General features: G+C 63.1%; 44 protein-coding genes and 1 pseudogene. 22 read left to right on the top strand and 23 right to left on the bottom strand.

The window, feature by feature from the left end:
• The 5 genes from AC01FP_RS07150 to AC01FP_RS07130 all read left to right on the top strand — a co-directional run.
• Nucleotides 1-257, top strand: a 257-nt coding sequence (locus tag AC01FP_RS07150) for a hypothetical protein (protein WP_474479168.1), incomplete at its 5' end; no start/stop codon positions are given.
• A gap of 87 nt (nucleotides 258-344) precedes the next feature.
• Nucleotides 345-641, top strand: coding sequence for a hypothetical protein (locus AC01FP_RS07145; RefSeq protein ID WP_474479166.1), 297 nt, complete (start codon nucleotides 345-347; stop codon nucleotides 639-641).
• Nucleotides 642-668: 27 nt separating this feature from the next.
• Entirely contained in the window at nucleotides 669-2,201 is a 1,533-nt protein-coding gene (locus tag AC01FP_RS07140) for a carboxypeptidase M32 (RefSeq protein ID WP_474479165.1), read from the top strand.
• 30 nt (nucleotides 2,202-2,231) lie between these two features.
• Nucleotides 2,232-2,819, top strand: a complete 588-nt coding sequence (locus AC01FP_RS07135) for an inorganic diphosphatase (protein ID WP_474479164.1) — start codon at nucleotides 2,232-2,234, stop codon at nucleotides 2,817-2,819.
• Between the two features lie 14 nt (nucleotides 2,820-2,833).
• Nucleotides 2,834-3,367 carry a L,D-transpeptidase gene (locus tag AC01FP_RS07130; protein WP_474479163.1) on the top strand — a complete coding sequence of 178 codons (534 nt, stop codon included), beginning with the start codon at nucleotides 2,834-2,836 and terminating at the stop codon, nucleotides 3,365-3,367.
• 199 nt (nucleotides 3,368-3,566) lie between these two features.
• Here the strand turns inward: AC01FP_RS07130 and AC01FP_RS07125 are convergent, their stop codons facing one another.
• The 4 genes from AC01FP_RS07125 to rpoD form a co-directional block, all read right to left on the bottom strand.
• Entirely contained in the window at nucleotides 3,567-5,480 is a 1,914-nt protein-coding gene (locus AC01FP_RS07125) for a chloride channel protein (RefSeq protein ID WP_474479162.1), read from the bottom strand.
• 109 nt (nucleotides 5,481-5,589) lie between these two features.
• Nucleotides 5,590-6,540: a hydroxymethylbilane synthase gene (gene hemC / locus AC01FP_RS07120; RefSeq protein WP_474479159.1), complete on the bottom strand. Its 951-nt coding sequence runs from the start codon at nucleotides 6,538-6,540 to the stop codon at nucleotides 5,590-5,592.
• Between the two features lie 25 nt (nucleotides 6,541-6,565).
• Complete coding sequence (locus AC01FP_RS07115) at nucleotides 6,566-6,964, bottom strand: DUF1824 family protein (RefSeq protein WP_474479157.1); 399 nt, start codon at nucleotides 6,962-6,964, stop codon at nucleotides 6,566-6,568.
• Entirely contained in the window at nucleotides 6,961-8,286 is a 1,326-nt protein-coding gene (gene rpoD, locus AC01FP_RS07110) for an RNA polymerase sigma factor RpoD (protein ID WP_474479156.1), read from the bottom strand. Before rpoD ends, AC01FP_RS07115 begins: the two co-directional genes overlap by 4 nt.
• A 452-nt stretch (nucleotides 8,287-8,738) precedes the next feature.
• On the opposite strand from rpoD, the gene priA reads away from it, so the two are divergent.
• Entirely contained in the window at nucleotides 8,739-10,970 is a 2,232-nt protein-coding gene (gene priA, locus AC01FP_RS07105; protein ID WP_474479155.1) for a replication restart helicase PriA, read from the top strand.
• A 9-nt stretch (nucleotides 10,971-10,979) separates the two neighbouring features.
• Here the strand turns inward: priA and AC01FP_RS07100 are convergent, their stop codons facing one another.
• Genes AC01FP_RS07100 through AC01FP_RS07090 form a run of 3 tightly spaced genes read right to left on the bottom strand, consistent with a single transcriptional unit; the run spans nucleotide 10,980 to nucleotide 13,559 of the window.
• Complete coding sequence (locus AC01FP_RS07100; RefSeq protein WP_474479154.1) at nucleotides 10,980-12,098, bottom strand: DUF3153 domain-containing protein; 1,119 nt, start codon at nucleotides 12,096-12,098, stop codon at nucleotides 10,980-10,982.
• Nucleotides 12,091-12,969 carry an acetylglutamate kinase gene (argB, locus tag AC01FP_RS07095; protein WP_474479169.1) on the bottom strand — a complete coding sequence of 293 codons (879 nt, stop codon included), beginning with the start codon at nucleotides 12,967-12,969 and terminating at the stop codon, nucleotides 12,091-12,093. Before argB ends, AC01FP_RS07100 begins: the two co-directional genes overlap by 8 nt.
• A gap of 41 nt (nucleotides 12,970-13,010) precedes the next feature.
• A complete protein-coding gene (locus tag AC01FP_RS07090) occupies nucleotides 13,011-13,559 on the bottom strand; it encodes a DUF2854 domain-containing protein (protein WP_474479152.1) in 549 nt (182 codons plus the stop codon).
• A gap of 22 nt (nucleotides 13,560-13,581) precedes the next feature.
• Between AC01FP_RS07090 and AC01FP_RS07085 the strand changes: the two genes are divergently transcribed.
• Nucleotides 13,582-13,791, top strand: coding sequence for a hypothetical protein (locus tag AC01FP_RS07085; protein ID WP_474479150.1), 210 nt, complete (start codon nucleotides 13,582-13,584; stop codon nucleotides 13,789-13,791).
• Nucleotides 13,792-13,807: 16 nt separating this feature from the next.
• Here the strand turns inward: AC01FP_RS07085 and AC01FP_RS07080 are convergent, their stop codons facing one another.
• Nucleotides 13,808-14,299: a single-stranded DNA-binding protein gene (locus AC01FP_RS07080; protein ID WP_474479149.1), complete on the bottom strand. Its 492-nt coding sequence runs from the start codon at nucleotides 14,297-14,299 to the stop codon at nucleotides 13,808-13,810.
• A gap of 31 nt (nucleotides 14,300-14,330) precedes the next feature.
• On the opposite strand from AC01FP_RS07080, the gene AC01FP_RS07075 reads away from it, so the two are divergent.
• Nucleotides 14,331-15,119 (top strand): precorrin-6A/cobalt-precorrin-6A reductase, encoded by a 789-nt coding sequence (locus AC01FP_RS07075; protein ID WP_474479148.1) that lies wholly within the window; start codon nucleotides 14,331-14,333, stop codon nucleotides 15,117-15,119.
• 6 nt (nucleotides 15,120-15,125) lie between these two features.
• Here the strand turns inward: AC01FP_RS07075 and AC01FP_RS07070 are convergent, their stop codons facing one another.
• The 4 genes from AC01FP_RS07070 to AC01FP_RS07055 form a co-directional block, all read right to left on the bottom strand.
• Nucleotides 15,126-16,124: an adenosine kinase gene (locus tag AC01FP_RS07070; RefSeq protein ID WP_474479147.1), complete on the bottom strand. Its 999-nt coding sequence runs from the start codon at nucleotides 16,122-16,124 to the stop codon at nucleotides 15,126-15,128.
• Nucleotides 16,124-17,443: an adenylosuccinate synthase gene (locus AC01FP_RS07065; RefSeq protein WP_474479146.1), complete on the bottom strand. Its 1,320-nt coding sequence runs from the start codon at nucleotides 17,441-17,443 to the stop codon at nucleotides 16,124-16,126. Before AC01FP_RS07065 ends, AC01FP_RS07070 begins: the two co-directional genes overlap by 1 nt.
• 88 nt (nucleotides 17,444-17,531) lie before the next feature.
• Nucleotides 17,532-17,966: a photosystem II protein Psb27 gene (psb27, locus tag AC01FP_RS07060; RefSeq protein WP_474479145.1), complete on the bottom strand. Its 435-nt coding sequence runs from the start codon at nucleotides 17,964-17,966 to the stop codon at nucleotides 17,532-17,534.
• Between the two features lie 47 nt (nucleotides 17,967-18,013).
• On the bottom strand, nucleotides 18,014-19,840 hold the full coding sequence (locus tag AC01FP_RS07055; protein ID WP_474479144.1) for a proline--tRNA ligase: 1,827 nt from the start codon (nucleotides 19,838-19,840) through the stop codon (nucleotides 18,014-18,016).
• 137 nt (nucleotides 19,841-19,977) lie between these two features.
• Here AC01FP_RS07055 and AC01FP_RS07050 point away from each other — a divergent pair, with 137 nt between their 5' ends.
• Nucleotides 19,978-20,466 (top strand): hypothetical protein, encoded by a 489-nt coding sequence (locus tag AC01FP_RS07050; protein ID WP_474479142.1) that lies wholly within the window; start codon nucleotides 19,978-19,980, stop codon nucleotides 20,464-20,466.
• A gap of 359 nt (nucleotides 20,467-20,825) precedes the next feature.
• On the opposite strand, the gene AC01FP_RS07045 is transcribed toward AC01FP_RS07050, so the two are convergent.
• Nucleotides 20,826-21,524 (bottom strand): class I SAM-dependent methyltransferase, encoded by a 699-nt coding sequence (locus tag AC01FP_RS07045; protein WP_474479141.1) that lies wholly within the window; start codon nucleotides 21,522-21,524, stop codon nucleotides 20,826-20,828.
• Between the two features lie 82 nt (nucleotides 21,525-21,606).
• Here AC01FP_RS07045 and AC01FP_RS07040 point away from each other — a divergent pair, with 82 nt between their 5' ends.
• Both AC01FP_RS07040 and AC01FP_RS07035 read left to right on the top strand, forming a co-directional pair.
• Complete coding sequence (locus AC01FP_RS07040; RefSeq protein ID WP_474479139.1) at nucleotides 21,607-21,969, top strand: 2Fe-2S iron-sulfur cluster-binding protein; 363 nt, start codon at nucleotides 21,607-21,609, stop codon at nucleotides 21,967-21,969.
• 28 nt (nucleotides 21,970-21,997) lie between these two features.
• Complete coding sequence (locus tag AC01FP_RS07035; RefSeq protein WP_474479138.1) at nucleotides 21,998-22,342, top strand: Spx/MgsR family RNA polymerase-binding regulatory protein; 345 nt, start codon at nucleotides 21,998-22,000, stop codon at nucleotides 22,340-22,342.
• On the opposite strand, the gene AC01FP_RS07030 is transcribed toward AC01FP_RS07035, so the two are convergent.
• Nucleotides 22,308-23,849, bottom strand: coding sequence for a hypothetical protein (locus tag AC01FP_RS07030; protein WP_474479136.1), 1,542 nt, complete (start codon nucleotides 23,847-23,849; stop codon nucleotides 22,308-22,310). The genes AC01FP_RS07035 and AC01FP_RS07030 overlap by 35 nt on opposite strands.
• Nucleotides 23,850-23,926: 77 nt before the next feature.
• On the opposite strand from AC01FP_RS07030, the gene lepB reads away from it, so the two are divergent.
• Nucleotides 23,927-24,637, top strand: coding sequence for a signal peptidase I (gene lepB / locus AC01FP_RS07025; RefSeq protein ID WP_474479135.1), 711 nt, complete (start codon nucleotides 23,927-23,929; stop codon nucleotides 24,635-24,637).
• Here the strand turns inward: lepB and AC01FP_RS07020 are convergent.
• Nucleotides 24,600-25,880, bottom strand: coding sequence for an amidohydrolase family protein (locus AC01FP_RS07020; protein ID WP_474479134.1), 1,281 nt, complete (start codon nucleotides 25,878-25,880; stop codon nucleotides 24,600-24,602). The genes lepB and AC01FP_RS07020 overlap by 38 nt on opposite strands.
• Before the next feature lie 3 nt (nucleotides 25,881-25,883).
• A complete protein-coding gene (locus AC01FP_RS07015; protein WP_474479133.1) occupies nucleotides 25,884-27,218 on the bottom strand; it encodes a histidine phosphatase family protein in 1,335 nt (444 codons plus the stop codon).
• A gap of 83 nt (nucleotides 27,219-27,301) precedes the next feature.
• Here AC01FP_RS07015 and AC01FP_RS07010 point away from each other — a divergent pair, with 83 nt between their 5' ends.
• The 5 genes and pseudogenes from AC01FP_RS07010 (at nucleotide 27,302) to AC01FP_RS06990 (ending at nucleotide 32,643) form a co-directional block, all read left to right on the top strand.
• Entirely contained in the window at nucleotides 27,302-28,717 is a 1,416-nt protein-coding gene (locus AC01FP_RS07010) for a lysostaphin resistance A-like protein (protein ID WP_474479132.1), read from the top strand.
• 117 nt (nucleotides 28,718-28,834) lie between these two features.
• Nucleotides 28,835-29,257: a hypothetical protein gene (locus AC01FP_RS07005; RefSeq protein ID WP_474479131.1), complete on the top strand. Its 423-nt coding sequence runs from the start codon at nucleotides 28,835-28,837 to the stop codon at nucleotides 29,255-29,257.
• Nucleotides 29,258-29,270: 13 nt separating this feature from the next.
• Complete coding sequence (locus tag AC01FP_RS07000) at nucleotides 29,271-31,088, top strand: peptidoglycan D,D-transpeptidase FtsI family protein (protein WP_474479130.1); 1,818 nt, start codon at nucleotides 29,271-29,273, stop codon at nucleotides 31,086-31,088.
• A gap of 116 nt (nucleotides 31,089-31,204) precedes the next feature.
• Nucleotides 31,205-32,191: pseudogene (locus tag AC01FP_RS06995) on the top strand (transaldolase); the annotation flags it as partial.
• Nucleotides 32,192-32,265: 74 nt separating this feature from the next.
• Nucleotides 32,266-32,643 carry a Crp/Fnr family transcriptional regulator gene (locus tag AC01FP_RS06990; RefSeq protein ID WP_474479128.1) on the top strand — a complete coding sequence of 126 codons (378 nt, stop codon included), beginning with the start codon at nucleotides 32,266-32,268 and terminating at the stop codon, nucleotides 32,641-32,643.
• Nucleotides 32,644-32,652: 9 nt separating this feature from the next.
• On the opposite strand, the gene AC01FP_RS06985 is transcribed toward AC01FP_RS06990, so the two are convergent.
• Genes AC01FP_RS06985 through pyrH form a run of 3 tightly spaced genes read right to left on the bottom strand, consistent with a single transcriptional unit; the run spans nucleotide 32,653 to nucleotide 35,071 of the window.
• On the bottom strand, nucleotides 32,653-33,819 hold the full coding sequence (locus AC01FP_RS06985) for an NAD(P)/FAD-dependent oxidoreductase (protein ID WP_474479127.1): 1,167 nt from the start codon (nucleotides 33,817-33,819) through the stop codon (nucleotides 32,653-32,655).
• Complete coding sequence (gene frr, locus AC01FP_RS06980; RefSeq protein WP_474479126.1) at nucleotides 33,816-34,355, bottom strand: ribosome recycling factor; 540 nt, start codon at nucleotides 34,353-34,355, stop codon at nucleotides 33,816-33,818. Before frr ends, AC01FP_RS06985 begins: the two co-directional genes overlap by 4 nt.
• A gap of 8 nt (nucleotides 34,356-34,363) precedes the next feature.
• Nucleotides 34,364-35,071 (bottom strand): UMP kinase, encoded by a 708-nt coding sequence (pyrH, locus tag AC01FP_RS06975; RefSeq protein WP_474479125.1) that lies wholly within the window; start codon nucleotides 35,069-35,071, stop codon nucleotides 34,364-34,366.
• 76 nt (nucleotides 35,072-35,147) lie between these two features.
• On the opposite strand from pyrH, the gene AC01FP_RS06970 reads away from it, so the two are divergent.
• Nucleotides 35,148-36,821, top strand: coding sequence for a protein adenylyltransferase SelO (locus AC01FP_RS06970; RefSeq protein WP_474479124.1), 1,674 nt, complete (start codon nucleotides 35,148-35,150; stop codon nucleotides 36,819-36,821).
• Nucleotides 36,822-36,926: 105 nt separating this feature from the next.
• Here AC01FP_RS06970 and AC01FP_RS06965 read toward each other — a convergent pair whose 3' ends face one another.
• The 4 genes from AC01FP_RS06965 to AC01FP_RS06950 form a co-directional block, all read right to left on the bottom strand.
• The gene (locus AC01FP_RS06965) at nucleotides 36,927-37,208 is read right to left on the bottom strand and encodes a hypothetical protein (protein ID WP_474479123.1); all 282 of its coding nucleotides are present in this window, start codon (nucleotides 37,206-37,208) and stop codon (nucleotides 36,927-36,929) included.
• Nucleotides 37,209-37,615: 407 nt separating this feature from the next.
• Entirely contained in the window at nucleotides 37,616-37,969 is a 354-nt protein-coding gene (locus AC01FP_RS06960; RefSeq protein WP_474479122.1) for a DUF5615 family PIN-like protein, read from the bottom strand.
• On the bottom strand, nucleotides 37,966-38,196 hold the full coding sequence (locus tag AC01FP_RS06955) for a DUF433 domain-containing protein (RefSeq protein WP_474479121.1): 231 nt from the start codon (nucleotides 38,194-38,196) through the stop codon (nucleotides 37,966-37,968). The genes AC01FP_RS06960 and AC01FP_RS06955 overlap by 4 nt, the downstream gene beginning before the upstream one ends.
• A 26-nt stretch (nucleotides 38,197-38,222) precedes the next feature.
• Entirely contained in the window at nucleotides 38,223-38,441 is a 219-nt protein-coding gene (locus AC01FP_RS06950) for a hypothetical protein (RefSeq protein WP_474479120.1), read from the bottom strand.
• 72 nt (nucleotides 38,442-38,513) lie between these two features.
• Between AC01FP_RS06950 and AC01FP_RS06945 the strand changes: the two genes are divergently transcribed.
• The 4 genes from AC01FP_RS06945 to AC01FP_RS06930 all read left to right on the top strand — a co-directional run.
• The gene (locus AC01FP_RS06945) at nucleotides 38,514-38,972 is read left to right on the top strand and encodes a hypothetical protein (protein ID WP_474479119.1); all 459 of its coding nucleotides are present in this window, start codon (nucleotides 38,514-38,516) and stop codon (nucleotides 38,970-38,972) included.
• Nucleotides 38,969-39,349 (top strand): hypothetical protein, encoded by a 381-nt coding sequence (locus AC01FP_RS06940; RefSeq protein WP_474479118.1) that lies wholly within the window; start codon nucleotides 38,969-38,971, stop codon nucleotides 39,347-39,349. The genes AC01FP_RS06945 and AC01FP_RS06940 overlap by 4 nt, the downstream gene beginning before the upstream one ends.
• 84 nt (nucleotides 39,350-39,433) lie before the next feature.
• Nucleotides 39,434-41,143, top strand: a complete 1,710-nt coding sequence (locus tag AC01FP_RS06935) for a type I restriction-modification system subunit M (RefSeq protein ID WP_474479117.1) — start codon at nucleotides 39,434-39,436, stop codon at nucleotides 41,141-41,143.
• Nucleotides 41,140-41,493 (top strand): DUF4062 domain-containing protein (locus AC01FP_RS06930; RefSeq protein WP_474479116.1); only part of this gene is annotated, 354 nt, incomplete at its 3' end. The genes AC01FP_RS06935 and AC01FP_RS06930, both read left to right, overlap by 4 nt.

The raw sequence follows: 41,493 nt of genomic DNA, 5'->3' as shown, positions 1-41,493 counted from the left end.
GGGAAACTGGCTTGCAGGAGCTGGCAGAGCGCTGCGCGCAGCTGGAAGAACAGCTGGCTCAGGAGCGCGATCACGGCGCGATGCTGAATCGCTACATCAAGCAAATGGAAAAGGAGCTCGACCACTACTTGGCCGACCACGAGCGGGCGGCAACGCTGGCCGAACGGCTACCACTGTTGCTGCAGCGAGCTCGTCAGCAGCTGGGAACGTGCTCCGCCGCAATTGCTAACGTCAAATTAGATAGCACCCTCAAATGAGATAGCACTCAAATGAGATAGCCAAGTCGGCAAGTTATGCCACTGGCCTGATTCCTGGATCCCCCACCTCAGCTCTGCAGACCGTCGATGTCCTTACCCCATGAACCGGGTGACGCTGAGCTCCAACAACGGTTGGAACAATTGATCGGAGAACAGAGCAATAAGCCAGCGCCAGCCAGCCAACGATCGGCCCGCTGGATCAGGAAATCAGCCAATCCCATCAGCCTGGGTCTGGCTGTGATGCTGGCCCTGATGGTTGGAGTGCAGGTCGGAGGCATGCCCTGGCGGTTTCGCCGCGAAATCTGGCAGCTCCAGGGAGCCGTAGTGGGGGTGGCCTTGGGCGTGCTAATCGGCCGCTTCAGCGCCCGACGACCGGAAGATTAATTGCAGCAAACTTCACCGCTCCAGGCCATGCCACGATTCGCCCAGCTTCACCAGCACTTGCACCACACCCGCCTGCTGGGCTCGATCAGCAGTGCCCTCTACTACGACCAGAACACGGTGATGCCGGCGGCCGGGGCAACCTGGCGCGGCGACCAGCTGGCCCTGCTGGCCGGCCAACTGCACAAGCGCCAGAGCAGCGCCGAATATGCAGATCTGGTGGCCGCTGCCGAGGCCGAGCTCGGCGCCGACAGCCCACCAGAGCGGCGCCGCAACCTGCAACTGCTGCGGCTCGAACTCGAGCGCCAACGCTGCCTCGATCCGGCCCTGGTGTCGACCTTGGCCAAGGCCCAGTCGCGCGGCAATGCCGTGTGGCAGGACGCCCGCGCCCGCAACGACTTTGCGGCCTTTGCCCCGGCCCTGCAGGAGCTGATCGGCCTGCGCCGTCAGCAGGCCAACCAGCTGGCCGCCGCCGAACCAGTGGCCCGCAGCCCCTGGGAGATCCTGGCCCAACCCTTCGAGCCCGATGTGAGCAAGGCGCGACTGGAGCAGCTGTTCGCACCCCTCAAGGCGGAGCTGCCGGCGCTGCTGGAGCAAGTTGCCGCCAGCAGCGCTCCAGAATCTGCCGCCGGGGATCTGCCCGAGGCCGCCCAGGAGCAGCTCTGCGCCGACCTACTCGACGGCTGGGGCTACGAGCCAAGCCGCTGTCAGCGCTCCCGCTCAGCGCACCCCTTCTCCTGCACCGTGGGGCCTCAAGACTTCCGCATCACCACCCGGGTAGTGCCTGGTCAGCCGCTCTCCGCGTTTCTGGCCACCGCGCACGAGTGGGGGCATTCGCTCTATGAGCAGGGCCTGCCCCGCAGCGATGACCATTACTTCCCCTGGCCCCTCGGAGAAGCCACCTCGATGGGGGTGCACGAGTCGCAGTCGCTCTTTTGGGAGTGCCGCGTGGCCCGCAGCCGCGCCTTTGCCGAGCGCTGGCATCCACGCTTCTGTGCCGGCCTGGGCGGCGGGTCGGCCAGCGATCCCTGGAGCGGTGCCTTCGGCTTCTGGCGTGCCCTCAATCCCCTCAAGCCCGGCCTGATCCGGGTGGAAGCCGACGAGCTCAGCTACTGCCTACATATCGTGCTGCGCTTTGAGCTGGAGCTAGCCCTGCTCGAACAGGACATGCCGGTGGCAGAGCTACCCCAGCAGTGGAACCAACGGATGCAGGAGCTGCTGGGAATCCAGCCGCAGACTGACTCTGAGGGGTGCCTGCAAGATATTCATTGGGCAGAAGGTCTGTTTGGCTATTTCCCCAGCTACGCATTGGGCCATCTGATCAGCGCCCAGCTCGCTGAAACCATGGAGCAGGAGCTTGGCGGCTCTGGTGCCATCGCGGCCGCGATCGCTGCTGGTCAGGAGAGCAGCCTGCGGGACTGGCTGGCATCCAGGGTTTATCCCCTAGGCCGCAGTGTCAATGCGGAAGAGCTGGTGGAGCAGGTGAGTGGTCAGAGCCTCAGCTCAGCGGCCTTCCTTCGCTATCTGCGCAACAAGCTGGAGTGCCTGCAGTCCCATCCTTAAGATGGTTCAGAGCTGTTTTGATTCCCGTTCATGGCGAACATCGACCACACCCCGAGCCGCACGATGCTCAACCTGCTGCACGTGCTGCCGGCCTTCGCCGATGAAGCCAAGCTGCGCTTGAACGCGATCGTGGAGCTCAACTCCATGACGATCAACAAATACGAACTGATCACAGAAACCGGCCACCTCAAGCTCGATCGCGTCGGCTATTCGTCGCTGGCCTACCCCTTCGCCTACGGCTGTATCCCCCGCACCTGGGACGAGGACGGCGACCCCCTCGATATCGAAATTGTGGGCGTCACTGAACCTCTAGTGCCCGGCTCCTTAGTGGAGGCCCGCATCATTGGCATCATGACCTTTGATGACGGCGGTGAGGTCGACGACAAGGTGATCGCCGTGTTGGCCGATGACAAGCGTATGGACCACATCACTAGCTTCACCCAGCTTGGTGAGCAGTGGGTCACGGAAACCCAGTACTACTGGGAGCACTACAAAGACCTCAAAAAACCCGGCACCTGCAAGGTCAATGGCTTCTTGGAGCCAGTAGAAGCCGTGCGAATCATCAAGGACTGCGAACGGCGCTATCTCCACATCATCGACACCAAGCTGGTGAACTGAGCGCCCCTATCTCCATGGCTAACTACCTCAAACCCCTCTGGCTTGCCGCAGCAGCCCTGGTGATCGCCCCGGCCTGGACCCCTGTCCAGGCCCAGAGCACCCCTGCTCCCCAGCAAATTCAGCCGGCGGTAGCTGCTCAGACCAACACCCGCGAAATCGTTCTACAGCTGGGCAAGCGCACGATCAGCCTGCGTGAGAACGGCAAGGTGCTGGGCAGCTGGCCCGTGGCAATTGGCGATCCCAGCACCCCCACGCCATTGGGGAAATTCGCCGTGCAGAACAAGGTTGTCAACCCGAAATATCAGAGCACCAAAAGCGGCAAGATCAACTCAACCGTGGGACCGAATGGACCCTTGGGCGATCGCTGGCTTGGTTTCCAACAAAGCGGACTTAACCAGTACGGCATCCATGGCACGCCGGCTGCCTGGGCCTGGACGGTAAGTTCCCGCGCCGCGGTGACCAACGGTTGCGTGCGCATGCTTCACGAGCATGTACGCGCCCTATTTGATCAGGTAGAGGTTGGTACGCCGGTGATCGTGCAGCGCTGAACCCGGCTGAATTATCGGAAAATATTCTGGAGATCACTGGATCATTGGCTGGAAGCTGGGGGTTAAGGCGTACTTTTAAAAGCCTCAACAGAGCCTCCAACCTCTTTCGTCTGAGTTCATGTCATCGGTATCCCACTCCCTATACCCCAGCGAACCCCAAACCAGTACCACCTTGAAGTGGGCCAGCGATGGTGAGCTTTCAGCTCTGGATCTGGAGCGGATCCTGGCCAGGCTGAGTGCTGTGGATCCGGCGGCCCACGCTTTGACGAGCCAAGGCGCGGGCCATGCCATCGCGGCTGGCCAAGCCCCGCAGGGATGTCAAAGGCAGTCCGGGGTTGGGCAAGCCATGGGGCAAGGCAGCAGCAGCACCAGCCGGCACATCAAATACCGGCAGTTGGCGTAAGCCATTCGGCCGCAGCTGGTCTTCCAGTTGGGCGAGCTGGGCAGACAGAGGCAGCCACACAAGGTCACTGCGGCGACAGGCGAGTAAAGACGGCGCCAATACGGCACCGCTGTCGCTTAACTCCCGCTCAGCACTGAGGGCCCGCTGCAGATCCGCCAAGGTGACCAACCCCACCACCCAGGCCCCATCAGCCACCACTAGGCAGTGGCCATGGGATTCCACCAGCTGGAGCAGTGCCTGTTGGGCTGGCAGCTCGGCCGCCAATACCAGGGGCGCCTCAGGCTCAAAGGCCTCAGCCACCGGCAGAGCGGCCAACTGGCGGCGGCGATGCTCCTCCTGGGGATCAGGGCCAAGCAGGCCAGGATCGGCCAGGCCCTGCCAGCGCTCCACTAAGGCAGCACTGAGACCAGCGGCGGCCATCAGCGGCAGCACGATACGGATATCGCGGGTTAGCTCAAACAGCAGCAATAGGGCCGTCAGAGGAGCACGAGCGCTACCTGCCAGCACAGCTGCCATGCCCACCATGGCGTAGGCGGGTGGTTCAGCCACTGGCAGATGCAAGCCACTGTCACCAAGCAGCTGGCCGTAGCAGTTACCGAGCACGGCGCCGAGGAAAAGTGCTGGCGCGAAGCCCCCACCTACAAAGCCAGTGGCATTACTGATACCAGTGGCCAAAAGTTTGACGCCCAGCAAAACCAGCAAGGTGAGCAGGGGCACGCCACCTTCACTGCCCAGCAGCGCCTCAATCGTGTCGTAGCCGACACCCAGCACCTGAGGGAATCCCAGGGCCATCACACCCACACAAGCTCCACCCAAGGCGGTGGGCAGGCCCGGCGGCAACTGACCCAGCCAGGCCTGCAGCCGCTCGCTGCGGCCCACGGCCAACAAGCTCACCAAAGCCCATGACATCAGGCTGGCCACCAGGCCCAACCCCAAATAGAGGGGCAACTCCAGCGGCGAGCGCACCTCGTAGGCGGGCAACCGCAGAATCGGCGTATCACCAAGCAACAGTTGGGTGACCAGTGAGGAAGCCACCGCTGCCACCAGCACCGCCCGCAAGTTGGGACGCCCCTGAACGGCACTAAAACTGCCTTCAATGGCAAAAAACACCCCTGCGATCGGAGCCTTAAAGCCCGCCGCCAGGCCTGCGGCCACACCGGCGGCCACCAGAGCTTTCTGGCTCTGGGGCGATAGCCCGCCCCGCAGGGCCACCCACAGGCCAATGTTTCCGCCACTCTCCACACTGGGCCCCTCCGGCCCGAGTGAGGCCCCACTGCCCAGGCTGAGGGACGCCCCCAGCAAGCGCAGCAAAGGCAGCCGCGGCCGGGCGCTGACTGCGCCATCAGCCATCGCCATCAGGCTGGGTAGGCCTGGGCCCAAATCACCGCCATAGCGGCGCAAAAGCCCAACAGCCCAGCCCCCAAGGGTCGGCACCACAACCACAGGCCAGAGACTGAGCCAGTCGGGCAATGAAGAAACCGGCAGCGGCAGCGGCTCAGGGATTTCCGGGGGCGGCGGCAGGAAGCCAAGGGCTCCGAGGCCCACCTGGAGCAGGGCTCGCAGCGGTGTGCCCGAATCAGGAGCCACCGACATCGGCAGCTCGGGGGGAAGCTCGGGCGGCTGGCTGCGACCAACCGTAAGCAGCCCTTCCACAAACGGCCCAAAAAGACCGTTGTTGATGAAGCCCAGCAATTCGTGGAAGGCCACCACCGCAAGCCCTGTGAGCGTCCCAATCAGGGCGGCCCAGGCCAGGAGGTTCCATTGATATGGAAGGGCTCGAACCTCGGCTTCTGCAGGGCTCGCGGCCGCTGGCGCTAGTTCAGGCTTCGGGCCGGACAGCTGCAAAAATCTCCTCCAGGATTTCGCCTGCACCCTGATCCTTCAACGCATGGGCCAAGGCGATACCGATCGCCTCGGGGTCTGACTGGGGACCGCGAGCCTCGTCGCGAAGTAGGCGTAAGCCATCGATGCTTGCCACCATGCCCGTCAACACAAGATTCTCCCCTTCGAAACAGGTATTGACGCCAATCGGCACCTGGCAGCCCCCTTCCAGCTCGCGCAAAAAGGCCCGCTCAGCCAAGCAGCGACGGGCAGTCGGCAGGTGCTCCAGCACCTTGATCTGGTCCAGCACGGCGGGATCTCCCTCACGACATTCGATACCGAGAGCACCCTGGCCAACGGCGTGGAGGGAAATGGAGGGATCGATAAGTTCATGGATGCGATCCCCCAGGCCCAAGCGTCCCAGACCAGCAGCCGCCAGGATCAGGCAGTCGTACTCACCCGAATCAAGCTTCTCCAAGCGAGTAATCACGTTGCCGCGCACATCCTTGAAGCTGAGGTGGGGGAAATGGTGGCGCAATTGGGCCAATCGCCGCAGGGAGCTCGTACCCACCACGGCACCGGCGGGCAGGGTTGCCAAACTCTTATCCCGGTGCTGCTCATGCACCACCAAGGCATCGGCAGGATCTTCCCGCTCGGTGATGCACCCCAGCATCAGCCCCTCGGGCAGGTTGGTGGGCAGGTCCTTGAGGCTGTGGACGGCAATGTCGGCCTGGCCGACGAGCATTTGAACCTCTAATTCCTTAGTAAACAGACCTTTATCTCCGATCTTGGCAAGCGCCACATCGAGGATCTTGTCGCCCTGGGTGGCCATAGCTTCGATCGTGATCTCCAGGCCGTTGTGGGCCTTAGCCAGCTCATCGCGGACCCAATTGGTTTGCACCATGGCCAGCTGGCTGCGGCGGGAAGCAATGCGCAGGGGGTTGGCCATCAGGGGCAGATCACAGCCTTTCAGATTAAGGGCCGAAGAAATCAAGGGGCAACGGTCCCCAGGTGTCCTCCGCAGCGGTATCGGCCGAATTGTGACCGCTGATCAACAGGCCCTCTCCCAAACCGGTTTCGCGGCGCACCAGAAAACGACCGCTGTTCTGGTTGGCCTTGAGAAAGACCGGGCCCTCGATCGCATCGAGGGCTTCGCCTGCGGGGTCTAGCTCCAGGGCCTCCCAGCCCAAGGCCGTTTCCAGCTGGCGCAGGCAGGCCAGCGCCGCCTGCGCCGAAGGAGCCATTACCCCCATCGTGAACCAGTCGCACGCCGCCAACCGCGCCTTCAGCTCGACTCGCAGGCTCTGGCGCTGCTGGGCAGTCAGGTCGGGGGCGCTGCGCAGGGGTCGAAGGGACGCCAGGCCTTGACTCACTTGATGTACTCCTTCAACACGCCGTTGCGGTTGGGATGGCGCAGCTTGCGGAGGGCTTTTGCCTCGATCTGACGAATCCGCTCCCGAGTCACATCAAAGATCTGGCCGATTTCTTCGAGGGTCTTCATGCGGCCGTCGTCAAGGCCGTAGCGCAACCTCAGCACGTCGCGCTCCCGGGGACTGAGGGTGGCCAGCACCCCTTCCAGGTCTTCGCGCAGCAGGTTCTTAGCCACATCCTGCTCAGGATTTTCGATGTCGGCCTCGATGAAGTCGCCGAGGCGTGAATCCTCCTCCTTGCCTATCGGGGTTTCCAGGGAGATCGGCAGCTGGGCGCTCTTGGCGATGAAGCGCAGCTTCTCGATGGTCATCTCCATCGACTCGGCTATCTCTTCCTCGGTGGGCTTGCGGCCAAATTCCTGGGAGAGGGTTTTGGTTGTCTTTTTGATCCGAGAGATGGTTTCGTAGAGGTGCACCGGCAGGCGGATGGTGCGCGACTGATCTGCTATGGCGCGGGTGATCGCCTGACGAATCCACCAGGTGGCATAGGTGGAAAACTTGTAGCCCTTTTCGTGGTCGAACTTCTCAGCGGCACGAATCAGACCCAAGGAGCCTTCCTGAATCAGGTCTTGGAAGCTCAAGCCACGATTCATGTACTTCTTGGCGATCGAAACCACCAGACGCAGGTTTGACTGCACCATCTTTTCCTTGGCACGGCGGCCGAGCATTAGGCGCCGACGGAACTTGATGGAAGGCATTTCCACCAAGGCCGCCCATTCCTTGTTGTCGGGCTGGCGGCCGTGGTCAGACTCAAACTGAGCTGCTATCTCCTCGAGCTGGAGCAGATCGGCGATCTTGCGAGCTAGCTCGATCTCCTCATCAGGCCGCAGCAGACGGATACGGCCGATCTCCTGGAGATAAACCCGGATCGAGTCTTCGGTGTAAACACCCTTAGGGCCAATCTTGATACTGGCAAGAGCCTTTGCCGCCTTTTCATCCTTCTCGTCAGTGCTGCCGGATGGGCCGAGATCGTCGCCATCGTCTAGCCCGGTGGTATCGAGGGGAGGCTCCGCATTGGCCTTGGCCGCTGGAGCTTTAGGTGCTGAGGATTTGGATGCAGCCGGCTTTGCTTTGGGAGCAGCCTTTGCTTTGGGAACAGCCTTTGCTTTGGGAGCAGCTTTTGCTTTTGGCGCAGCCTTTGCCTTTGCTGCAGCCCCTGCCTTGGGAGCAGCCTTTTTCTGTTTGACGTGCACCTCTTCACCGGCCACTGTGGCCACCATCAAGATTTCCGGGGTTGCTTTCGGCTGGGCAGCAGCAGAGCTCATAGGTAACGAAAACGAAACAACAAAACAGTTGGTCGGAAACACATCACCTAAATCACCGTCAGGTAACTCCTGCCAACAACGGGCAAAAATTCAATTCAGCAGCGACGGGTTCAGCCGTAGGAGCTGGGCTAGACGACGAAAGCGGGAAGGAAACCTCTGAAAAAGTGGAAGCCGGGAGCGAGAGACGACGACAGGGTCGGCCACGTTTCACGACTGGAGCGACCCGGCGAAATGCAAAGGGTCTAGTGGCCGAAGCCTGGGCAGGTGGCCGAAGCCTGGGTCTAGTGGCCGAAGCCTGGGCAGAGCTGTCAGGGGTGGTCGCAGACCGGGAGGCCGAATGGTGGGAGGCTGGCTCCCGGGGTCTCGCTTCAGGTCTTCCCGCTGGACGGAATTCTGTTCGGTTCCGACGGCAGCCCTAAGACTGCCCAACATTCACATCCTAAGAATGGGATGTGACCTTTGCAAGCTTGCCGATCCCCTGGCTGCAGATCTGGCTTGAAGCCGGCCGAGAAGGCCAGGTCTTCACCTACGCCAACTCCCCGACAACCCCAGCCGGTATCGGCGATCTGGTGCGGGTCAAGCTGCAGGGTCGCCCGCACACCGGCCTAGTGGTGGACTGGCTTGATCAGCTGCCGGCAAGTCTCAGCGGTAAGACAATCCAACCAATTCTGGAAGTCTGGCAGCGGGCTGCCGTCGATCCCGATTGGCAGAAACTCATGGAAAGAGTGGCAGCGGAATGCCACACGAGTCTTTTTAAAACTTTGAAAAGCGCCCTGCCACCAGGTTGGCTGGGCCAGCGCAGCCAGGGGCCCAGTCGACCCAGTCGAGCGATCTGGCTAGTGGAGCGCTCAGCTGCGGCAATCCCCAGCCAGCCTCTCACCGAGCGGCAGCAACAATTGCTGGAGCACCTTGAGCGCCACAACGGGCCCATGCCCCTGCGTGAGCTTTGTGGTGAGGGTGGCTTCAGCCGGGCCGTGCTCAAGGGGCTGGAAGCTCGCGGTTTAGTGCGGCGCCTTCAGGCTCCCCCCGATAGCAGGGGAGCTGGTCTCGCCCCAGCCCACTGGCCTGCCCTCACAGAAGCTCAGGCCGCTGCGCTGCAGGCCCTGGCCGGGGCCCAGCCGGGCGAGGAATTTTTGCTCTGGGGGGTCACAGGCGCTGGCAAGACCGAGGTTTATTTGCAGGCGGCCGCCCGCGCTCTTGAAGCGGGGCAGGGCGCCCTGTTGCTCACCCCAGAAATTGGCCTGATTCCCCAGTTGCTCGACCGGGCCCGCAATCGTTTCGGCTGCCGGGTGGTGGAGTTCCACAGCGGCATCTCTGACGGAGCCCGGGTGGCGGCCTGGCGCCGCTGCCTAGCAGCTGAAGCGGTGGTGGTGGTGGGCACTCGCTCGGCGATCTTTCTGCCCATGGCCAATTTGGGCCTGATCGTGCTGGATGAAGAGCACGACAGCTCCTACAAACAGGACAGCCCGATGCCCTGCTACCACGCCCGCGAGGTGGCCCGGCTGCGGGCCCGCTCCAGCGGCGCCCTGCTGTTGCTCGGCAGTGCCACGCCCTCCTTGGAGAGCTGGTTGAGTTGTCAGGCTCCCCAGCCAACCACCCGCCTATTGCGGCTACCGGAGCGGATCGGTTCGCGGCCCCTGCCTGCCGTCCGGGTGATCGACATGCGCCACGAGCTCGCGGACGGCCACCGCCGCTTGATCAGCCGGGCCCTGATGGGGCGGCTGGAGCAGCTGCAGGAGAGGGGCGAACAGGCAGTGGTGCTGGTGCCCCGCCGGGGCTACCGAGCATTCCTGAGCTGTCGCAGCTGCGGCGAAGCGGTGCTCTGCCCCCACTGCGACGTGGCCCTCACCGTGCACCGCTCCAAAGGGGGCCAGGAATGGCTGCGCTGCCACTGGTGCGACCACCGCGCCGAGCTGGGCAATCGCTGCGGCCACTGCGGCTCCACGGCCTTCAAACCCTTCGGCGCAGGCACCCAGCGGGTGATGGAGCAGCTGGCAACCGAGCTTGAAGGGTTGCGCCTGCTGCGTTTTGACCGTGACACCACCCGGGGCCGCGACGGCCACCGCCGCCTGCTCGATCGCTTCGCCCAAGGGGAAGCCGACGTGTTGGTAGGAACCCAGATGCTGGCCAAGGGCATGGACCTACCCCGGGTCACGCTCGCTGCGGTATTGGCGGCAGACGGGCTTTTGCATCGCCCCGATCTGCGCTCCTCCGAGCAGTGCCTGCAGTTGCTGCTGCAGTTGGCGGGCCGGGCGGGCCGCGGCGAGAAACCAGGCGAGGTGCTGGTGCAGACCTACAGCCCCGACCACCCGGTGATTCGCCACCTGGTGGATGGGCGCTACGAGTTGTTTTTGGCCGAGGAGAGCCAGATGCGCCGCCAGGGTGGCCTGGTGCCCTTCAGCCGAGCCTGCCTGCTGCGACTGAGCGGACCCAGTGCCAGCGGCACGGCAACTGCCGCTGCGGCCTTGGCCGAGAGAATCCGCAGTCAGGTGGAGGCAGCCGGATGGCTGTTGATCGGTCCGGCCCCGGCCCCGGTTGCCCGGGTAGCGGGCAAGAGTCGCTGGCAGCTTCTGCTGCATGGTCCCGCCGGTCAGCCCCTGCCCTTGCCGACTGAAAGCCTGCTGCGGGAGGCGCTGCCTGCGGGGGTGGGTCTGGCGATCGACCCCGACCCCCTCAGCCTGTGAGCACCGCTCTCAAGCCGGTAGTTCCGGCAGGCCGAAGCCGAGCAGACGCCGCAGCCGCTCCAGGGCCAGCACCAGCCCCAGGGCCATGGCGATCAGCACGCCCCCCAGTCCGAGGCCACTCCAGCGCCAGCAGCTGAGTCGCAGGCTGTTGAGGGCACCGAAGCGCAGGGGCCAGTGCAAGGCGCGGCGGCCGGGAATCGCTGCAGCTGGCTCTGGGCTGGCCAGCTGGATGGCCGCGGTGGCGACGGGAGCAAGATCGATGGCAGCGCTGAAGCCCGGCAAGGCGGCAAGCTCGCGTAGATCAACCGCCAGCACAAGGGTTTGGCGCACACCCACCAGCCAATTGCGCTCCTGCAGTTGGAAGTCTGGTTGCGGCAGCGCAACACCTGCCAGATCGGCGGCCGCGCGGAGGTTGGCTGCCAGCAAAGCCAGGGCCTGAGGGGCTGCCAGCACCGGGCTCTCCAGTCGTTGGCGGAAGCCGCCGGCCCCCGCAGCTAGCTGGGGCTTCCCGGCCAGTTGCAACCCCTGGCTCTGCAGGGTGCGGCCAAACTGACGGGCCCAGGGTTCCGGCTGGGAGCCAGGGCTGGATAGGTAATGGGCGATCTGCAGCCGGCCAGGTCCCTTGAATGTCAACTCGCTGCGCACCTCGGTGCAACCCCCAAGCAGGACCGTGAGCAGAAGCAGCAACACCGCCAATACCGCAAACCCCACTGGTGCCCTGGTTGGCCCTACCGGCGGCGGCGGGGGCGGGGGCGGTTTATTGGATCGGCGTCCGCGGGCGAGCTGCTGCATCTGGCCGCCCATGCCCTCGGCCGAGCCGAGATCGGGCAGGGTGATCGACCAGTCGCGAGGGCGCTCTAGGGCGGGAGCTTCCAGCACGCTGAGCAGGTCCATGGCCTGGGCCCGCAGGCTGACATCCAGGCAGCGCTTGATCCGCCGGCAACACACCATCGCCCGGGCGTTGTCACCAAGGCCCATCCAAGCGGTGGCGAGCAGCAACTGGATCTCGGCACCGGTGGCGGTTGCCGCAGGGTGTTCCTGGGCGAGGGGCTCCAACAGGCGCACAACTTGGCCGTAATCGCCGCGATCCAGGGCGGCCTGGGCTCCAGCCAGCTGGTCATCAGCCATGGCGGGCGCGTTGGCTCCCCACCACCATGGTGCCGATGCCCGCATCGGTAAAAACTTCCAGCAGTAGGGCGTGGGGCACCCGGCCATCGACGATGTGGGCCGCCGCCACCCCCTGGGCCAGGGCCCGGATGCAGCACTCGGTCTTAGGGGTCATGCCGCCTTCCACCACGCCATCTTCGATCAATTGGCGTGCATCCGCCAGGGTCAGCTGACGAATTAGGGAGGCAGGATTGTGGCGGTTCTGCAAAATCCCTGCCGTGTCGGTGAGCAGGATTAGCTTCTCGGCCTGGATCGCCGCGGCCAATTCGCCGGCCACCGTGTCGGCGTTGATGTTGTGGGCCTGCCCCTCCCAGTCGGCCGCCACGCTCGAGATCACTGGGATGTAGCCGGCATCAAGCAGAGGGAAGAGCACTGCCGGATCTACTTCCGCCACCTCCCCTACCAGCCCATTAGCTCCATTGGCATAGGTGCGGGCCCGCACTAGGGAGCCATCGCTGCCACAGAGGCCCACCGCCCGGCCACCCACCCGGTTGAGGCCGTTGACGATTTGCTTGTTGACCCGGCCCACCAGCACCATCTCCACCACGTCCATGGTTTCAGGAGTGGTGACCCGCAAACCATTACGGAATTCGGGCTCGATCTGAAGGCGATTAAGCCAGTCGTTGATTTCCGGGCCGCCGCCATGAACCACCACCGGTTGCACGCCCACGGAGGCCAGCAGCACCAGATCGCGGTAGACGGCATCGCGCAGCTCCGCCTGCACCATCGCCGCACCGCCGTACTTGACCACCACCCTGCGGCCCGCGAAGCGCTGGATGTAAGGGAGGGCCTCACTGAGGACCGACACCCTCAGGGTGTCCTGGCTGCTGATCAAGGTTTCGCTTCTCGATGGGGCAGATAACTGGATTGGTCTTAGCTAGCGCTGGGCTCGGGCACCAGAGCGAGGCTGAATTCATTGCGGCGCTCGGGCTTGATGTCGGCACTCAAACCGGGGCCGAAGAAGCGGCCCAGCCGATCAGATCGGGCCTGCCAGCGCTCCAGGGGCACCCCTTCGCAGCGAAAGCGCAGGCGCAAGCCGTAGCGCCCATCGCAGTCGAGCTCCTCAACACTGAGCAATTGGGGTGGGGCGTCCTCATCCCAGAGCTTGAGCACCTCCAGGGAGCTCTCGAGATGGGCTTTTTGGCCGTAGCGCCAGCGGTCTACATCGGCCAGCAGCTTGCGCAGGGGCTCGCTCTCTGGGAGATCACGCAGTTGCTTGAAGCGGGCGGCTGGAGTGAGTCGCTTAGGCGGTGGCAGCTCAGAGGATTTCAAGGCCAAACCACCCAACAGGATTGGAATGCCGTAAAAAATCGTGGGCAGGCTGAGATTGGGAATATCGGTGGCGTAGGCGATCGTGCCGATCACCGTGAGCACAGCCCCCGCGATGGTCACGAGGCTGCCGGGTGAGAGAAGTGCTTGCATACAGCCATCTTCCTGTATGTCCATGGCGGATGCGCCCATCAATCGGCCAGGCGAACCCAGCACCGCCGAATTGATCACCAGCCTCAAGGCCGACCGGCTCTGGCTGCTGCGCCAGATTGATGCAGGTCGTTGGCCCCAATGGCGCCTAGACCTGGCGGCTTTGGAGCGGGAGCTGGGCCAACTGCTCGATCAAGTGAGCGAAGCAGATTCCAGTTCCGACACCTCTCCATAAACGGGCTCGACCCAAATCAAAAGGGGATGTCGTCGTCGTCGGGAAGATCCGGCACTAGGGGAGAGGTATTCCAGGTGGGGGGCCGGGAGGGTGCCTGCGCATTGGGAGCCGGCGGCGCAGCTGAGGCTGCTGCCCGGGGCTGGCTCCTAGTTGGTGCTGGGGCGCTGCCGGCAGCTGGATTGGCAGCTGGACTGCTAGTGGCGCCAGGACCCATGCCGTGCAGCCGGGCCAGGGTGAATTCAGCGCGCTTTTCCTTAACGCCGTCCTGACGGGTCACCGTGGTCATGCGCAGCCTTCCCTCGAGCATCAGCCGCTGGCCAACCTGCACCCGGTTCTGGAGCTCCTGGGCCAAATTGCCCCAGCCGACCACCTTCAATTGACCCGGGGGATCATCGGGGCGCAGCCCATCTATCTGGACCGCCATCTCCGCTACCGGCGTCTGATTGTCTTGGGTGTATCGCACCTGAGGCGCTTCCAGCACCTCAACCTCGAGCAGACAGTGATTCACTCGCCGGCAACCATTGGTGGATTCCATCCTGATGCACCGACCTGACATGCACCAGGTTTCGCCCCGGCTGTGGCTGATTGGCGGCACCGGCGAGGGTCCCGTTTTGGCGGAGCGGCTGCTGCAGCGCGGCTGGCAGCTCACCGTGAGCCTTGTTGGTGCAGCAGCGGCGCTGGCCTATCGCCCCCATCCGGAGCTAACCCTGCGCGTCGGGGCCATCGATGGAGAGCAGGGGGTTGGGGCAGAACTGGCCGCCGCCGAGGCCATAGGCAGGCCCTATGCGGTGGTGGTGGATGCCAGCCATCCCTTTGCCTGTTTGGTGAGTCGCCAGCTCGCCGCCGCGTGCAAGCAGCGCGGCCAGCGGCTGCTACGGCTGCTACGCCCACCCTTGCCTGGGGAGGCAAAAATCCTGCCTGGTTTGGAGGATTTGCGCAGCCATTCGCTGCAGGGCCACTGCCTGCTGCTGGCAATCGGTGCCCGCCAATTGAGCCTGGCGCTGGCCTGCAGCCCCGGCGCCACGCACTTTGCTCGGGTGCTGCCAAGCCCCAGCTCCCTCCAGCAGGCCATGGCTGCTGGCTTGGCGGCCGATCAGGTCGCTTGCCTCAGGCCAGGCTCCGGGCTCGAGGTGGAGCGGGCTCTGATGCGCCGCTGGCGCATCACCACGGTGTTGGCACGCCAGTCGGGCGGGGCTACTGAACAGCTCTGGCAGCAACTCTGTGCCAGCCCAGGGCGCCAGCTATTGCTGATCGGCCGGCCAGCTGAGCCGGCCGGCGTGGTAGCCCTAAACCAGGCCGATTTGCTGGAGGCTTTGGTGCTGCCGTAGTGAGCCTTAGCCCAGGTGCTGGGCCACGAGCTGCTTGAGTGAACCCTGGGGCCGCGGGCCCAGCTGGGTCACGACCTGACCGGCACAAAGGGAGCCCAGTCGTCCGCAGGCCTCAACGTCCTGGCCCTGGGTGTAGGCATGCAGGAAGCCAGCGGCGTAGAGATCACCCGCCCCGGTTGTGTCCAGCAGGGGGCCAAGCTGGAAGGGGGCAACGCTGTGGGTGCCGGCGCCATTGAGAACTACCGATCCCAGCTCACTGCGGGTGAGAGCCGCCAACTTGCAGCGGCCCCGCACCTGGTCGGCGGCCTCTTCAAAACTATTGGCCTTGTAGAGAGCCGTGATCTCCATCTCGTTGGCAAACAGGATGTCGACGTGGCCATCTACCAGCTCCTGGAAGCTTTCGCGGTGACGCTCAACGCAAAAAGCATCTGACAGGCTCAAAGCAACCTCGCCGCCATGGGCGCGGGCCACCTCGGCAGCAGCGATGAAGGCCGCCTTGGCCTCGTCGCTGTCCCAGAGGTAACCCTCTAGGTAGAGCACCTTGGCTTGGGCAACCATCTCGAGGTCTAGGTCGGCTGGATCCAGCCCTACCGAAGCACCCAGGTAGGTGCACATGGTGCGCTGGGCGTCAGGGGTTACCAAGATCAGGCAACGGGCCGTGGAGGGCCCCTCCGTGGCAGCAGGAGTGTCAAAGCGAGCGCCAACTGAACGGATGTCGTGGGCAAAGATTCCCCCTAGTTGGTCGTTGCGCACCCTGCCGATAAATCCCGCCCGGCCGCCCAGCTGGGCCACACCGGCCAGGGTGTTGGCAGCGGAGCCGCCGGAGGTTTCCAGCCCTGGACCAACGCTGGCGTAGAGGTGGTCGGATTGGGTCTCATCCACCAAGGCCATGGTGCCCTTGGTGAGTTCGAAGTTGTCGAGCAGGTCGTCGTCGGCCTGCACCAACACGTCAACGATGGCGTTGCCAATGCCGACGACGTCGTAGTTCTTGTTCATCAGGTCCATTAGGTGCTGAGCAGGGCCCGCTTGGGACCATGAATGGGATCTTCCACCACGATCGTCTGATCGCGGTTTGCGCCTAAGGAAACAATGGCAATCGGCACTTCCATCAAGTCGGCAAGGAAACGCAGATAGCTCATCGCTGTGGCTGGTAATTCCTCAAGTCTGCGGCAGTCAGCAGTGGAGGTTTGCCAGCCAGGCAGGGTTTCATAGATCGGCTGGCAGCGAGCGAAATCCTCCGAGCTACTCGGGAAATACTCGATTCGCTCACCATCTAGTTCGTAGGCAACACACACCTGAATCTCATCGAGCTCATCGAGCACATCGAGCTTGGTGATGGCCAGACAATCGAGGCCATTGACCTCAACCGCATAGCGACCGATCACCCCATCAAACCAACCGCAACGGCGGCGGCGCCCCGTAGTGGTGCCAAACTCACCGCCCCGATCACAGAGGTGGTCGTTGAGGCTGCCCTGGAGTTCGGTGGGGAAGGGGCCCTCTCCTACTCGAGTGGTGTACGCCTTGGCTACACCGATCACTCGATCGATCAAGGTGGGTCCCACCCCAGCTCCGATGCAGGCGCCGCCACTCACCGGGTTTGAAGATGTGACATAGGGATAGGTGCCGTGATCGAGATCTAGCAAGGTGCCCTGGGCACCCTCAAACAGGATGTTTTGGCGAGCCCGCGCAGCGGTGTGAATGGTGCGGGTGCAATCGACCACATGGGGCGCTAGCCGCTTGCCGTAGCCGACGTATTCGGCCACCACTTCTTCAAAATCCAGGGGCTCCAAGCCGTAGAGCTTCACCAGGATTTCGTTCTTCTCGGCAAGGGGGCCGGCGAGGCGATCCCGCAGACGATCCGCATCGAGGATGTCCAGGATGCGGATGCCATTGCGCTCGGATTTGTCTGCGTAGGTGGGACCAATACCTCGGCCAGTGGTGCCGATGCGGCGATCGCCGCGGCGCTGCTCCATCGCCTGATCCAGCAGGCGGTGGTAGGGCATGGTGACGTGGGCCGTAGAAGCCAGCTTCAAGCCGCTGATGTCGATGCCGAAGGTGGCGAGCATGTCGAGCTCACCAAGCATCACCTTGGGATCCACCACGGTGCCGGAGCCGATCAGGCAAATCGTGTCGGGATAAAGGATGCCGGAGGGGATCAGGTGCAGTTTGAGCACCTTGTCGTCCACAACGATGGTGTGGCCGGCGTTTACCCCGCCCTGATAACGCACGACAACGTCGGCAGAGCGGCTGAGAAGATCCGTGATCTTGCCCTTCCCCTCGTCACCCCACTGCGCACCGATGACGACAACGTTGGCCAAGGACACAGCGGCCTGAAGCCGCTTCTGAGCACAATGCCAGAGCTTCTCAGATCGGGGGGGTGTTCGTCAAAGATGGCGGCCCAGGAGCAGGGCCTCAGGCGCCGCGGGTCGCGTTGGTTTCAGCCTTCTTGAGTTCCTTGGCGATCCGCTCCTTAAGCGCCTCCGGCAGCGGGCGATTGGGATAATTGGTGTAGTGGCCAGCCATGGAGTTGATGGCCGTCAGCATGGTGGTGAAGGAGCCCAAGCCGTTCACCGAGCTGCGGGGGCGGTAGCGGGCCACGTAGCCATTGCTCAGGCTGCGAGCTTCGATCTCTGCCTCAGCGCGTGCAGGATCGTCGGCCCCTAAAGCGATGGTGCTCAGCAGGCTGTCGGCCACCGCCACAGTGTCCTCGACGTAGTTACCCGAAAGACCTGTATTTGCAGAGCTACAGGCAGTGAGCATCAGGCTGAGGCAGAGCACCAGCGCTAGGGCCAAACGCGAAAAAAGCTCCTTCAGCCGCTGGCGGAAGGTGGGGAGCGCAGCAGCCATGGGTGAAATGCGAATCTGGCGATCCTAGAAGCCACCTCTAGAGCCGTTCAGACAAGCAGGCCCATGCGCTGGCTAGCCAAGCTGGGCAGCAGGGTCTCAAGCAGCTCAATGGCCGGCAGATCGCGCTTGCTGTTGCTGGAGCGCTCCACCAACTCCACCAAACCAGCCGCCGCGCCGCGACCCACCACTACTCGCCAGGGAATACCAATCAGATCGGCATCCTTAAACTTCACCCCAGCCCGCTCGCTGCGGTCATCCAGCAATACATCTACACCTGCTTCCTGCAGACGCCGATAGAGCTGCTCGGCCAAACTGCTCTGCTCGGATTCGGCCCAATTGGCCGCTACCACGATCACTTCGAAGGGAGCAATCGATACGGGCCAGCAGATGCCGTTGCCATCGTGATGTTGCTCAACCGCCGCCTGGGCCAAACGCGAGACACCGATGCCGTAACAGCCCATCCACAGGGCCTCTTCCGTGCCGCTCTCATTGGTGAAGCGGGCCTCTAGGGCTTCTGAGTATTTGCGGCCCAACTGAAAGATGTGTCCCACCTCGATGCCCCGACTGGCCTGCAATTGTTGGGAAGGGTCGTGTTGGCAGCGATCACCTGGTTGGGCGGCCCGTAGATCAAGGCTCTCCGGGCAGGGGCAGAGGGCACTCCAGGCCGCACCTACGAGGTGGGTATCGGCGGTGTTGGCACCGCACACAAAGGAGCTGAGCTCGGCGGCGGAGCTGTCAGCCAGTCGCAAGAAGCGCTTGAGCCAGTGACTGGCATCGGCGAGCCGCTCATCGGCGAGCTGGGGACCCATAAAGCCAAAGGGCATCGGTAGCAGCCCTTCGCTGGCCACGGACTCAGCAGTGATTGGGGCGATGTCCAGCAGGGCCCCGTGCTCCGCTGAGCAGCGGGCCGTAACTGCATTGGCCAATTTCACGTCGTTGAGTTGTTGATCACCCCGCAGGCTCACCAGCAGGGGCTGGGCGCTTTGATCTTCAAAGCGAGCCAACAACATCAATACTTTTACGGTTTGGCAGGGCTCAATGCCATGGCCGGCGCAGAGGTCATGGATAGTGCTTTGGCCAGGTGTGGCTAAAAGTTCACCCTGACCGCCAGCGCGCGATCCACCAGGCAGGGCGATGGGCTCAGCTGCTAACGAAACGGCCCGCTCCTGATTGGCGGCATAGGCCCCATCGGCACTAGCCAAGATCAGGTCCTCACCGGCCTCAGCCGTAACCATGAATTCCTGACTGGCCGATCCACCGATCGCCCCGCTGTCGGCCTCTACTGCAACGGCTCTCAATCCGCAGCGGGCAAAGATGCGTCTGTAAGCGCCATCCATGGCGGCGTAGGTTTGCCGTAGCGACTCCTCATTGGCATGAAATGAGTAGGCATCTTTCATGATGAATTCGCGACCACGCATTAATCCGAAGCGGGGACGAATTTCATCGCGGAACTTGTTCTGTATCTGATACAAATTGACTGGCAACTGCCTGTAAGAACGCAACAGATCGGCGGCCAGATATGTGATCACCTCCTCATGGGTAGGGCCAAGGCCCAGTTCACGTCCCTGTCGATCCTCCAGGGAGAACATGATTCCCTCACCTGCCGTGTAGCCAGCCCAACGGCCGCTGCGCTGCCATAGCTCGGCAGGCTGCAGCTGGGGCAACAGGGTTTCGAGGGCGCCGGTGCCGTCCATCTCCTCACGCACCACCCGCGAAACCTTCTGCAGCACCCGCCACATCAAGGGGAGATAGGCGTAGATGCCCGAGGCCACCCGGCGGATATAGCCAGCGCGAAGCAGCAACTTGTGAGATGGAATCTCAGCCTCCGACGGATCGTCGCGGAGCGTCACCAGCATCAGGCGGGAGACGCGCATGGCAAGGTCGTTCACAGAGGGCGGAACCTATCACCGAGACCCAGCCAGGGGAGCAGGTATGGGGGTGAACATCGCTGATAGTTGCCAGAACCCCTGCTAGGTTCACCGTCCGATCCAGTTAGTCCAAGAGCTGTCTCATGCCCCCCTATCCCGATTCTTCAAATGGGTTTGGGGCAATCGGTTTGCCTACTGGGCTTGTTCATCAATCCGAGCCTGTTGATACAACTTCCAGAGAGGTCCCAGAAGGGCTGATCGGTATTGATGAGGTACAGAGGGCTCTTAATCGGTCGCGGGCATCGGTATATCGCTATACCAATACTGATCCTCGCAACCTCAATCCGCCCTTCAACCCCCGCAAGTTGAATCCGGAGTACCGCAGCGATCAAAAGGATCCGCTGATGTTCCACCCCAACGAGGTGGCCCGCTTCGCCCGCGACGTGTTGCGGATCAAGGAGGTGACGGTGGAGGTACTCAACTCACCCTCCACGGCGACCCAGCAATTGCTCGGAGCAATCCTCGACGAGCTGAGATCCATCCGCCTGCACCTGGACCATCTTGATAGCCGCCCCGCAGACTTGAGTGCCCGGCGTGATCAACACGACCAAGGCGCCCGTCCTGCCGCCTGACGGCAAGCACAACTTGTTTAGTAAATCCGGACCGAATCAAGCCCCAAACCGAGATCAGTAGTGCCAGAATTAAGCTAGTTCTTTGGTTTTTTACATGGAGGTGGTGCATTTATGTGCCATTTCCGACTGTTATGGACTCTGTTCCCCGAGATTCCCAACCAACCACCCCTGCCGAACTGACCGAAGCGAGTGAACTCCAAAGTGAGCTTGGCGAGGAGGGGGATGATCCTTATAGTCAAGGCCCACAAGCTCTTTCTGGCCTGCTGGGAAGCCTGATTGCCCTCACCACGGCAGTGGTGCCACTGGCCATGGTGGTCTCAGGTCGGTCCTTCCCCAACCCAACACCGAGCTTCGATGGTTCAGGGGCGGCGCTGCAGCAGAAATCCCTCGTAGCTGAGAGCCTGAAATATCCGGGCAGGATCTCCAAAGCCAGCAGCATTAACGAGAGCCGTTAACCGCGCTTCGCCGATGGGATGAAGGCCTTGGGTAAGTGGTGCTAAGTCGTGCGGATCGGCGTCCAGGCCACTGGCCCGTTGGAAGCCCATCCAGGCAGCCTCCACTTGGCCCTGCAAAGGTGACCGCTCCGGCGCCATTAAATCAACGAGCACTAATTGGCCACCAGGCTCCAAGCTGCTAGCCAAGGCCGTAAGAAATGCAAGCTTGCTGCCATCGTCCGGCAACGACTGCAGCACAAGCACGGACAGGGCCCCGGCGAAACAGCCGTCGGCGTTCAGCTCCTCAACCGAGGTTTGACGCCAGCTGATCGACTCGACACCAAGACGCTGTTGGGCCGCAGCCAGCATTTCGGCTGAGGGATCGATTGCGGTGAGCTGCCAGTCTGGGCGCTGGGCCCTTGCCTCCACCAGCTCTGCTCCGGTGCCGCATCCCGCTACGAGCACGGCCGCTCCGGCGCTGCCAGCCCGGGGAGAGACAGCAAGCAAGGAAACCGCCAGACGAGCCAGGCTGGCGTACCCAGGAATCAGCTGCTGCACAATTAAGTCGTAACCAAGAGGCAGGTCGTACCCAAGAGGCAAGTCGTAACCGAGGGGCGCTGACACAGCTCACTCGCGAAGGCTCAAATGTTAGGCATGGGGGCGGGCGTGAACTAAGTTGGTCACTGACCATTCACCCAGCTCGACCGTGCCCACCATCCGTTTCGAACAGGAAGGCCAGACGGTCGGTTGCATCGAAGGTGCCAATCTCCGCAAGGCTGCCCTGGATGCGGGCATCAACCCTTACAAAGGCCTTAATAACGTCAACAACTGCGGTGGTATCGGCCAGTGCGGCACCTGCGTTATGGAGGTGCTGGAGGGCATACAGAACCTCTCCCCCCGCAGTGATGTCGAGGAGGTCTACCTCTCCGATCGTCCCGCCAATTTCCGTCTTAGCTGCCGCACCAGCGTCAACGGCGATGTCACCGTGCGCACCAAACCGACCAACGCTGTTGGCCAAGGCTCCAACAGCTTGGTGGGCGCCCTTAAATCCCTAATCGGCATCAAATAGGCGCCTACCTCTCCGACGCTGGCTCCGGATGAAGCTTTACAGCTACTCCAGTTGCAGTACCTGCCGCAAGGCCATCGCCTGGTTGACGGCCCGTCACCTGGCTGCCGAAACGCTGGACATCACCAAGCAGCCGCCCAGCATTAACGAACTAGAGCAGGCCTTGGCCCAGCTGGGGCGTAAGCGCTTGTTCAACACGAGCGGACAGAGCTATCGCGCCTTGGGAGCGGCCGCGGTGCAAGCCATGGACGACCAGGCGGCCCTAGCAGCACTGGCCGCTGACGGCAAATTGATTAAGCGCCCTTTGCTGATCGCCGCCAACGGACGCATGCTCACAGGCTTCAAGGAGCCGGAGTGGCTGGATCTTCTGGGCTAGCGGGGCCAGGGGCGGTCATCAATTGGTCGAGCTCCTGGATCAGAGCTTCGATGCCGGCTCGGTTGATCTGACTGAGGTAGGTGCCCTTAGCGCCATCGATCAAGGCGCAGAGCAGCTCCTGGGAGCGCTCCAGGGCCGGCCCGCTCTCAAGGGCGGCGGCCAATTCTTCCCAGAAGCGGTCGATGAAGCGCTGCAACAGCTCCAATTGCACGTCGTCGCGGCGGGAAAGCTGGTTGCCGGTGCTGCGGGAGAGCTCAAGCAGGCTGTCGACCATGCCGCTCGCCAGTTGGCGACTGATGCCGGTCTCTACTTGCAGCAGCGGCTGCAACTGGCGCAGCGGCGCAGGCACAACGGTGCGGTCGAGGCTTTGGCGCAGGCTGTATCCCAGCAAACCCTGCAGCTCCGGCGCGAGCTTCGGGGCCACCCGGCTAAGCAGCAGCGGCGCCCAGATCCGCACCAGCTCAACCAGCGCCCGCTCGTCACTGCTGTTGGCCACGCTCTGATGGCTGCGCAGGGCGCGAAACCGCTGGGGCCAGCGCCGCGAACGAATCAACCCCTGAGTGCCATCAAGGATCTGCAGCGACAGCACTTCAAACAGCTCAACCGCCAGCAGCGCCACAACCCCTCGGCTCACCACGGCCCGCAGCGGCTCGAAATTGACCAGGCCGGAGGTCTGAAGACGCTCCAGTACAGGTACCAGCCGCAACCAGCGCCAGAAGGGCAGTAGCAGGGGTAAGTCGCTCCAGCGGCGCAACAGGGCATCACTCCAGCTGAGTCCAGGTAGCCGGCGCCTTAAGCGGATCAGCCGCAGCAGGATGTCCAGGGCGAAGACGCTCTGGAACAGAAGCAGGTCAATTCGCCAGAAATGATCGGTGGGGCGGCCGTTTTCGTCTATTGAGCGCCAGTAGTTGGTGGCCACCAGCGGCAGCACCTGATCGTTCCAGAAGAGCCGTTCCTGTCTCCAGCCCTTGGCACGTATCCAGGCCGGACTAAGCAACAGGCTGGAGGCCTGACGGGCGGAATCGCGGTCGGCCCGCTGTCGCAGCCTATTTTTGATCTTCTCCAGCGTTCCGGAGGCATCGGAGGCCAGGAAGGGATTGCCGTCGATCAGCTGGTCGGTCAGTTGGGCCTGACGATTGAGCAGGGCCACCTGGCTGGGCTGGGGGGCCTGGCCGGCCGGCAGAACCAGCAGGGCCCCATCGAGTTGGCGAAATTGCTCCAGGTAGGCCTGGGTTTCCCGGTGGGGCTCTATCCCCTTGATCGGATCCACCAGGGGGGTGACATCCGGGATAACGGTGAGGGGCACCACCAGGGGCACCGAGGGGATTGGGTAGAGATTGCGCTGCAGCCAGAAGGTGCGCAGCGGCACGTAGGTGATGTCGAAGGCCACCCACAGCAGGTTGATGCTGGCCCACACCGCCACAAAGCGGTCCCAGCCCAAGGCCCAACGGCCCGCTGGCTCGGCCGATGACGGCTGAGTGCGCTCTTGCCAGCGAGGGGACGCCATAGGCCTTGGCGGGTTGGTTGTTGTGCCTAATCTGCCGTGTCCGGTTCGACAAACCTGAACAAAGGAGATCTGAGGTCTTGAGCCCTTCCCCATCACACCATGAACAGCCGCCCCAGGAGAGCCCCTGGGCCTTTTGGCGCAGCGTCCTGGTCACCCTGGCGGTAGCCCTGGGGATTCGCCAGTTTCTGGTGGAGGCTCGCTACATCCCCTCGGGTTCGATGCTGCCAGGGCTGCAGCTTCAGGATCGCCTGCTGGTGGAAAAGCTGAGCTATCGCCAGCGTGCCCCCCGTAGAGGCGAGATCGTCGTATTCCATTCGCCCCACCACTTTGACCCGGTGTTGGCAGCTGGATCAAGCTCCAATCCCCTGCGCTGCTTGCTGGTGAATCTGCCGCTTTTGGGCAGCTTGCCGGGGGTAGCCAATCCCGCCTGCGACGCCTACATCAAGCGGGTTGTAGCCCTGCCAGGAGAGCGGGTCGTAGTCGATCCTCGCGGTCATGTGTTCATCAATGGCGAGCGACTGGCGGAGCCCTACGTCAATGGCGATTGCCCCGTAGATAGTCAGGGTATGGGGCCATGCCGAACCCTGAACGCCGTTGTTCCTGCAGGCCATGTGCTCACCCTGGGTGACAACCGGTCCAACAGCTGGGATGGCCGCTTCTGGCCAGGGGGAGCCTTCCTGCCCCAGAGCGAAATCATCGGGCGGGCTTTCTGGCGTTTTTACCCCTTCAACCAAACCGGTGCCCTGGGCGTTACAAGCTCCAGCGACCAGCCGGCTGCAGGCCGGTAGCTCGCACAGCTCCGCAGAGGGCCTGGCCCCACTGGGGCTGGTTGGCTGCCATCGACAAGGATTCACCCCGCTCCCAGCGCCAGGGATGCTGGGGGTCGAACAACAGCCAGCGGCGAGTGCCCTGGCTCAACTGCTCGGGGGGCAGCCCCAGCAACTCTGAGCCTCCCCAGCTCAGGGCCTGCCAGAGCAGCTCCACGCTCCAGCCGCGGCGCTGAACCAGCTCTTGCCACAACAGCGGCAGCACAAGCCCATGGCGGGCGCCATGGCCGGCCACTCCGGCCCGCCGCTGATCGAGGGGAAGCAGCTGCTCTTCCGCATCGAGCGGCAGGTGGTGCACTGCTACGGCGGTGAGCAACCGCTGCTCTAGGCCAGCAATCAGGCCTAGGCGATCAGTCGGAGTTCCCAGGCTGGGCCGCAGCCGCCAGCCCACCTCGGTGGGGTGGAGATTGCCGCTATCAGCTAGCAGGTGCCACCAGCTGACGCTGGCCAAGGGCCGCCTGGGGGCAAGGGCCAACAGATCCACCCCAGCGGCTGTGGAGAGATTCATCAGCCGCAGCGCCACTTCGGGACGTGCCTGGGCCAGGCTGAGCAGGCTTTGCAGCGGCAGGGTTTCGCTCAACTCCGGATCGGGGAGCCAGCCGGCCCGCAGCGCTTCCACCCCCTCGCGCACGAAGCCGGCGCCGCTGAGGCTGGCATCCCGTGGGGCCACCAGCACGGGCCGGTTGCCCATCTCCGCCAGCAGCAGGCCCCGCTCCAGCAAAGCCAGGGGTGGCTGCAGATCAGCGCAGGCCAGGCCAATGGCACCGGCAGCTATTTGATCGGCGTGGGGGGCCAGCTCCTGGTCGGCACCCTCCAAACTGAAACTGCCCCAAAGCATTAATTGCATCGGCTCAGCCCAAGCCAAGCCAAGCCGCTCCGGTCGATCGCGCCAGGGCGTGGCCCAGGGCAACAAGGCCACGCTGCCGTAGCCGCCAGCAGCAGCGGCGGCGGCAAGGCTGGCAAGGTCTTCCGCCCGCCCGCCGCAAGGTTGCTCCAGCACGCTGTGGGGGTCAACCAGCACCGGGGCCAGCAGCCAGGAATGGGCGTCGGTGGGGCTGAGGCCGAGGGCCTGGGCGCGTTGACTGGCGCCTTCGCCCCAGAGGAGCAGCTCGCCACCACTATCGATCAGGGCATCTGCCCTAGTGATCGGCTGGTGCGGACCGATGAGCAGCTGAACCTGGTGAAGCCAGAGGGGGCGAGTCAATACTCAGAGGGCACCGGCGGCGGTGCGATCCAACACGCCTCCAAGATGCTGGGTGAGGTTCATGGCGGCCACCACCGGACGGCCAGCTGGACCCTCCGGGTAATCAATCACCGTTACACCGCCATTGCCCTGCTTGATCGCCCAGATGTCGGCGGGTTGCAGGCCCAGCAGCCCGCACAGGATGGTCTTGTTGACCGCGTCGTGGGCCACAACCAAGGCCGTTTCATCGGCGCGGAGGTTGGCAGCTATTCGTCCCCAGGTCGCCAGGGAACGGTCCCATACCTCCTGGAGAGTTTCCCCCTCAGGCATCTGCACGGTGTGGGGTGCCCGCTTCCAATCGGCCAGCAGCTGGGGCCAACCTGCGGCGATCTCCTGCTCCAAGCAGCCCTCCCAGAGGCCGTGGCCGATCTCCACCAGGCCGGTGCTGCTGGTGAGGGGCACACCAGGATGGCTATTGAGGATTGCCTCAGCCGTCTGGCGCGGCCTGGCCATGCAGCTGGTGTAAGCGCGATCGATGCTCACCGGGGTGAGAAAGCTGCCAGCGGCCTCTGCCTGGGAGCGTCCGTTGGCATTGAGGGGAATGTCGATCTGGCCCTGAAAGCGACCCTCTCGATTCCAGTCGGTTTCGCCGTGACGCACCAATAGCAGTCGGGCGCCTGAAGCTTTAGGGGGCAGGGGCTCACCAAGGTGGGCCACCCCATTGAGCGACTCCACCTGGACGCCGCCCTTGCTGACATTCAGCACAGAGATGGAACAGTTGTCGACCCGCAGCCGGCGGAAGCCGCTGAGTGGTAGCTGCAGCAGGGCAAGCAATAGGCAACGCAAGATGGCGTTATGGGCCACCACCAGCACGGTCTGGGGAGGCGCCTGATCGTCAATAAGCGCGGCGGCGTGGCGCTCCAGCAGCAAATGGCGGAACTGCCGGGCCTGGTCGATCAGCTCCTGCAGTGGCAGATAGGGGCTGCCATCGGGGCGCTGCAGCTCGAGCAGTTCCGGGGCCTGGCGCCACTGCTGCTCCTGCTCGGGATAGCGCTCCCGCAACTCCTCTCGCAGCAGACCGCTCCAGGGAGCCAGATCAATTTCCAGCAGCCCTTCCTCCTGTTTTGCAACCAGGCCCTGGCCCTGCTCTGCCAGCAGCAGTCGGGCGGTGTCGGCAGCCCGGCGTAAAGGCGAGCAATAGGCAGCGCCGAGGTATAGATCACGCAGGGCTGCTCCTGTGGCACAGGCCTGGCTCTGGCCGCTTGCCGTAAGGCTCGAAAGGTCGTCGCGGCCCTGGATTCGATGCTCCACATTGAAGCTGCTCAACCCATGACGCACCAACACAATCCGAAGGGGCACGGTCTCGAAGCTGCTCTGGAACCATCGTATGGGAGGGGTGCGGGCCAGAATCCCCCCATTGGTGCGCCCTGGAGGGCCTGCGTTTGAACGCCAGTCCCCCCCCGCAACCCCGCCAAAGCTCTGGATGGACCAATGGACTTGCTCTGCTGAGCCTGGTGCTCAGTGGCCTGCTTTGGATCTTTGGCTTGGTTGACAGCCTGCAGCGGCCCTCTGTGGGCAATTCCCTGGAACTGCGGCAACAGGAGCTGACGGCCCTGGCAGCACCAGCACTGCCAGCTGGCCTGCGCCAAGCCCTCACCGGGGCCCAGCCCCTCGAGGCCCTGCGCCTTGATTTGCAGAAACAGGTGGACGAGGATCCCGTGCCGCCAGCAGCGCAGCAACAATTACAGCTGGCCTTGCTGGAGCGTCAGGCCGGCCAGGGGGCTGCGGCTCGCCAGCGGTTGCAGGAACTAAACCAGCAAGTGCCTCCTGAGCAGCGCCTCCTGCTGAAGGCCCTAATGGAAACGGCATCCGGCGCGGATCCTGCCGAGCTTGAGTTCGCAACCCTGGAGCCACTGCTAGAGGGTTGGGGCCTGTCTCCCCTAAGCCGCCAACTGATCTGCCAGGCCTTGGGTGGCCCATTGGCGGCTTGTGAAAATCGACCCGCCCAGCAGGCAGCTGTGCTGCGCCTGCTCGGAACCACGATGGTGCCGGTGCTGCTGCTGCTGCTGGGTTCCGCCCTGCTGTTGCGTGAGCTTTGGCTGCGCTGGCGCGGCAAGGCAGCCCCGCCGGCCCCGTTGGTGGGCCCGCCCCTCACCCTGGCGGAGGTCACCCTGCTGATCGCTGGCGGGTTCGTGGTGTTGGGGGAGCTGGTGATGCCCTTGCTGCTGGCTCCACTGCTGCAGGGGCTGCTCAAACCTTTGGCCAGCCAGCCGGCCCTGCAGCAAGGATTGCTGGTGTTGGGGCTCTATAGCGGCCTGATGGCGGCGCCCCTGGTCCTTTTGTGGAGCCAGCTGCGCCCCCATGCTCCGAGGCCCCAGGGGGGCTGGTTGCAGTGGCACTGGCGACCCTTGGCCAGCGCGCTGCGCCGGGCTTTTGTGCAGGTATTGCTGGTGCTGCCCCTGGTGGCCTTAGTCGGATGGGTGTTGGAACGGTTGGTGGGCGATCCAGGGGGCAGCAATCCCCTACTTGAGCTCGTGCTCAACAGCGCCAATCCCCTTGCCCTGCTTTGTTTCGCCTTCACAGCCCTAGTGCTGGCCCCCCTGTTTGAGGAAACCTTGTTTCGTGGGGTGCTGCTGCCTGTGCTGGCCCAGCGCTGGGGCGGGCTGGCTGCCGTGGTGGTTAGTGCCCTGCTTTTCGGCATCGCCCACCTCAGCCTGGGGGAACTGGCACCTTTATTCGTGCTGGGGCTGGGGCTCGGCTGGCTCCGGCTTCAGAGCGGACGACTCGGGCCCAGCGTGCTGATGCACAGCCTCTGGAATGGCCTCACCTTTGCCAATTTGTTGTTACTTGCTGGCTGAGCGACTGCCAGCCCTTGCTGGCTGGCACCAAGGATGGTTCAATCGCGCAGTGCGCTTACCGTTCCTTTGGTCGCCTCCATCTCGCCACGGCAGGCTCCAGATCGCAGCGTGACTGCAATGACAAACTCCAGCCGCAAGCTGCCGAAACAAACCCTGAATCTGATTCAGGGTTCGCTCTCCGGCCACAAACTTGAGCGCCGCGCGCCTTGGATCTCCAACCTGCACCGGGTCACCGATGGCACCCTGGCAGGGTTGGGAATCTGCATGCTTGCCCTTAGTGCCTTAACCCTGCACTGGCAAAACCGATGGGGTGTCAGCTACCAGCAGCTGGAGTCTTCCCAGGTGCTGGAGCACAAGCTGCAGGAATCAGCAGCGCTGCTGGAACAACACCACCTTGGCGCCGTAAAACGTCCTGGCTTGCTGGTGCCCACCAGCAGCGAGAAACTCATCTATCTGCCTGCACCCACCGTTGCCTCGGGTGCCACCGGCTTGCCACTGCTGGGCAGCTTGCCCCTGCGCCAGATCCGGACTGGTTATTGATGGCGACACCTCGATGAAGAGCAGCAGTCAGCGCGGTCCGATACGGACTCCTCGCAGCTCCCAGCAACGGGTCGTGGCCATCCAACCGGTACCCGCTGGACGCCTGCTGGCTGTTTATGGCTTGCTTTGTGCTGGTCTGATCGGCCTGGCTGGTCGTTTGGCTTGGCTCCAGGTGGTGGATGCCACCAACCTGCAAACCAGGGCCCATGCCATCCAGACCCAAACCACCAAGCCGATCGGCAAGCGACGCACGATCGTCGATCGCAATGGTCGCCTAGTTGCCCTGGACGAGCAGCGCTTCACGCTCTGGGCCCACCCCCGCTACTTCAACTTTCCAGGCGACGACCCCCAGAAAATCCGCACGGCCGATGAGGTGGCCGGCAAGGTTGCGGCAGTGCTGGCCCTGCCCAAGCCAGCCCTGCTCGACACCATGGCTGGCCGGTCCAGCGGCGTGAAGCTGCGCACCGACCTCGACCCCGAAACCGCTGAACGGGTGCGGCAGCTGGGCATTAGTGGGCTCGACCTGGAGGCCTATCCGCACCGGATTTATCCCCAGGGTTCCCTGTTTGCCAACGTGGTGGGCTTCCTCAACCTGGAGCGCGTTCCCCAGGCTGGCCTGGAGCAGAGCCGAAACAGTGATCTCAAGCGCCAGGAGACCACCGTGCAAATGCGCCGCGGCGCCGATGGCACCCCCCTTCCCGCCGGCCTGACGGCCGGCTCCCTCTACGGCGACGACCTGCGCCTGCAGCTAACCCTTGATGCCCGTCTGCAACAGGTGGCGATGCAGTCCCTTTCCAAGCAGGTGAAGAAGTGGAATGCCAAGCGCGGCGTCGCGCTGGTGATGGACGTGCGCAATGGCGAAATGCTGGCGCTGGCTTCCACACCCACTTATGACCCCAACAAATTCTGGAACTTCAATCCGGGACTGTTCCGCGAATGGTCTGTCCAAGACCTCTACGAACCTGGCTCCACCTTTAAGCCGATCAACCTGGCGGTGGCCCTGCAGGAAAAAGCCATTGAGGCAAACGGTCACATTGCCGATACGGGCCAACTCAGTATCGGCGGTTGGCCGATCTTCAACCACGACAAACGGGCTAACGGCCTGATCGATTTCCCCACCGTTTTGCAGGTGTCGAGCAACGTCGGCATGGTGAAGGCCATGGCCCAGGTGAAGCGCGATCGCTTCTGGTACTGGCTGCGCACGATGGGGATCGACGAAACCCCCGATACCGACCTGCCCGGGGCGGTGGCAGGCGAACTCAAGACGCGCAAGCAATTCACTGACCAGGCGATCGAACCGGCTGTTGCTGCCTTTGGCCAGGGCTTTTCCCTCACCCCGCTGAAGTTGCTGCAATTGCACGCCATGCTGGCCAATGGCGGCCGTTTGGTTAGCCCGCACATCACCCGCGGCCTGCGCTCCGGCGATGCCCTAGCCAGCGCGCCTGGCGGCAGTGGCCTTCAGGTGCTCGATCCCAGCGTCACCAAGACTGTGATGGCTTGGATGGAATCGGTGGTCGACAACAGCAGGGGCCTGGGCATGAAGGTACCCGGCTACCGAATCGGCGGCAAAACCGGCACCGCCCAGAAGGCAGAGCGGGGTGTCTACATCCCGGGGGCCCTGATCACCAGCTTTGTGGGCCACCTGCCTATCGACGATCCCCGCTACGTGGTGCTGGTGGTGGTGGATGAGCCCAAGGGCGGCAATACCTACGGCTCGACGGTGGCAGCTCCAGTAGCACGCCAGATCATCGATGCCCTGCTGGTGCTGGAGCGCATTCCCCCTTCCCGCCCCAAGGAGCTGCAGAAGGCAGTCGCTAAACCCCGCTCCTGATCGCCTGTGGCCGTTCCCTCAAGGAACGGCGTCGCCGCTGGGTTAACCCGAAAGCACTGGCTAGCGTGTATGTGATCAGAGCCGATGCCTCGCCATCTGCCTCCCTCATCCAGCCAATGGCCAACCTGCTCGACCAACTCGCCGCCATGACTGTGGTGGTGGCCGATACCGGTGACATCGACGCGATCAAGCAGTTCACGCCCCGCGATGCCACCACCAACCCGTCCCTGATCCTGGCTGCAGCCCAGATCCCCACCTACCAAAACCTGATCGACCGCTCCCTGCAGGAGTCGCGCCAGGTGATGGGTGCCGATGCCGGCGCCGATGCGGTGGTGCGCGAAGCCCTCGATGAAATCTGCATCACCTTCGGCAAGGAAATACTCAAAATCGTGCCCGGCCGTGTTTCGACCGAAGTTGACGCTCGCCTCAGCTACGACACCGAGGCAACGATCACCAAGGCCCGCAAACTCATAGGCCTCTACAACCAGGCCGGCATCAGCAACGACCGGGTACTGATCAAGGTGGCCTCCACCTGGGAAGGCATCCGCGCCGCTGAGCAACTGGAGCGCGAGGGCATCCACTGCAACTTGACGCTTCTGTTTGGGTTTGCCCAGGCCGTGGCCTGCGCCGAGGCCGGCATCACCTTGATCTCTCCCTTTGTGGGGCGGATCCTCGATTGGTACAAAAAGAGCAGCGGCCGCGACGGCTATCCCGGCCCGGAGGATCCTGGCGTGATTTCCGTGACGCAAATCTTCAACTACTTCAAGACCTACGGCTATAAAACCGAGGTAATGGGGGCCAGCTTCCGCAATATTGAAGAGATCATCGAGCTGGCGGGTTGCGACCTGTTGACGATTTCGCCGGCCCTGCTTGATCAGCTGCGCCACACCGATGGTGAGCTAGAGCGCAAGCTCAACGCCTTCGACCCCGCCCCCACCGAGGCCCAGATCCACCTCGACGAAGATCATTTCCGCCAGATGCTGGCCGCCGATCCAATGGCCACCGAGAAACTCGATGAGGGCATCCGCGGTTTCTGCAAGGCGATCGAAACCCTGGAGGCCCAGCTGGCCCACCGCCTAGCCGAACTGGAAGGAGGGGCTGCCCTTGTGGGATCAGGCTTGAACCAGGCTTAACCGAGGTGGGCCACACTGACTATTAAGTACTGGATAGTGACCTAGTGAACGCCCTCGACACCATGCGCGCCTTGGCCAGTAATGGTGAGGTGGTCAGCCTTGAACCTGGCGAACTGATTTTCAGTTCTGGCGAACCCGGCGATTGCATGTTTGGCCTGCTGGAAGGATCGGTCCAGCTCAGCTGGAACGGCGATCAAGGTCACGAACAAATCAATGCGGGCGATGTGTTTGGGGCCGGGGCCCTGGTGACCAGTGATCACCGTCGCTACGGCAACGCCACGGCCCTGACCCCCTGCAAGGTGCTGGTAATGAACCGGGAGAAATTTTTGTTTGCCGTGCAGGAATCGCCGATGTTTGCCATTGAGTTGCTGGGATCAATCGATCAGCGCTTGCGCCAACTCAAGGACTGCACCAAGATCTAGGCCCGGCTTTCAACTGCGCTGAAACAACAGCCGCCGGATCACCCGCTGGGCGATATCGCCGTAGCCCATCTCACCGGAGAGGATTTGAGCAATCCGCTGGGGAGCGGTGGGTCGCTTAACACCGAGCTCATATCCCACCCGCGGCAGCCGGTAGAAGACCTGGGCGATCCGCTTGCCCCAGGCCATCGAGTTGCCCCACTCAATCCGCATGCGCTTGGTGTAACCCACCAGGGCCTCGCCATCGCCGGCCAGCCAGGGAAGCAGAGCTTCGGCAGCCCGGCAGCCACTGATTAAAGCGGGCCTAATCCCCTCAGCCAGGAAGGGGTCGCAAAGGGAGGCGGCATCGCCCACCACCACCAGACCGGCATTAGCACCCTGGCCATGCAAGGGGTGGTGACCATTCCAGATGCGTAGGCGGCCTGGCTGGCGCTGGCCGGCCTGCGGCGGCAGGCCGAGGCTTGGCAGCAGCTGACTGAGCACCGCCTGGGCATTAGCGGGATCACGGCCAATGAAGGTGCCCACGCCAATGCTGTAGCCCCCCTTGCGGGGGAAGGTCCAGCAAAAGCCTTGGCGCACCAGACCAAATTCAAACCTGGCGGTACTGGGATCGCTCACCGCACAGTCCACCTCCACCGACACCGTCTCGGCATAGCGGGGCTGGCTTGGACCGAGGCCATGGCGGGCCGCCAACTGGGAGCAGGAGCCATCGGCGATGACCACGGCCCGGGCCTGAAGCTGCAGCGGATTCCCATCTAGACCACGGGCCAGCAGCTGCCAGCAATCCCCTGAGCGCTGCAGGCTCTCTACCGTCACCCCAGTAAGAAAGGTGGCTCCGGCGGCTTGAGACTGCTCCACCAAATAAGCATCGAGCACGGAGCGGCGCACGATCCAGAAGGGCGAATCGCCGGGTAGCACAGCAGTGACCGGATCTCCGAAGCACCAGGTGAAGCGCACCTGGTCAATCACCGAATCGACGGCAGGGCTGAGATCGAAGGGAAACAGCGCCTGCATCGAGGCCGCCATGCCGCCTCCGCAGGGCTTGGAGCGGGGAAAGCTGGCCCTGTCGAGCAGCAGCACCTTCAAGCCCCGATGGGCAAGCTGGAAAGCAGCAGCGCCGCCGGCCGCGCCTGCGCCTACCACCACCACATCAGCTAGGCCGTATGGCGAGCTGGTCACACCTTGAGGATGTCAGCTTCCTTAGCGGCCAGATGTTTCTCAAGTTCAGCAATGAACTTATCGGTGAGCTTCTGCACCTTCTCCTGCTCGTCGCGGCTCTGGTCTTCGGAGAAATCGCCGTCTTTCTCCTGCTTTTTCACCTTATCGATCGCGTCACGGCGCACGTTGCGCAGGGCAACCTTGCCCTCCTCTGCGTATTTAGCAGCCAGCTTGCAGAAATCCTTACGGCGCTCTTCGGTGAGGGGTGGGATGTTGATGCGGATCACCTTGCCGTCGTTGTTGCAGGTGAGGCCCAGGTCACTCATCGAAATGGCCTTTTCGATCAGGCCCATCGAACCGCCATCAAAGGGCTGGATTTGAATCGTCTGGGAATCGGGGGTGGAAATGGTGGCAAGTGATTTCAGCGGTGTTTCAGCGCCGTAATACTCCACGGAAATCTTGTCGAGCAGGGAGGGGTTAGCCCGACCGGTGCGGATGGTGTTGAAGGTGCGCTGGGTCGATTCCAACGACTTGCGCATGCTGGCTTCTAAATCCATGGCTGGCGTCAGGGGTGAATACGGGTGCCGATCGGGTCTCCGGCCACGGCGCGGCCGATGTTGCCGGGGCCGAACAGGTCAAAAACCACAATCGGGATGGAGTTGTCCTTGCAGAGGGCAATGGCGGTGCCGTCCATCACCTCAAGCTCGGAGCTGAGCACCTCCAGGAAGGAGAGACTCTCGAAGCGCACCGCATCGGCGTACTTGTTGGGGTCTTTGTTGTAGACCCCATCAACCTTGGTGGCTTTGAACACCACATCAGCACCAATTTCCGCAGCCCGCAGGGCGGCGGTGGTGTCTGTGGTGAAAAAGGGATTGCCGGTGCCGGCGGCGAAGATCACCACCCGGCCCTTTTCCATGTGGCGGATCGCCTTACGGCGGATGTAGGGCTCGGCCACCTCCTGCATGGAGATGGCGCTCTGTACCCGGGTGGGCACACCTGCCCTCTCCAGGCCGTCTTGAAGGGTGATGGCATTCATCACCGTGGCCAGCATGCCGACGTAGTCGGCCGTGGCCCGGTCCATGCCAGCTGCCGATCCCTTCAGACCGCGGAAGATGTTGCCACCTCCCACCACAATCGCCAGCTGGGTGCCACCGGCAACGCAGGCAGCCACATCGGAGGCAATCGACTGCACGATCTCAGGATCGATGCCATAGCCCTGCTCACCCATCAGCGCTTCGCCGCTGAGCTTGAGGAGAACGCGCTTGAAGCCCATTGATACCCCTGATCTGCCGGAGCGTAGCAACGGCCTCGCGGGCTCGCCAGGATGATCACTTCAGCGCCGGGGCACAGTGCCGACAACGACGTTTGCCGAGTTCGCACAACGGGCCGACTATTCGCTGCTGGATTCCTTGCAGGCGGATCCGCAGGCCAGCGCCGATGGCCACGATCACCAGCCCCGCCAGGTGTTCTCCGGCCATTACGTGCCGGTAACACCCACGCCGCTGCCAGCGCCGGAGTACCTGGCCCATAGCAGCACTTTCTTTAATGAGCTGGGCCTGAGCGAGGCTCTGGCCCACGACGACCGCTTCCGCCGTCTGTTCTGCGGCGACATCACGGCGGCCAGCGAGCCGATGCGACCGTTTGGTTGGGCCACGGGCTATGCCCTCTCTATCTACGGAGCCGAATACATTCAGCAGTGCCCGTTCGGCACCGGCAATGGCTACGGCGACGGCCGGGCTATCTCCGTGTTCGAAGGAGTATTTAACGGCCGGCGTTGGGAACTGCAACTCAAAGGCGGTGGGCCAACGCCCTACTGCCGCGGCGCTGATGGCCGGGCCGTGCTGCGCTCCAGCGTGCGCGAGTTTCTAGCGCAGGAATTCATGCATGCCTTGGGGGTTCCAACTTCCCGCTCGCTGACGCTTTATGTGTCGCGAGCGGAAACCGTGCGCCGGCCCTGGTACACGCCGAACTCCAGCTCGTTTGATCCCGACATCCTGGTGGATAACCCGGTGGCGATCACAACCCGGGTGGCGCCGTCGTTTCTGCGGGTTGGCCAGCTGGAGCTGTTTGCCCGCCGCGTCCGCCGCCAGGCTCACCCGGAGGCGCTCAAGGAGCTGCGGATGATCGTGGCGCACCTAATCGAGCGCAACTACCGCCAGGAGATTGATGCGGCTCTGGCTTTCAGCGAGCAGCTGCTGCAGCTGGCGCACTTGTTTCGCACCCGGCTCATTGGGCTGGTGGCCAATTGGATGCGGGTTGGCTACTGCCAGGGCAATTTCAACAGCGACAACTGCGCCGCAGGGGGCTACACCCTCGACTACGGCCCCTTCGGCTTCTGCGAACTATTTGATCCCAGCTTTCAGCCCTGGACCGGCGGCGGCGAGCATTTCAGCTTCTTCAACCAGCCGCAGGCTGCTGAAGCCAACTACCAGATGTTCTGGTCTGCCCTGCGGCCGCTGCTTGAGGGCAACACGGAGGGATTGGCGCGGCTCGATCAGATTCGGGACGGCTTCGCCGAAGCGATGGGCCAGGAGCTTGAGGCGATGTGGGCCCGCAAGTTGGGCCTAGCTAGCTACAACGCCGAACTGGTAAACGAGCTGCTGCAGCTGATGGTGCGCTCCAAGGTTGACTACACGATCTTTTTTCGCAGGCTCTCTGATATCCCGGAGCAACTCTCAGCTCTGAAGGAGAGCTTCTACCTGCCGAGTTCGGAAGAACTCGATGGGCAATGGAACGGCTGGCTGCAGCGCTGGCGCGATCAGATCACAGCCAAGGGCGACATCAGCGAGACATCGGCAGCAATGCAACTCGTGAACCCGGCGATTACCTGGCGCGAATGGTTGATCGCCCCGGCCTATGAACAAGCCGCGCAAGGTGAGTACGGCCTGGTCAGGGAACTGCAGGAGGTGTTCAGCCATCCTTACCAGGAGCCAGCAGCGGAGCTGGCGGCGACTTATGACCGCCTGAAGCCAAGGGAATTTTTCAATGCTGGAGGCGTGTCGCACTACAGCTGCTCGTCGTGAGCTGATCTGCCCTTGGCGCTCGGGCGAGCACATGCTTCTGGCCGCTGACCCAGGGTTGGGCCATTGCGAGCAAACCGTGTGGCTGCAAAGCACCAGAAGAAGCTTTTAAGATGTCAGTGTCATCGCTCTGTGCAGCCGCCGCCTGCGAATCGCCACTCTGGGACAAACCAGATCCGCTCCGCTTCGTGGCTCACGTAATCCGCGAACACCAGACACAGAAACGGCAGCATCATCCCGCGTGAGGCTCTGGCTTTCCCAGTGGAACTCCCACGGTGACATGGCGTAATCGTTGTAGCGGGCTGAGGCGAGCAGCTGGGGCCGGCGCGTGGGCAGCAACTCGCGCAGATTGACCAGCACCCGCTCGCTCGACACCCGATCGAGCTGCATGCGGCAGCCGGCTGGCAGGGAGGGTAACCCGTCTGTGATCTGCTACTCCAGCTGGTCGCTACGCCCCTGAAAAGGTGATCCGTTCGTGCGCGAGGCGCTCGACCATGGCGAGGTGCTGCATGGCTGAACCCTGGTCGGCTGCAGAGTCAACTAGCGCTGAGGCTGGCAAGGATCTTCCGGGCCAGGGGTTGCTTGATTTCGTTGTGTCTGAGCACAGCAGCCAGCCATGCGAAGCCTCCGCTCCAGATCGCGGCGGTCAGCTCCCCCTTCATGAAACCAGCCCACACCGCGATACCGTCCTTTTAGGTGGCAAGACGTTGTTCAGCAGCCATGGTTGATGAGGCGCCTGCCGCTTGGCGTGTTGCTTCGTCCTCAACCGAGCCAGCGGAAGGGCACGCTCCGAAAGCTCAGCGCTTCGCTCCAGGACTGAGCAGCAGGAAGCCGGCTTCCGGATGGCTTGAAAACGCCTCGATATCAGCAGCATGGTTCAACAGTAGGAAGGCCGTTGCAGCGTTGCTGGCGTTGCCGATAGCCAGGCAGATCACCTTCGGCGGGAAGCCCCGGCTCATGCTGAGTCTGAGAAAATCATCATCCTTAGTGACCAGAAGATCGCCGTCCAGTCGGGCCCGATCCCAGATCGCAAGATCATCCGCACCTCCGAGCCCGATCAGGCGTACATGTCTTGAATCAGGGAAACGATCGAAGAGCAGAGGGAGCAACTTTTCTGAAAGGTTCTCATCCAGGAGCAGGCTGAGGCTCATGCAGCAAGGGTGAGGCTGATCATCAGGCGTTCACGATCGGCCGCATAGGCCAGGCAGGCCAGAACGTCGTCATGGGTGATCTGCGGGAAATCCTCAAGAAGTTCCGTTTCATTCATGCCACTGGCCAGACAGCCAAGAACATCCCCCACTGTGAGCCTGGTGCCGCGAACGCAGGGCTTGCCGAAACGCACAGCCGGATTGGTGGTGATCCGCTCGTGGATATTCATGGCTCAACGCTAAACCGCCAACGCCATCACAGGCAGCCACGCCGCCGGAATCGCCACTCTGGGACAAACCAGATCCGCTCCGCTTCGTGGTTCACGTAATCCGCGAACACCAGACACAGAAACGGCAGCATCATCCCGCCGCGCACGGCGTGGTGGATATCTCTCAGCCCGATGGCGGAGAACAGGCGCTCGGATTTCATGAGCGTGATGAAGAAGACATCGAACTGGGACGCCCGATCAAACAACGCCCCTTCTACCAGCTAACCCAGCCAAAACCGCCAACATAGGTAATCCTGGAGTCAGCCAATCGAATCCCGATGCCCCTGCGCTCGGCCAGCGAATTTCCGACCACGCCAGATCCGGAGGCGCTGGAGAGCACCTACCAGGACTGCCGGGCGGCATTGGTGTCGGCTAATCGCTCCCGGGGCGTGCTCAAGGCCCAAAGCGACCGGCGGGGGGTGGTGATCGCGGAGCTGCAGCGGGAGCTGGTGGAGCTGGAGATGGATCTGGCCGATGAGGCGCGGACCAAGGCGCGGCTCCATGCCCTCAACGCCAAGCTCGGCAGCGTGATCCGCGAACTGGAGGAAACAGGCGATGCCATGGTGGGCCTGATCGATGAGAGCGAGCGCCAAAGCGGCTTCTGGTTGGTGGAGATGTTCCGGCGGTTGATTGTGCAGGCCACGCGCTGGCGCCAGGTGAAGGCCAAGGCCGTTGCGCTGGCGGCTGAAGCGTCTGAGGCGGGCACTGCCGTGAGCCAGCTCGGCGGAAAGCCATGAGCGCGGGCCCATCGATCGCTGATTTGCTGGAACAGAGCCACCGGGAACTGGCGGGCACCGACGCCCGGGTGTATCGCCGGGTGGCGGATCATCTGCAGCGCTCTAGCGCTGCCCTCCACGACCTCCAGGATCCCCAATCTGCGGAAACTCAGGACCCGAAAGCCTTGCTGGGCAAGGGGAGTTTCCTGCAGCAGTCTGCGGCCAGCCTCAAGCGACTGTGCAAAGCGCATGGCATCAAGGGCTACTCCAAGTTGCAAAAAGCCGCTCTGGCCCAACTGCTGGAACGCCATGGCGTGACTCCACCGCCGCCGCCGTTGGAGAGTTTCAGCAAGAAGGAGTTGATTGCGCTGGTGCGGCAGTTGTTGGGGGAGGGGTAGGCGATCGCCCCGCACTTGCATAAATATCCCAAACCGCCCCAACTGCAGGCAGACTCCCCATAGCGAAGCCCTCCTGATCCCTCGATGCCCGATCAGGAGCAACTGGACGACTTCCTCGAAGCCCTGGAAGAGGTCGGTAGCCCCGCCAAAAACCAAGTCCTGCGGGAAGCGCTTGGCTGGGAGGAGCCCCTCTACGAAGAGGTGAAAGCGGGACTGGTAGCAAAAGGAATCGTGGTGCGGGGAAGGGGGCGCAGTGATTCGGTGACCCTGGTGGCCGCCGAGCCGGTGGCGCCACAGGCCGCCCCAGCCAAAGCCCCCCGCAAAGGGAAAGCCGGTGGCAACGGCACCGCCAACCTCGGCTTCGAGGCCAAGCTCTGGCTCACGGCCGACAAGCTGCGCAACAACATGGACGCGGCCGAGTACAAGCACGTGGTGCTCGGCCTGATCTTCCTCAAGTACATCTCCGATAGCTTCGAAGAGCACCGCGCCAAGCTGCTGGCAGGCGAGGGCGACTACGAAGGCGCCAGCCCGGAAGACCCCGACGAATACAAGGCCGAGAACGTGTTCTGGGTGCCAGCCGAGGCCCGCTGGAGCCACGTGCAGGCCAATGCCAAGCAGCCGTCGATCGGCAAGCTGGTGGACGACGCCATGGTGGCGATCGAGCGCGACAACCCACGCCTCAAGGGCGTGCTGGCGAAGGACTACGCCCGCCCCGGCCTCGACAAGCAGCGCCTGGGGGAGTTGATCGATGTGATCGCCACGATCGAACTCACTGCTTCCAGAGAGAGCGGCGCCAGGGAAGGCGAACAGACCCATCGCTCCGTGGATCTGCTGGGCCGCATCTACGACCCCTGCTGCGGCTCCGGCGGCATGTTCGTGCAGAGCGAGAAGTTTGTGGAAAGCCATGGCGGCAAGCTGGGCGACATTTCCATCTATGGCCAGGAGAGCAACGCCACCACGCGAAGGCTGGCGGTGATGAACCTGGCGATTCGCGGCATCGAAGCCGACTTCGGCCCGGAGCACGCCGACACTTTCCGCCGCGACGTGCATCCCGACCTGCGGGCGGATTACGTGATCGCCAACCCACCGTTCAAAGACTCCGACTGGTTCCGCCGTGACGACGACGTGCGCTGGCAGTTCGGCGTGCCGCCCAAGGGCAACGCCAACTTCGCCTGGGTGCAGCACTTCATCCACCACCTGGCGCCGCAGGGGATGGCCGGCTTTGTGCTCGCCAATGGCAGCATGAGCTCCAACCAGAGCGGCGAAGGAGAGCTCCGCCGCGCCCTGATCGAGGCGGATCTAGTGGACTGCATGGTGGCCCTGCCCGGCCAGCTCTTCTACAGCACCCAGATCCCGGTGTGCCTCTGGTTCCTGACGAAGAGCAAAGCTGCCGACGGCCAGCGGGGCTTCCGGGATCGGCGCGGCCACACGTTGTTCATTGATGCCCGCAAGCTCGGCACATTGATCGATCGGGTGCATCGGGAGCTCACCGAGGCGGACCTGGAGAGGATCAGCGGCACCTATCACCGTTGGCGGGGTGACAACGGCGCGGGCAGCTACGACGATGTTCCGGGGTTCTGCAAATCCGCCACCACCGCCGAGATTGCTGCCCATGGCCACGTGCTGACGCCGGGGCGGTATGTGGGGGCGGAGGAGGTGGAAGACGATGGCGAGCCGTTTGAGGAGAAGATGCCGCGGCTTGTGGCGGAGCTGGAAAGCCAGTTCGCTGAATCAGCCAAACTGGAAGCGGCGATCAGGGGGAATCTGAAGAGCATGGGCTTCCCGCTTCGATGAAGCACAGCTTCTCCATCTTCGTGAGCAGCGTCCAAAAGGAGTTTGCGACAGAACGCCGCGCCGTGAAGGACTACATCACAGGCGACCCGATGCTGGGACGGTTCTTTGCAGATGTTTTCCTGTTCGAAGATCTTCCAGCCCGGGACCAGCGCCCCGACGGGCGATACATCGGAGAAATCGACCGACGGGACATCTATCTTGGGATTTTCGGCCTGAACTACGGAACAAAGGATATGGATGGCTTGTCTCCCACCGCACGGGAGTTCCAGCATGCCACTCACGAAGCCACCAATCAGCCGGAGAGGATCATCTTCATCAAGGGCCTCGACGACAGCGACCGTGAGCCAGAA

The sequence above is a fragment of the Cyanobium sp. NIVA-CYA 375 genome (assembly GCF_056108345.1).
The sequence above is the reverse complement of the archived record's forward strand: the minus strand, read 5'-3'. Positions and strand labels throughout refer to the sequence as shown.

What these genes read in the sequence shown, in the direction of transcription:
- AC01FP_RS07145 (WP_474479166.1), top strand. Translation starts at nt 345, where the DNA reads ATGTCCTTACCCCATGAACCGGGTGACGCTGAGCTCCAACAACGGTTG.
- AC01FP_RS07140 (WP_474479165.1), top strand. Translation starts at nt 669, where the DNA reads ATGCCACGATTCGCCCAGCTTCACCAGCACTTGCACCACACCCGCCTG.
- AC01FP_RS07135 (WP_474479164.1), top strand. Translation starts at nt 2,232, where the DNA reads ATGGCGAACATCGACCACACCCCGAGCCGCACGATGCTCAACCTGCTG.
- AC01FP_RS07130 (WP_474479163.1), top strand. Translation starts at nt 2,834, where the DNA reads ATGGCTAACTACCTCAAACCCCTCTGGCTTGCCGCAGCAGCCCTGGTG.
- hemC (WP_474479159.1), bottom strand. Translation starts at nt 6,540, where the DNA reads ATGGCCAACCCCCTGCGCATTGCTTCCCGCCGCAGCCAGCTGGCCATG.
- rpoD (WP_474479156.1), bottom strand. Translation starts at nt 8,286, where the DNA reads ATGAGCTCTGCTGCTGCCCAGCCGAAAGCAACCCCGGAAATCTTGATG.
- AC01FP_RS07100 (WP_474479154.1), bottom strand. Translation starts at nt 12,098, where the DNA reads ATGGCTGATGACCAGCTGGCTGGAGCCCAGGCCGCCCTGGATCGCGGC.
- AC01FP_RS07090 (WP_474479152.1), bottom strand. Translation starts at nt 13,559, where the DNA reads ATGCAAGCACTTCTCTCACCCGGCAGCCTCGTGACCATCGCGGGGGCT.
- AC01FP_RS07085 (WP_474479150.1), top strand. Translation starts at nt 13,582, where the DNA reads ATGGCGGATGCGCCCATCAATCGGCCAGGCGAACCCAGCACCGCCGAA.
- AC01FP_RS07075 (WP_474479148.1), top strand. Translation starts at nt 14,331, where the DNA reads ATGCACCGACCTGACATGCACCAGGTTTCGCCCCGGCTGTGGCTGATT.
- AC01FP_RS07070 (WP_474479147.1), bottom strand. Translation starts at nt 16,124, where the DNA reads ATGGACCTGATGAACAAGAACTACGACGTCGTCGGCATTGGCAACGCC.
- psb27 (WP_474479145.1), bottom strand. Translation starts at nt 17,966, where the DNA reads ATGGCTGCTGCGCTCCCCACCTTCCGCCAGCGGCTGAAGGAGCTTTTT.
- AC01FP_RS07055 (WP_474479144.1), bottom strand. Translation starts at nt 19,840, where the DNA reads ATGCGCGTCTCCCGCCTGATGCTGGTGACGCTCCGCGACGATCCGTCG.
- AC01FP_RS07050 (WP_474479142.1), top strand. Translation starts at nt 19,978, where the DNA reads ATGCCCCCCTATCCCGATTCTTCAAATGGGTTTGGGGCAATCGGTTTG.
- AC01FP_RS07035 (WP_474479138.1), top strand. Translation starts at nt 21,998, where the DNA reads ATGAAGCTTTACAGCTACTCCAGTTGCAGTACCTGCCGCAAGGCCATC.
- AC01FP_RS07030 (WP_474479136.1), bottom strand. Translation starts at nt 23,849, where the DNA reads ATGGCGTCCCCTCGCTGGCAAGAGCGCACTCAGCCGTCATCGGCCGAG.
- AC01FP_RS07005 (WP_474479131.1), top strand. Translation starts at nt 28,835, where the DNA reads ATGACAAACTCCAGCCGCAAGCTGCCGAAACAAACCCTGAATCTGATT.
- AC01FP_RS07000 (WP_474479130.1), top strand. Translation starts at nt 29,271, where the DNA reads ATGAAGAGCAGCAGTCAGCGCGGTCCGATACGGACTCCTCGCAGCTCC.
- frr (WP_474479126.1), bottom strand. Translation starts at nt 34,355, where the DNA reads ATGGATTTAGAAGCCAGCATGCGCAAGTCGTTGGAATCGACCCAGCGC.
- pyrH (WP_474479125.1), bottom strand. Translation starts at nt 35,071, where the DNA reads ATGGGCTTCAAGCGCGTTCTCCTCAAGCTCAGCGGCGAAGCGCTGATG.
- AC01FP_RS06965 (WP_474479123.1), bottom strand. Translation starts at nt 37,208, where the DNA reads ATGCAGCTCGATCGGGTGTCGAGCGAGCGGGTGCTGGTCAATCTGCGC.
- AC01FP_RS06960 (WP_474479122.1), bottom strand. Translation starts at nt 37,969, where the DNA reads ATGAGCCTCAGCCTGCTCCTGGATGAGAACCTTTCAGAAAAGTTGCTC.
- AC01FP_RS06955 (WP_474479121.1), bottom strand. Translation starts at nt 38,196, where the DNA reads ATGAATATCCACGAGCGGATCACCACCAATCCGGCTGTGCGTTTCGGC.
- AC01FP_RS06945 (WP_474479119.1), top strand. Translation starts at nt 38,514, where the DNA reads ATGCCCCTGCGCTCGGCCAGCGAATTTCCGACCACGCCAGATCCGGAG.
- AC01FP_RS06940 (WP_474479118.1), top strand. Translation starts at nt 38,969, where the DNA reads ATGAGCGCGGGCCCATCGATCGCTGATTTGCTGGAACAGAGCCACCGG.
- AC01FP_RS06935 (WP_474479117.1), top strand. Translation starts at nt 39,434, where the DNA reads ATGCCCGATCAGGAGCAACTGGACGACTTCCTCGAAGCCCTGGAAGAG.